The organism is Gillisia marina, from assembly GCF_000258765.1.
Classification (GTDB): Bacteria; Bacteroidota; Bacteroidia; order Flavobacteriales; family Flavobacteriaceae; genus Gillisia; species Gillisia marina.
This window is the reverse complement of the sequence record NZ_AJLT01000024.1, coordinates 1-57,671: the sequence shown is the minus strand read 5'-3', so window position 1 is coordinate 57,671 and position 57,671 is coordinate 1. Positions and strand designations below refer to the sequence as shown.

56 protein-coding genes, 1 tRNA gene and 3 pseudogenes (1 of these 60 running past the window's edge) are annotated in these 57,671 nt (G+C 34.8%); 30 read left to right on the top strand and 30 right to left on the bottom strand.

Features of this window, described 5'->3' with window-relative positions:
• Window positions 1–725, bottom strand: partial view of an esterase-like activity of phytase family protein gene (locus tag ON07_RS07855; protein WP_155807183.1) — the 5' portion only. Its footprint begins 373 nt before the window's first position; 725 of the gene's 1,098 nt are visible here — the first part of the coding sequence; the start codon lies at window positions 723–725; its stop codon lies off the left edge, out of view.
• 116 nt (window positions 726–841) lie between these two features.
• Here ON07_RS07855 and ON07_RS07850 point away from each other — a divergent pair, with 116 nt between their 5' ends.
• The gene (locus tag ON07_RS07850; protein ID WP_010229775.1) at window positions 842–1,027 is read left to right on the top strand and encodes a CsbD family protein; all 186 of its coding nucleotides are present in this window, start codon (window positions 842–844) and stop codon (window positions 1,025–1,027) included.
• Between the two features lie 60 nt (window positions 1,028–1,087).
• On the opposite strand, the gene clpB is transcribed toward ON07_RS07850, so the two are convergent.
• Entirely contained in the window at window positions 1,088–3,694 is a 2,607-nt protein-coding gene (gene clpB, locus ON07_RS07845; protein ID WP_010229772.1) for an ATP-dependent chaperone ClpB, read from the bottom strand.
• Between the two features lie 228 nt (window positions 3,695–3,922).
• Between clpB and ytxJ the strand changes: the two genes are divergently transcribed.
• Window positions 3,923–4,315 (top strand): bacillithiol system redox-active protein YtxJ, encoded by a 393-nt coding sequence (gene ytxJ / locus ON07_RS07840; RefSeq protein ID WP_010229769.1) that lies wholly within the window; start codon window positions 3,923–3,925, stop codon window positions 4,313–4,315.
• A gap of 331 nt (window positions 4,316–4,646) precedes the next feature.
• Here the strand turns inward: ytxJ and fahA are convergent, their stop codons facing one another.
• The gene (gene fahA, locus ON07_RS07835) at window positions 4,647–5,942 is read right to left on the bottom strand and encodes a fumarylacetoacetase (RefSeq protein WP_010229766.1); all 1,296 of its coding nucleotides are present in this window, start codon (window positions 5,940–5,942) and stop codon (window positions 4,647–4,649) included.
• A 109-nt stretch (window positions 5,943–6,051) separates the two neighbouring features.
• Here fahA and glyA point away from each other — a divergent pair, with 109 nt between their 5' ends.
• Together glyA and ON07_RS07825 are read left to right on the top strand one after the other, a co-directional pair.
• Window positions 6,052–7,326 carry a serine hydroxymethyltransferase gene (glyA, locus tag ON07_RS07830; RefSeq protein ID WP_010229762.1) on the top strand — a complete coding sequence of 425 codons (1,275 nt, stop codon included), beginning with the start codon at window positions 6,052–6,054 and terminating at the stop codon, window positions 7,324–7,326.
• A gap of 216 nt (window positions 7,327–7,542) precedes the next feature.
• Window positions 7,543–7,926 carry a YkvA family protein gene (locus tag ON07_RS07825; protein WP_010229760.1) on the top strand — a complete coding sequence of 128 codons (384 nt, stop codon included), beginning with the start codon at window positions 7,543–7,545 and terminating at the stop codon, window positions 7,924–7,926.
• A 10-nt stretch (window positions 7,927–7,936) separates the two neighbouring features.
• On the opposite strand, the gene ON07_RS07820 is transcribed toward ON07_RS07825, so the two are convergent.
• The 5 genes from ON07_RS07820 to ON07_RS07800 all read right to left on the bottom strand — a co-directional run bounded on the left by ON07_RS07820 (window position 7,937) and on the right by ON07_RS07800 (window position 13,045).
• Window positions 7,937–8,737 (bottom strand): MBL fold metallo-hydrolase, encoded by an 801-nt coding sequence (locus ON07_RS07820; protein WP_033445054.1) that lies wholly within the window; start codon window positions 8,735–8,737, stop codon window positions 7,937–7,939.
• Window positions 8,738–8,859: 122 nt separating this feature from the next.
• Window positions 8,860–9,318, bottom strand: a complete 459-nt coding sequence (locus ON07_RS07815) for a GNAT family N-acetyltransferase (protein WP_010229755.1) — start codon at window positions 9,316–9,318, stop codon at window positions 8,860–8,862.
• A 4-nt stretch (window positions 9,319–9,322) separates the two neighbouring features.
• On the bottom strand, window positions 9,323–10,318 hold the full coding sequence (locus ON07_RS07810; RefSeq protein WP_010229753.1) for a formimidoylglutamase: 996 nt from the start codon (window positions 10,316–10,318) through the stop codon (window positions 9,323–9,325).
• A 2-nt stretch (window positions 10,319–10,320) separates the two neighbouring features.
• Complete coding sequence (hutI, locus tag ON07_RS07805; RefSeq protein WP_010229750.1) at window positions 10,321–11,556, bottom strand: imidazolonepropionase; 1,236 nt, start codon at window positions 11,554–11,556, stop codon at window positions 10,321–10,323.
• Between the two features lie 436 nt (window positions 11,557–11,992).
• Complete coding sequence (locus tag ON07_RS07800; RefSeq protein ID WP_010229747.1) at window positions 11,993–13,045, bottom strand: NAD(P)-dependent alcohol dehydrogenase; 1,053 nt, start codon at window positions 13,043–13,045, stop codon at window positions 11,993–11,995.
• 225 nt (window positions 13,046–13,270) lie between these two features.
• On the opposite strand from ON07_RS07800, the gene ON07_RS07795 reads away from it, so the two are divergent.
• The 3 genes from ON07_RS07795 (at window position 13,271) to ON07_RS07785 (ending at window position 15,312) form a co-directional block, all read left to right on the top strand.
• Window positions 13,271–14,434 (top strand): trans-sulfuration enzyme family protein, encoded by a 1,164-nt coding sequence (locus ON07_RS07795; protein WP_010229745.1) that lies wholly within the window; start codon window positions 13,271–13,273, stop codon window positions 14,432–14,434.
• 26 nt (window positions 14,435–14,460) lie between these two features.
• Entirely contained in the window at window positions 14,461–15,177 is a 717-nt protein-coding gene (gene bshB1 / locus ON07_RS07790) for a bacillithiol biosynthesis deacetylase BshB1 (RefSeq protein WP_010229743.1), read from the top strand.
• Window positions 15,178–15,236: 59 nt separating this feature from the next.
• Window positions 15,237–15,312 (top strand) — tRNA-His (locus ON07_RS07785).
• Between the two features lie 205 nt (window positions 15,313–15,517).
• Here the strand turns inward: ON07_RS07785 and ON07_RS07780 are convergent.
• From ON07_RS07780 to ON07_RS07770, 3 genes and pseudogenes are all read right to left on the bottom strand, one after another.
• Complete coding sequence (locus ON07_RS07780) at window positions 15,518–16,063, bottom strand: pyridoxamine 5'-phosphate oxidase family protein (protein WP_010229740.1); 546 nt, start codon at window positions 16,061–16,063, stop codon at window positions 15,518–15,520.
• Between the two features lie 28 nt (window positions 16,064–16,091).
• Window positions 16,092–16,458, bottom strand: a pseudogene (locus ON07_RS07775) (DUF2200 domain-containing protein).
• Between the two features lie 66 nt (window positions 16,459–16,524).
• Window positions 16,525–17,250, bottom strand: a complete 726-nt coding sequence (locus ON07_RS07770) for an SIMPL domain-containing protein (protein WP_010229735.1) — start codon at window positions 17,248–17,250, stop codon at window positions 16,525–16,527.
• 82 nt (window positions 17,251–17,332) lie between these two features.
• Here ON07_RS07770 and guaA point away from each other — a divergent pair, with 82 nt between their 5' ends.
• From guaA to ON07_RS07745, 5 genes are read left to right on the top strand one after another with little or no spacing between them, the layout of a single operon-like run.
• Window positions 17,333–18,865 carry a glutamine-hydrolyzing GMP synthase gene (gene guaA, locus ON07_RS07765; protein WP_010229732.1) on the top strand — a complete coding sequence of 511 codons (1,533 nt, stop codon included), beginning with the start codon at window positions 17,333–17,335 and terminating at the stop codon, window positions 18,863–18,865.
• A 35-nt stretch (window positions 18,866–18,900) separates the two neighbouring features.
• Window positions 18,901–20,934, top strand: a complete 2,034-nt coding sequence (locus tag ON07_RS07760) for an ABC transporter substrate-binding protein (RefSeq protein WP_010229730.1) — start codon at window positions 18,901–18,903, stop codon at window positions 20,932–20,934.
• Between the two features lie 6 nt (window positions 20,935–20,940).
• Window positions 20,941–21,339 (top strand): OsmC family protein, encoded by a 399-nt coding sequence (locus ON07_RS07755; protein WP_010229727.1) that lies wholly within the window; start codon window positions 20,941–20,943, stop codon window positions 21,337–21,339.
• A 3-nt stretch (window positions 21,340–21,342) separates the two neighbouring features.
• A complete protein-coding gene (locus tag ON07_RS07750; protein ID WP_029331680.1) occupies window positions 21,343–21,588 on the top strand; it encodes a hypothetical protein in 246 nt (81 codons plus the stop codon).
• 37 nt (window positions 21,589–21,625) lie between these two features.
• Window positions 21,626–21,895, top strand: coding sequence for a DUF922 domain-containing protein (locus ON07_RS07745; protein WP_155807181.1), 270 nt, complete (start codon window positions 21,626–21,628; stop codon window positions 21,893–21,895).
• Here ON07_RS07745 and ON07_RS07740 read toward each other — a convergent pair.
• The 9 genes from ON07_RS07740 to ON07_RS07700 form a co-directional block, all read right to left on the bottom strand.
• Window positions 21,892–22,833, bottom strand: coding sequence for an NAD(P)H-dependent flavin oxidoreductase (locus tag ON07_RS07740; protein ID WP_010229725.1), 942 nt, complete (start codon window positions 22,831–22,833; stop codon window positions 21,892–21,894). The genes ON07_RS07745 and ON07_RS07740 overlap by 4 nt on opposite strands.
• Before the next feature lie 316 nt (window positions 22,834–23,149).
• Window positions 23,150–24,337: a tRNA 2-thiouridine(34) synthase MnmA gene (gene mnmA, locus ON07_RS07735; protein WP_010229722.1), complete on the bottom strand. Its 1,188-nt coding sequence runs from the start codon at window positions 24,335–24,337 to the stop codon at window positions 23,150–23,152.
• A gap of 131 nt (window positions 24,338–24,468) precedes the next feature.
• Window positions 24,469–24,891 carry a lipocalin family protein gene (locus ON07_RS07730; RefSeq protein WP_010229719.1) on the bottom strand — a complete coding sequence of 141 codons (423 nt, stop codon included), beginning with the start codon at window positions 24,889–24,891 and terminating at the stop codon, window positions 24,469–24,471.
• Window positions 24,892–25,099: 208 nt separating this feature from the next.
• Window positions 25,100–26,956, bottom strand: coding sequence for a membrane protein insertase YidC (gene yidC, locus ON07_RS07725; protein ID WP_010229714.1), 1,857 nt, complete (start codon window positions 26,954–26,956; stop codon window positions 25,100–25,102).
• 68 nt (window positions 26,957–27,024) lie between these two features.
• The gene (locus ON07_RS07720) at window positions 27,025–28,668 is read right to left on the bottom strand and encodes a CTP synthase (RefSeq protein WP_010229711.1); all 1,644 of its coding nucleotides are present in this window, start codon (window positions 28,666–28,668) and stop codon (window positions 27,025–27,027) included.
• A 125-nt stretch (window positions 28,669–28,793) separates the two neighbouring features.
• Window positions 28,794–29,030, bottom strand: a complete 237-nt coding sequence (locus ON07_RS07715) for a DUF3820 family protein (protein WP_010229710.1) — start codon at window positions 29,028–29,030, stop codon at window positions 28,794–28,796.
• A gap of 26 nt (window positions 29,031–29,056) precedes the next feature.
• Window positions 29,057–29,428 (bottom strand): response regulator, encoded by a 372-nt coding sequence (locus tag ON07_RS07710; protein WP_010229709.1) that lies wholly within the window; start codon window positions 29,426–29,428, stop codon window positions 29,057–29,059.
• Entirely contained in the window at window positions 29,425–30,294 is an 870-nt protein-coding gene (locus ON07_RS07705) for a hypothetical protein (RefSeq protein ID WP_029331676.1), read from the bottom strand. The genes ON07_RS07710 and ON07_RS07705 overlap by 4 nt, the downstream gene beginning before the upstream one ends.
• A 14-nt stretch (window positions 30,295–30,308) precedes the next feature.
• A complete protein-coding gene (locus ON07_RS07700; RefSeq protein WP_010229705.1) occupies window positions 30,309–30,884 on the bottom strand; it encodes a carboxymuconolactone decarboxylase family protein in 576 nt (191 codons plus the stop codon).
• A 398-nt stretch (window positions 30,885–31,282) separates the two neighbouring features.
• Between ON07_RS07700 and ON07_RS07695 the strand changes: the two genes are divergently transcribed.
• From ON07_RS07695 to ON07_RS14890, 6 genes and pseudogenes are all read left to right on the top strand, one after another.
• Window positions 31,283–31,846, top strand: a complete 564-nt coding sequence (locus ON07_RS07695; RefSeq protein WP_010229704.1) for a TetR/AcrR family transcriptional regulator — start codon at window positions 31,283–31,285, stop codon at window positions 31,844–31,846.
• Between the two features lie 69 nt (window positions 31,847–31,915).
• Window positions 31,916–32,347, top strand: coding sequence for a hypothetical protein (locus ON07_RS07690; RefSeq protein ID WP_010229702.1), 432 nt, complete (start codon window positions 31,916–31,918; stop codon window positions 32,345–32,347).
• A 92-nt stretch (window positions 32,348–32,439) separates the two neighbouring features.
• On the top strand, window positions 32,440–33,003 hold the full coding sequence (locus ON07_RS07685) for a carboxymuconolactone decarboxylase family protein (protein ID WP_010229700.1): 564 nt from the start codon (window positions 32,440–32,442) through the stop codon (window positions 33,001–33,003).
• A gap of 193 nt (window positions 33,004–33,196) precedes the next feature.
• Window positions 33,197–33,865, top strand: coding sequence for a DsbA family oxidoreductase (locus ON07_RS07680; RefSeq protein WP_010229697.1), 669 nt, complete (start codon window positions 33,197–33,199; stop codon window positions 33,863–33,865).
• Window positions 33,866–34,034: 169 nt separating this feature from the next.
• Complete coding sequence (locus ON07_RS07675) at window positions 34,035–35,597, top strand: NAD(P)/FAD-dependent oxidoreductase (protein WP_010229694.1); 1,563 nt, start codon at window positions 34,035–34,037, stop codon at window positions 35,595–35,597.
• A gap of 111 nt (window positions 35,598–35,708) precedes the next feature.
• Window positions 35,709–37,228: pseudogene (locus ON07_RS14890) on the top strand (GH3 family domain-containing protein).
• A gap of 12 nt (window positions 37,229–37,240) precedes the next feature.
• Here ON07_RS14890 and ON07_RS07665 read toward each other — a convergent pair.
• Complete coding sequence (locus ON07_RS07665) at window positions 37,241–37,810, bottom strand: hypothetical protein (protein WP_033445058.1); 570 nt, start codon at window positions 37,808–37,810, stop codon at window positions 37,241–37,243.
• A gap of 230 nt (window positions 37,811–38,040) precedes the next feature.
• The gene (locus ON07_RS07660; RefSeq protein WP_010229690.1) at window positions 38,041–38,232 is read right to left on the bottom strand and encodes a cold-shock protein; all 192 of its coding nucleotides are present in this window, start codon (window positions 38,230–38,232) and stop codon (window positions 38,041–38,043) included.
• Between the two features lie 279 nt (window positions 38,233–38,511).
• Here ON07_RS07660 and ON07_RS07655 point away from each other — a divergent pair, with 279 nt between their 5' ends.
• Window positions 38,512–39,471, top strand: a complete 960-nt coding sequence (locus ON07_RS07655; RefSeq protein WP_010229688.1) for a L,D-transpeptidase — start codon at window positions 38,512–38,514, stop codon at window positions 39,469–39,471.
• A gap of 59 nt (window positions 39,472–39,530) precedes the next feature.
• Here the strand turns inward: ON07_RS07655 and ON07_RS07650 are convergent, their stop codons facing one another.
• Window positions 39,531–40,175 (bottom strand): SanA/YdcF family protein, encoded by a 645-nt coding sequence (locus ON07_RS07650; protein WP_010229686.1) that lies wholly within the window; start codon window positions 40,173–40,175, stop codon window positions 39,531–39,533.
• 173 nt (window positions 40,176–40,348) lie between these two features.
• On the opposite strand from ON07_RS07650, the gene ON07_RS07645 reads away from it, so the two are divergent.
• Window positions 40,349–40,981, top strand: a complete 633-nt coding sequence (locus ON07_RS07645) for an NAD(P)H-dependent oxidoreductase (protein WP_010229685.1) — start codon at window positions 40,349–40,351, stop codon at window positions 40,979–40,981.
• An 8-nt stretch (window positions 40,982–40,989) separates the two neighbouring features.
• Here ON07_RS07645 and ribB read toward each other — a convergent pair whose 3' ends face one another.
• The 4 genes and pseudogenes from ribB to ON07_RS14885 form a co-directional block, all read right to left on the bottom strand.
• A complete protein-coding gene (gene ribB / locus ON07_RS07640) occupies window positions 40,990–42,138 on the bottom strand; it encodes a 3,4-dihydroxy-2-butanone-4-phosphate synthase (protein ID WP_010229684.1) in 1,149 nt (382 codons plus the stop codon).
• Between the two features lie 112 nt (window positions 42,139–42,250).
• The gene (locus ON07_RS07635) at window positions 42,251–43,618 is read right to left on the bottom strand and encodes an LptF/LptG family permease (protein WP_081483382.1); all 1,368 of its coding nucleotides are present in this window, start codon (window positions 43,616–43,618) and stop codon (window positions 42,251–42,253) included.
• 1 nt (window position 43,619) lies between these two features.
• On the bottom strand, window positions 43,620–44,141 hold the full coding sequence (locus ON07_RS07630) for a LolA family protein (protein ID WP_316928114.1): 522 nt from the start codon (window positions 44,139–44,141) through the stop codon (window positions 43,620–43,622).
• Window positions 44,142–44,288: 147 nt separating this feature from the next.
• Window positions 44,289–46,654 (bottom strand): annotated as a pseudogene (locus tag ON07_RS14885) (DNA translocase FtsK).
• Window positions 46,655–46,858: 204 nt separating this feature from the next.
• Between ON07_RS14885 and ON07_RS07620 the strand changes: the two are divergent.
• Window positions 46,859–47,272, top strand: coding sequence for a hypothetical protein (locus tag ON07_RS07620; RefSeq protein WP_010229680.1), 414 nt, complete (start codon window positions 46,859–46,861; stop codon window positions 47,270–47,272).
• A 57-nt stretch (window positions 47,273–47,329) separates the two neighbouring features.
• Here ON07_RS07620 and ON07_RS07615 read toward each other — a convergent pair whose 3' ends face one another.
• Together ON07_RS07615 and ON07_RS15945 are read right to left on the bottom strand one after the other, a co-directional pair.
• Window positions 47,330–48,178, bottom strand: coding sequence for a TorF family putative porin (locus ON07_RS07615; protein ID WP_010229679.1), 849 nt, complete (start codon window positions 48,176–48,178; stop codon window positions 47,330–47,332).
• A 9-nt stretch (window positions 48,179–48,187) separates the two neighbouring features.
• Window positions 48,188–50,200 (bottom strand): ATP-binding protein, encoded by a 2,013-nt coding sequence (locus tag ON07_RS15945; protein WP_010229678.1) that lies wholly within the window; start codon window positions 50,198–50,200, stop codon window positions 48,188–48,190.
• A gap of 443 nt (window positions 50,201–50,643) precedes the next feature.
• On the opposite strand from ON07_RS15945, the gene ON07_RS07605 reads away from it, so the two are divergent.
• From ON07_RS07605 to ON07_RS07570, 9 genes are all read left to right on the top strand, one after another.
• Window positions 50,644–50,994, top strand: coding sequence for a YciI family protein (locus ON07_RS07605; protein ID WP_010229677.1), 351 nt, complete (start codon window positions 50,644–50,646; stop codon window positions 50,992–50,994).
• Between the two features lie 18 nt (window positions 50,995–51,012).
• Complete coding sequence (locus tag ON07_RS07600) at window positions 51,013–51,618, top strand: DinB family protein (RefSeq protein WP_155807179.1); 606 nt, start codon at window positions 51,013–51,015, stop codon at window positions 51,616–51,618.
• A 139-nt stretch (window positions 51,619–51,757) separates the two neighbouring features.
• Window positions 51,758–53,020, top strand: a complete 1,263-nt coding sequence (locus ON07_RS07595; RefSeq protein WP_010229675.1) for an RNA polymerase sigma factor — start codon at window positions 51,758–51,760, stop codon at window positions 53,018–53,020.
• Between the two features lie 215 nt (window positions 53,021–53,235).
• Complete coding sequence (locus tag ON07_RS07590) at window positions 53,236–53,667, top strand: hypothetical protein (RefSeq protein WP_010229674.1); 432 nt, start codon at window positions 53,236–53,238, stop codon at window positions 53,665–53,667.
• A 163-nt stretch (window positions 53,668–53,830) separates the two neighbouring features.
• Window positions 53,831–54,430: a GNAT family N-acetyltransferase gene (locus ON07_RS07585; protein ID WP_010229665.1), complete on the top strand. Its 600-nt coding sequence runs from the start codon at window positions 53,831–53,833 to the stop codon at window positions 54,428–54,430.
• Between the two features lie 341 nt (window positions 54,431–54,771).
• On the top strand, window positions 54,772–55,050 hold the full coding sequence (locus ON07_RS17090; RefSeq protein ID WP_237708882.1) for a nuclear transport factor 2 family protein: 279 nt from the start codon (window positions 54,772–54,774) through the stop codon (window positions 55,048–55,050).
• Window positions 55,022–55,258, top strand: coding sequence for a hypothetical protein (locus ON07_RS17085; RefSeq protein ID WP_237708881.1), 237 nt, complete (start codon window positions 55,022–55,024; stop codon window positions 55,256–55,258). The genes ON07_RS17090 and ON07_RS17085 overlap by 29 nt, the downstream gene beginning before the upstream one ends.
• A 48-nt stretch (window positions 55,259–55,306) precedes the next feature.
• Entirely contained in the window at window positions 55,307–55,849 is a 543-nt protein-coding gene (locus ON07_RS07575; RefSeq protein ID WP_010229664.1) for a DUF4287 domain-containing protein, read from the top strand.
• A gap of 63 nt (window positions 55,850–55,912) precedes the next feature.
• Complete coding sequence (locus ON07_RS07570) at window positions 55,913–56,713, top strand: cyclase family protein (protein WP_010229663.1); 801 nt, start codon at window positions 55,913–55,915, stop codon at window positions 56,711–56,713.
• Window positions 56,714–56,869: 156 nt separating this feature from the next.
• On the opposite strand, the gene ON07_RS07565 is transcribed toward ON07_RS07570, so the two are convergent.
• Window positions 56,870–57,580 carry a hypothetical protein gene (locus tag ON07_RS07565; protein WP_010229662.1) on the bottom strand — a complete coding sequence of 237 codons (711 nt, stop codon included), beginning with the start codon at window positions 57,578–57,580 and terminating at the stop codon, window positions 56,870–56,872.
• Window positions 57,581–57,671 lie beyond the last annotated feature (91 nt).

Genomic DNA, 57,671 nt, shown 5'->3' with positions numbered 1-57,671 from the left:
CCATTTACGGCAAAATACATCCATGGAATTTTGGAAATGTTTCCTAGAGAAATAACAAATTGATCATCGGCTTCTCCAGAATTCTTGTTGAAATGTGTAATTCTTATGGGAGATTTGGTTGGGAATAGCTTTGGCTTAGAGCCATCTTTGGTAAGTGGAAGTTCCATTCCTGCCCAAAAACCTTCGTTGTTGAAGTCTTTGGTAAGGCCTTCAAAAACACCATTATTTCTTGGTTGCTGAATTCCAGTAGATGTAAAATATTCCGGAAGGCTGAAATTCTTAAGAAGACTCCCTTGTGAATCTACATAGAAAATAGATGGTTTTTGATTCTGTTTTATGGCTCCTTCACTGGTGAGCACAATATTTCCTGAATTACTATCGATCCTTATCGCCTCTAAATCCAAAGTATTTGCTTTCAAAAAACTTGAAGTCCTATCCAGTTTTATTACTTCAGAAAAAAGAACTGTATCAATTTTATTTTGATTGATTATAATTTCTGACCTATAAAATCTAGGATCCCCGGGATGATCACATGCAATATAATAAGTACCGTCTTTATAATCTATGCCGGAAAGGCCACCAACCTTGGTTCCTCCAATCATCAGATCATTTTCTATAATATAATCGTCCAAAAATCGGAGTTCAATAGAATCTGTAAAAATCTTTTTGGAAGTTCCGCAGCCCATAAAACATAGGCTTAAGAAGAGGAGGCTTATTTTTTTCATTTATTAGACTGAAAAGTAAAAATAACAAATCCTTAAGATAATAATAGGAGTTTATTGACACATTTCGGAAATAGTAAATCTTAGATTTGGGTATTATTAACTAAAAAACCAGTATTATGAATAATGACCAGATTGAAGGAAAATGGAAACAGGTTAAAGGTAAATTCAAACAAAAATATGGTAAACTTACCGATGATGATTTAGAATATTCAGAAGGAAAGTTTGACGAAATGATGGGCCGTTTGCAAGAAAAAACGGGTAAAACCAAAGAAGAATTAAAGGATGAAATAGATAAGTGGTAGATGATAGATCTCCGCTTATTGAAAAGGGCTACTTAGGAAACTAAGCAGCCTTTTTTTTTATTACTCTTTCTTTGCGAGTTCTTCCTGATTTCTAAAAACTAATGTGTCATCAAATTCATCCAATAAAATAATGCTATCGGTTTTAACTTTTCCGGAAAGAATTTCTTTAGAAAGTTTATTTAAAACCTCTCTTTGCAATACCCTCTTCACGGGTCTCGCGCCATATTGAGGGTCAAAACCTTGTTTGGAAAGAAATGTTAATGCTTCATTGGTGGCATCTAAAACGATTCCTTGTTTAGACAGCATCTTTTTCAATCCTTTTAACTGAAGTCCAACAATTTTTAAAATATCTTTTTTGTTTAGTGGAGTAAATAGAATGATATCATCTATTCTATTAATAAATTCTGGTCTAACCGTTTGTTTAAGTAAACCTAGAACTTCCACTTTTGCACTTTCCATAGCGGTATCTAAATCTTTAACCGTTTCAAATTTCTCCTGAATTATACTAGAACCCATATTGGAGGTCATAATGATAATGGTATTCTTAAAATCTGCTAAACGTCCTTTATTATCTGTTAGCCTTCCTTCGTCTAAAACTTGAAGAAGAATATTAAAGGTGTCCGGATGCGCTTTTTCAATTTCATCTAAAAGGATTACAGAATAAGGTTTTCTTCTAACGGCTTCGGTAAGTTGCCCGCCCTCATCATAACCAACATATCCCGGAGGTGCTCCAACTAATCTGCTAACTGCATGACGTTCTTGATACTCACTCATATCTATTCGAGTCATCGCAGCTTCGTCATCAAAAAGGTATTCTGCAAGGGCTTTCGCTAATTCGGTTTTACCAACACCGGTAGTACCTAGGAATAAGAACGTTCCGATTGGTTTTTTCTGATCTTGTAAACCGGCTCGACTTCTTCGAACTGCATCACTCACGGCCTGAATAGCTTCTTCTTGACCAACTACTCTTTTGTGTAATTCATCTTCAAGTTTCAACAATTTTTCTCGTTCGCTTTGCAACATTTTAGTTACAGGTACACCGGTCCATTTTGCTACAACCTCGGCAATGTCCTCGTAAGTTACTTCCTCTTTAATGAGTGTTTTACTATCCTGATTTTCTTCAACCTGTTTTTGTAGTAATTCTAATTTTTCCTGAGCCTCTTTAATTTTACCATATCGTATCTCTGCAACTTTTCCGTAATCCCCATCGCGTTCAGCTCGTTCTGCCTCCAATTTAAATTGCTCGATATCAGATTTAGCCGATTGAATATTATCTACAACCTCTTTTTCGTTTTTCCATCTCGCATGTAATTCGTTGCGTTCTTCCTTAAGGTTTGCCAGTTCTACGGTTAAGGTTTTTAACTTAGATTCATCATTTTCACGTTTTATAGCTTCAATTTCAATTTCCAACTGTGTTACCTTTCTATCCAATACATCTAGCTCTTCGGGTTTAGAATTGATCTCCATTCTAATTTTTGAAGCTGCTTCGTCCATAAGATCAATCGCTTTATCCGGAAGAAATCTATTGGTAATATAACGTTGAGAAAGTTCTACTGCGGCTATGATGGCTTCATCTTTAATACGCACTTTATGGTGAGTTTCATATTTTTCTTTGATTCCACGAAGGATAGAAATTGCACTTTCGGTATCTGGTTCATCTACGACCACTTTTTGAAAACGTCTTTCTAAGGCCTTATCTTTTTCGAAATATTTCTGGTATTCATCTAAAGTTGTTGCTCCAATCGCTCTTAATTCCCCACGAGCTAAAGCTGGTTTTAAGATGTTTGCAGCATCCATAGCGCCCTGTCCACCACCGGCACCAACAAGGGTATGGATTTCGTCTATAAATAGTACGATGTCCCCATCACTTTCGGTTACTTCTTTGATCACTGCTTTTAAGCGCTCTTCAAATTCTCCTTTATACTTTGCTCCCGCAATAAGTGCTCCCATATCCAATGAGAAGATCTGCTTATTTTTTAAATTTTCCGGAATATCTCCATCTATAATCCTATGTGCTAATCCTTCAGCAATAGCCGTTTTACCAACACCCGGTTCTCCAACAAGCATCGGGTTGTTCTTTGTTCTACGAGATAAAATTTGAAGGACCCGTCTAATCTCTTCATCTCTTCCAATAACCGGATCCAGTTTTCCTTCTTCGGCTAATTTATTGAGGTTTTTAGCATACTTATTAAGCGAATTATAAGTTTCCTCTGCACTTTGAGAAGTTACTCTGTCTCCTTTTCTAAGTTCTTCTATAGCCGATTTAAGGTTTTTCTCCGAAGCCCCTTGATCTTTTAAAATCTGAGCAACTTTACTTGAAGATTTAAAAATGGCAAGAATAAGATGCTCTATGGAAACATATTCATCTTTCATTTTGTTAGCAATCGTGCTCGCTTCATTCAAAGTGGTAGAAGCGGTTCTTGAAAGCATCGTTTCTCCACCTGAGACTTTTGGAAAATTCTCTAAGGTTTTATCTAAGATTTGAGTAAATAACCCAATATTGATATTTAATTTTTTAAGTAGAAAGGGAGTCACATTTTCATCGACCAAGGTGATGGCATTAAAAATATGTTCGTTTTCTATTTGTTGATGCCCTAATTCCTGAGCAAGTTGTTGCGCTTGCTGGATGGCCTCTTGTGATTTTATAGTGAAATTATTGAAATTCATAAGTTGAAATTTTAAATACAGAATTGAAATAACAAAATATACACCAGCATGATAACACCGTCAAAATGGCCGCTATCACTGGGTTTTATAAGACATTTTGTCTGTTTTAATTATAGATAAGTTACGCCTTTGGATTGCTATTTAAAATTTCATTAGGTAAATTTTAATACCGGGATTGAGAATTTTATTACTTGAAATCCTATTTTTGCACACTAAATTATAATGAATATGGGATTTTTTGATAAAATGTTCAAGTCTGATAATGACGATACAAAATCGGCAAAGCCATCTGTTCCATGGATACAGTTAACTAAAAAGGAAACATTGGAAGAAATTGCTGAAGATTCATCCAACCAGCCAATTGCAATTTTAAAACATTCTACCACTTGTGGAATCAGCAGAATGGTTTTAAGACAATTTGAGCAAAATTATAATTTAGAGCCAGACTCCGTTAAATTATATTTTTTAGATCTTTTAAGTTATAGAGACATTTCCAATAAGATTGCAGTAAGATTTAATGTGCCGCATGAAAGCCCTCAATTAATAGTAATTAAAGATGGGAAGGCTATTTATGATGCTTCTCACAGTGCGATAGATGTAGAGAAATTAAGTACGGTGTAATTTTAACACGTAAATTTCTTAAAATTTTCTTTTGTAATTATTTAATAAGTAAGGTTAAAATTCTTATAAATCATTATTAGATAAAGGGTTGCGCATGTATCTTCATACTATTATTTATTAACCATTTAAATATAGTATCATGGCAAATCAAAAGGATCCACAGAAAAAAGATCAAAAAGGGAATCAGCAATCTGGCGCTAAAAATCAGCCTAAAAAGCAAGAGGACCAAAGAAAAGAATCACAGAATCCAAGAAGATGATTTTGTGAAGTAAAATTAAATGCCTGTTAAGTTTTAACCTAACAGGCATTTTTTATTATAAAATAAATAAATTTATTTTTTCTTAGCTTGAGGTTGATAAACCGGAAGAAGCTTAGTGCTTACTTCGCCAAAACCAATCCTTCTATCTTTTCCTTCACAATAACCGCGCATAATCACAGTATCGTTATCTTCTATAAATTTACGCTCACTGCCATCATTTAATTTCACAGGCTTTTTTCCTCTCCAAGAAAGTTCTAGCATCGATCCGTAAGAATCTGGTGTTGGTCCTGAAATTGTACCAGAACCCATCATGTCTCCGGAGTTAATTGGGCAACCATTAACCGTATGATGCGCCAATTGTTGACTCATATTCCAATACATATATTTGAAATTGGATTTAGAGACCGTTGTTTCTTCTTTATCTTCCGGTTGAATTGCGACTTCCAGATTAATATCGAAGCTCTTTTTACCTTTAAATTGAAGGTATGGAAGCAACTCTTTTTCTGGATCTGGCCCCTTAGTTCTAAACGGTTCCAAGGCATCTAAAGTTACTATCCATGGAGAAATGGAGGAAGCAAAATTCTTTGCTAAGAATGGCCCAAGTGGCACGTATTCCCATTTTTGAATATCTCTGGCGCTCCAATCGTTAAACAAAACCATTCCAAAAATATAGTCTTCAGCCTCGTCTATAGGAATTGGCTCACCTAGAGGGTTTCCATCGGTTGTAATGAAAGCCATTTCTAATTCGAAATCAACCAATCTTGAAGGTCCAAAAACAGGTTCTGTAGCACCATTTGGCATTTTTTGTCCTTGTGGTCTATGCACCGGAATTCCGCTAGGGATTATAGAAGAACTTCTTCCATGGTATCCTACAGGAATGTGCAACCAGTTTGGTAAAAGTGCATTGTCTGGATCACGAAACATAGTCCCAACATTGGTAGCATGCTCTTTACTGGAATAGAAATCGGTGTAATCACCCACTTGCACGGGTAATTGCATTTCAACTTCATTTAAAGTAAAAAGTACTGTATTTCGGTGGTCTTGATTATCTTTAAGTTGTGGATTTTTGGCATCAAAAATATCGGCGATACGGTTTCTTACCAAACGCCAAGTCTTTTTACCATCAGATATAAAGTCGTTTAAAGTATCTTGAAGAAAAATGTCATCTGTAAGTGGAATTTCGTCAAAATATCCTAATTGATGTAGGGCGCCTAGATCAATGGCATAGTCACCAATTCTGGTTCCAATAGTAACCACATCATCTCTTGTTAAAAAAACTCCGAAAGGGATATTTTGAATTGGAAAATCTGTGTTATTTGGTATGTCCAGCCAGGTTTTTCTTTTAGGATCATTTGCTGTAATAGGCATATGTTATTTTGTTTTATTCTTAAATGTATTGATTTCAAAGTTATTATTTTCCAGCAATTAACCGATTGGAATTATTACTTTTGAGGAATATTTAACGTAAAAATTTAACATGCAACAAGATACACAAATTTTTGATCTGATAGAAGCTGAAAGAAACCGTCAAATAAACGGTTTAGAACTAATTGCTAGTGAGAATTTTGTGAGTGATCAGGTGCTTCAAGCAGCCGGATCTGTACTAACAAACAAATATGCTGAAGGCTATCCGGGAAAAAGATATTATGGAGGTTGTGAGATCGTAGATGAAGTGGAAACCTTAGCCATAGAGCGATTAAAAGAACTATTTAATGCTGAATATGCCAATGTGCAGCCACATTCCGGTTCTCAGGCAAATACTGCGGTTTTTCATGCATGTATGCAACCGGGAGATAAATTTCTTGGCTTCGATCTTTCTCATGGAGGTCATTTAACACATGGCTCTCCGGTTAATTTTTCTGGGAGATTATACACTCCTGTTTTTTATGGAGTAGATAAAGAAACAGGTTTAATAGATTACGATGCAGTTGCTGAGATTGCTGAAAGAGAAAAACCAAAAATGATTATTGCTGGAGCTTCAGCATATTCAAGAGAAATAGATTACAAAAGATTTAGAGAAATAGCAGATAGCGTTGGTGCAATTTTATTTGCAGATATCGCACACCCGGCAGGCTTAATAGCAAAAGGTCTCTTGGGCGATCCATTACCGCATTGTCATGTAGTAACTTCTACTACCCATAAAACCTTACGTGGACCACGAGGTGGAATTATCATGATGGGGAAAGATTTTGATAATCCTTTCGGATTAAAATTGAAAAACGGGAATCTTAAGAAAATGTCTACGCTTTTAGATAGTGGAGTTTTTCCTGGAAATCAAGGTGGACCTTTGGAGCATATTATAGCAGCAAAAGCAGTTGCATTTGGAGAGGCTTTAACTGATGAATTTCTTCATTATATGGTTCAGGTTAAGAAAAATGCCAAGGCGTTGGCTGAAGCATTTGTTGCTAAGGATTATAAGGTGATCTCCGGAGGAACAGATAATCACATGATGTTAATAGATCTTAGAAATAAGAACATTACCGGAAAGCAAGCAGAGGAAGCATTAGGAATGGCTGAGATTACTGTAAATAAAAATATGGTGCCTTTTGATGATAAGTCTCCATTTGTGACCTCTGGAATTCGTGTTGGAACCCCTGCAGTTACTACCCGCGGACTTAAAGAGGATGATATGGCTAAGATCGTAGATCTTATAGATCGTGTGATCACCAATTTTGAAGATGATGCCGAACTTATAAAAGTTGAAGCTGAGGTTCTTGATATGATGCAGGATTTGCCACTTTTTAATGGATAATTTTTAAAAAGTTCTGTAAAAGCAGTCAAGTTTTTCCAATAGCTATCGGCATTGTTTCAGTTTCTAATAGGTATGCTCAACTTTAGATCCTGAAATAAATTCAGGATGACCATGAATTGTCATCCTGAGCTTGTCGAAGGATCTCGATGAAGCATAATCTCTTTACTATGAGATCCCTCCTGTCGTCGGGATGACAAATTCTTAAATTATTTAAACTTGAATTTTCTAGATAATCTTAAATCTAAAGTTAAAAAGCTCAAAAATGAGATTCAGGTTTTAGCAATTGCCTATAGCGATCCTCGAACTCCATGGACAGCTAAATTACTTATTGGATTAACGGTTGGATATTTATTAAGCCCTATAGATCTTTTTCCAGATTTTATTCCTGTATTAGGAATAGTTGATGATCTTATTTTGGTGCCATTATTAATAACGGCTTCTATAAAGCTAATTCCTCAAAATGTAATGGCTGCGGCTAGGGAAGAAGCTCTTAAAAATCCAAAAAGGATGAAAAAGAACAACTGGATTGTTGCATTTTTCATCCTTTTATTATGGGTTTTCCTAATTTTTAAATCGTATCAGCATCTATTTTCAGAATAGATTTGAGAAATTATTTCATTTCAGGATACCAATTCAACTGCGCCACTTCAATCTCCTTATTTCCCTTATTCACCAATTCTTTAAATTTGGAAACATCTGAAAGTCCATCTTTTCCTCTGTAGTGGTAAGGATAAACTTTTTTAGGAGCGAAAGCTAAAACGCCATCGGCAGCATCTTCTACGGTCATAGTGTAAGGTAAATTCATGCAAACCAATGCAACATCTATATTTTCTAGGTCTCTCATTTCAGGAATATCTTCGGTATCTCCAGAGATATAAAGTCGTTGCCCATCTTTCTCTACTACATACCCATTTCCTCTTCCCTTGGTATGCATTGCATCTTTGGCTTCAGGTAAATTATACATAGGAACTGCTTTAACAGAGAATCCCATAATTTCTTTAGTATCACCATTGTTCATGACCATTAAATTTGCTTCCATTTCTTTTGGTAATTTCTCCTTCACAGCCTGTGGTACAATTACTTTAGTGTCACCTAATTTAAGAGCTTCCAAGGTTTTAGCATCCATATGATCTCCATGAATATCGGTAATTAACACAAAACTTGGAGCATCTTTTCCTTTAAAAGCATCGGCGCCACCTACAGGATCTGTATAAATAACAGCATCTTCCCATTTTATAACGGCAGTAGCGTGAGAGATTGGTTCAATTTCTATAGCTGTTACTCTCTTTTCATTTTCTTGATCTGAAACTGCAGTAACTTCAGTTTCCATTTGTTTGTCCTTCTTCTCTTCATCTTTACAAGAGGTGAACAATACACCCAAGCAGCATATCGCAATTATTGATCTTTTCATCTTCAATTGATTTTAGTTAATTATTTTTCTGAATCAAAAAAAGCCCGAAAATGGGGCTTTTATATTGATATTTCTATAAAGTTAAGAAAGCTGTTTCGGAATCTTCCCTTATTAATAAAGATTTAAGAAAGGTTCAACTCCATTTTAATATCTCCTCTGGAATAGGGATTGTCTTCTTCAATAGGGATTTCTACAAAACCATATTTCTCATAAATATAAATAGCATTTTCAAGCTTTCTATTGGAATAAATTATCAATTTTTTCCATTTTTTCTGTTTTGCAAAATTAATAGTGTGCTCCATTAATTGTTGCCCTACTTTCTTTCCTTGGGCAGCAGGGGTAACCGCCATCTTTGTGAGCTCAAAAATAGCATCTTCCATTTTCATCAAGGCTACAGTTCCAATGATAGCTTCGTTTTCCTTTACAAAAAAGATCATTCCTCCAGGTTCTATGATGTATTTATTAGGATTTCCTAAAACATCTTCATCGTGGGGTTCTACCCAGAAAAATTTTTCTAACCAAGCGAGGTTTAGTTTTTTGAAATCTTCAGCATACGCGGGGCTGTATGAAATTATTTCCATAGGTTTAGTGTATAAAATCTGTAATAAAATAACTTAGGGCTTTTCCAACCTTTGCTTCTGAAGTGTCATTAGAAGTCGCTTCACAAATATGTAAATATTTAATATGCTCTTCTTCTGAAGCGATTCTTATAAAATTTCTAATCATGTTTATTGCGAATCCACTTGGGGTTTGGGCGCTGCTAGGAAAACCTTTAATGGCATCGCAATCCAGTTCGAGTCCGAAATTATCATGTGAAACAAATTCTAATTCTTCTCGAAAAGCCTGTACAATTTTTTCTGAAGGCATTAAAAGCAGATGTTCAAAAAGACGATAGCCATCATTGGCCGAATGAAGCATATCTTCAAAAATATACTGAGGCGTATGGTTTTGATGCAATCCGAAAATACGGTACTTTGCCAAAAACCCATCTTTTCGTGCAAAGCTAAAGCCGTTTCCACTATGCCTAATATCTGTTTTTCGAAGATCTGTATGGGCGTCTATATTTAAAACATGAATCTGCTTTTTTAAAGCTTCCGAAGTTCCTTTAATGTTTCCGTAAGCATTGTTATGTCCACCGCCAACAATGATAGGGATTTTACCAGCTGTAACAATTTTTTGTACAACAGCACTGGTTATAGCATCTATTTTTGAAACTAAATCTCCGAGTTTTTGAATATAATTCGGGTCTTTGGGATCTATGTTTGAAGCTTTCTCAAGCGCTTCGGTACAATCTACTTCCCCTAAAAGAATTAAATTTTCCGGCTTGGTATATTGGTTTGCTTGAATGTTAAGTAATGAATTTAAACATGTTTCCCATGCTCGGGAGGCACCAGATCTTCCTAAATTGGCACGTACACCAATATCTTCCGGTATTCCAAATAATACATATTTAGAACTGGATGAAGCTAAGGCTTCAAAATCCTGTATAAACGAAATCTTTTCTCCAAATTTCGTTTCGCCCTCTCGGGTTTTAAGGATATTGGAAATGCTTTTTTGGCTGTGTAATTTAAAACCTTCCATAGCTATATTTTTTCTCCATTTAGATAAACCGCTTCAATAGCATTACTTCCAAAAGCATAGGGTAAATAGGTGTAGGATGGGATGGGTTTAGTGATTATTAGGTTTGCTAGCTTTCCTTTGGTGATGCTTCCCACTTTTTCAGATAAATCCATTGCATAGGCGCCATTTATGGTTGCAGCATTTATGGCTTCTTCTGGAGTCATTTTCATCTTCACACAAGCCAAGGATACAACCAGATTCATATTTCCACTAGGAGCGCTCCCCGGATTAAAATCGGTTGCAAGGGCTAAAGGTAGCCCTGCGTCTATGATCATTCTTGCGGGAGTATAAGGTATACTCAAGAAAAGAGAACATCCTGGTAGCGCTACCGGCATAGTGTGCGAGCCTTTTAGAGATTCCACATCTTCTGCTCTCATTTCTTCTAAATGATCTACACTAAGCGCATCGTTCTCTACACCTGCCTGCACACCACCAATTGCATTGAATTGATTGACATGAATCTTTGGTCGCAAGTTAAATTTAGCAGCAGCTTTCAAAAGTTTATTAGTGTCTTCTACTGTAAAGTATCCTTGTTCACAAAAAATATCTATATACTCGGCAAGATTTTCTTCTGCCACGGCGGGAAGAATTTCATCGATCACGTAATTTATATATTCCTCTTTCTTGTTTTTATAATCCAAGGGTAGGGCATGAGCTCCTAAAAATGTAGCTTTTATGGGTAGGTTATAATTCTGCTTTAATTTTTTGATCACTCGAAGCATCTTTAACTCTGCATCTTTAGTGAGACCATAACCAGACTTTATTTCAACAGCACCAGTTCCCAACTGCATAACCTCCTCCAATCTTTTTGCAGATTGTTTGTAAAGATCTTCTTCAGAAGTGTTTTGCAATGTTTTAGCCGAATTTAAAATTCCTCCACCATTCTTCGCAATCTCCTCGTAAGATAGCCCACTAATTCGCTGACTAAATTCTTGCTCTCTATTTCCGGCGTATACAATGTGGGTATGAGAGTCGCACCAAGTAGGCAATATCATTTTTCCTGTTAGATCGATGGTTTTATCTGCTGAAATTTCAGGGAGATTTTCCATTTTTCCGAAGTCGAAAATCTTATCGTCTTCCAATAATAACCATGCATTCTTGATGGTTGGAAGTATGTTCATCTCCTTTCCGGAAAGTTTTGAAACAGAAGTTTCTCTAACCTGAAGCAGTTCTTTGATATTTGTAAAAAGTAATTTCATGATGTAAAGATAAAAAAGCCCGTAGGTTTTTCGTGCTACATTTCAGAAATTGAAAGCTCACAGCTATAAGATGTGTTGAGCGATGATTTTTTTGGTCTTCCGGGATGTTTTCTATTTAATTGAATCTTTCAAAAAAACATGAATGTTGTTCTTCTGAAATCTAGAACTTTAATTCCCTATTCAGAGTTTTAATAAAATATGGCTGTGTAAAAATGTAATAAAATTATCATCCTGTTCAGATATCTTTTGTAATATTTAAGAACATCTTAATACTAAAATTCAAAATTCTAAATTGAGACCCTGAACTATCCCAATGCTTCAGGATGGGTTGACGAATCAACTATAAACCACAATATTGAGGTAATATTTTTATTAGCAAAAACAAAAATGAGGTTGACGATTAGTCAACCTCATTTAAAAACAATTTTTATAAATTCTAACTTTCCTTAAGCGATTTCATATCTATTACAAATCTGTATTTTACATCAGATTTCTGAACTCGTTCGTAAGCATCATTAATATTTTGAATGTCGATCATCTCCACATCCGAAACGATATCGTGCTTCCCACAAAAATCTAACATTTCCTGAGTTTCTTTGATTCCACCAATAAGAGAACCTGCAATAGTTTTTCTGCTGGCAATTAGTCCGCCTCCGTGAATAGGGTCTAAAGGTTCAATTGCACCAACCAATACCATAGTTGCATCTCGTTTTAATAACCCTATATAAGGATTAACATCGTGCCCAACTGGTACGGTATTCAAAAGAAAATCGAAAGAATTTGCGTGTTTCTTCATTTCTTCTTCATCTTTAGAGATCAAAACTTCGTCTGCTCCTAATTTTTTGGCATCTCCACTTTTTCCCGGAGAAGTAGTTATCATAACTACATGAGCTCCCATGGCGTGGGCAAATTTAATTCCCATATGCCCTAAACCACCAAGGCCTATAACCCCCACTTTATCACCTTTTTTTACATTCCAATGGTTAAGTGGAGAAAAAGTGGTAATTCCCGCACAAAGTAGTGGTGCTACAGCTTTAATATCTAAATTTTCAGGAACACTTAAGACGAATTTTTTATCGACAACAACTTTTTCAGAATAACCCCCAAAAGTGTAACCTCCTAAATGTTTGTCTTCACTATTATATGTATACGTCGCACCATTCTCACAATACTGTTCTAAATCTTCTTTACAAGAATCACACGTTTGGCAGGAATCTACCATACATCCAACTCCCACGAGATCTCCTTCTTTAAAATTTTTCACGTTGTCACCAACTTTGGTTACACGCCCTATAATTTCATGACCAGGAACAACGGGATATTGAGAGTTTTTCCAATCGTTTTTAACCGTATGTATATCACTATGGCAAACTCCACAGTATAAGATGTCAATTTCAACATCTTCTTTGGTAATATCTCTTCTTTCTATATTTAAGGGTTCTAATTCTGCGGTTTTAGATGACGCTGCATATGCTTTAACTTCGCTCATAATTTTCTTTTTCATATTAATTTGATGTTACAAGATAAGTATTATGATATCTTGAAGTTAGAAATAAGGCTACTTTAAACTAAGTTTAACTCATTATATTAACACAGGTTAATATATCTGGAGAAGAAAATTTTGCTTTTTTGCTCTTAGATTTTAAATGAAAAGCGTTTAGATAAATTCTTTTTACATTAGAGCAAAAATTACATATACTTAACAGTATTTATTATGAAGAATAAACCTCAAGGAATTAACACTCGTTGCACCCATGCAGGAGAATTAAAAGACACTCAATTCAAAGGAGCTATTTCTCCCTTATATATGTCTACTTCCTATGCTTTTGAAGATGTAGAAGTAAAGCGTTATCCTAGATATTTCAACACGCCTAATCAGGTTGCGTTGGCCAAGAAAATGGCTTCTTTAGAAAATGGAGAAGCTGCCTTGATTTTTGGGAGTGGGATGGCGGCAGTAAGCACTTCTTTAATGGCATTTTTACATAATGGAGATCATGTGGTATTGCAAAACACCCTTTACGGAGGTACCAGTAATTTAGTAGTTGAAGAATTCGAAAAATTTGGAATTTCCTATTCGTTCACAAAAGATTTTAAACCTGAAAGTTTTGAGGCTGAAATCAAAGAGAATACGAAGGTGATTTATATTGAAACTCCTTCGAATCCTTTGCTTACCATTACAGATCTCAATGCCATCGCAAAAATAGCTAAGAAACACGGATTGGTGAGTATGATAGATAATACGTTTGCCTCCCCTGTGAATCAGAATCCTATAGATTTTGGTATTGATATCGTGATTCATTCGGCCACAAAATATATGGGAGGTCATAGCGACATCTTGGCTGGAACGGTGATTTCTTCGGAAACGCATATAGATACTATTTTTCAGCTTGCAAAGAATTTTGGAGGCAGTTTAAGTGATTTTACTGTTTGGCTTTTGGAGAGAAGTATTAAAACAATGGGTTTACGAGTGAAAGCTCAGAATAAGAATGCGAAGAAGATGGCTAAATATCTTGAAAAACATGAAGATGTAGCCCGAGTATATTATCCGGGCCTAAAATCTCATCCAGATCATGAATTGGCAAAATCTCAGATGAAAGGCTTTGGAGGAATGTTATCTTTTGAATTGAAAGAAGGTCTGGATGCTTCCATGTTTCAGAAAAAATTGAAAATGATAAAATCTTCTATGAGTCTTGCGGGAGTTGAATCTACCATTTTATCTCCAACAATGACTTCTCATGCCTTATTAAGTCCGGAAGAAAGACAAAAACAGGGAATTAAAGATGGATTGATGCGATTTTCAGTAGGAATTGAAGAAAAGGAAGACCTTATTGCAGATATAGAACAAGCATTAGCCTCGTTGAAAGAGCTGAAAGTTTAAAGAAAATAATTTAGAGTAAATAGAATATGAAATTAGATTTATTAGCTTTTGGAGCACACCCCGATGATATTGAACTAAGTTGTGCGGGAACAATTGCTAAGGAAGTTGCAAATGGGAAAAAAGTTGGAGTTATAGACCTTACTCGTGGAGAGTTAGGCACTCGTGGAACTGCGGAAATTAGAGATCAAGAAGCCGCAGATGCCTCCAAAATCCTAGGATTAAAAGTTAGAGAAAATTTAAAATTTAAGGATGGGTTTTTTATTAATAATGAAGAACACCAACTGGAAATTATTAGAATGCTTAGAAAGTATAAACCCGAAATTGTGCTTTGCAACGCGATAGAGGATAGGCATATAGATCACGGTAAAGGCTCTAAATTAGTAAGCGATGCTTGTTTTCTAAGCGGGCTTCGGAAAATTGAAACGAAAGAAGACGGCAACGCTCAAGATCCATGGAGACCAAAGCACGTATACCATTACATTCAATGGAAAAATATCACTCCCGATATCGCGGTGGATATTACCGGATATATGGATGTTAAGATGAACTCCGTAAAGGCTTATAAAACACAATTTTTCGATAAAGAAAGCAGTGAACCCTCTACACCGATCTCTAGCGACAACTTTTTTGATAGCATAACCTATCGTGCAAGAGACTTGGGACGCCTTATTGGTACCGAATATGCAGAAGGTTTTACTGTGGAACGCTATCCCGCAGTAGATTCCATTTTTGACCTAATTTAATTTCATTTTTTTCTTTGAGGAATAATAGAAAAAATATACATTTGCATCCGCGAATAAATGGTGGTTGTAGCTCAGCTGGTTAGAGCATCGGTTTGTGGTACCGAGGGTCGCCGGTTCGAACCCGGTCTTCCACCCTTTTTTAAACTCCTTAGGAAACTAAGGAGTTTTTTTTGTTCAAAATTTTGCGACAGGCTCAGAATGTCATTTCGAGCGGAGTCTAGAAATTTTCACATAAAAGGAATTTCTGCTTAAGATTGATTTGGCAATAATCAGATTCTTCACTTTGCTCAGAATGACAAAGAATTGTAATTTCTAATGAAATGAGGGATCTAAAATATATTTAAGGTACCAAAAACGTCTGTTTCCAAATTCCTTCATCTAATCTAAACCTTGCACGTAGATGGTTAGAGTCTTCCTTGAGCTTTAAATATTCCATTCTAATAGGTATAAACTCTAAGAGTCCGAAATGTAGGCGGTGAGTTCTCTCCACCTTCAATGGATTTTTAATAGGTTTGCCGGGAGGTAATAAAGTATTGTAGTTATTAATTGCTTTTCCATCTATTTTATCCTTGTGTTCTTCCCATATATCATCATCTGTATGGACAAAAATCTTTCCTTTAAGTATTAATTGCAGTTGAGTTTTGGGGTCATAGAAGAGGCAATTTGCATTCGAATTGTTTTTGATCTGCTTGATCTTAGTGGATCGAAGATCTGTATAAAACAACAAGCTTTTTTCTTCAGTAAGCCCTCTTAATATTACAGTGCGTTGCCGAACGGACGCATTTTTTCCAATTGTTGCCAGCGTACAAAAGTTGAAAGGATGTTCCTTCCCGGATGCAGCAACATTCAGTGTTTTCCATGCTTCCTGAAACAAGTCGTTTAACATTAGTCCAATTATTTATTTAATAAAAATTTTATTCTTTCCTTAAAATCTTCTCCATTTTACGCCCTTTCGCCAATTCATCCACTAACTTGTCCAGATATCTCACTTTTTGAGTTAACTCATTTTCTATTTCTTCCACCCGATAGCCACAAATCACACCCTTAATCAAAGTGACATTCGGATTTAATTGAGCTTCTGTAAAGAATTCTTCAAAGGTTACTTTGGAATTAATGAGTTCCTCTAATTTTTTTTCATCGAAGCCTGTAAGCCATTCGATCACTTGATGCAATTCTTCCTTGCTTCTTCCTTTTTTTTTCGACTTTAGTTACATAATGTGGATATACCGATGCAAAAGTCATTTTCGCAATTCGTTCATCGTGGTGACTGGTATCCTTCATAACTTTTTATCAGAATTAAATTTTAGTACAACAATTTTTATAAAAAGGCTTTAAATAAAATAAGAGCTAATCTATTTTATATTCTAAACGCATGGTAATAGAAGCGGTTTTCTTTTTGTCTTGGGTATTATAAGCACCGCTCCAACTATAGTCTTCCCCGCTATTCTGACCGGTTATCTGAAAAACGCCCATGCTGGCATTGTTAAGTTCTCCTAAATGTCCACCACTGTTCTCTGCAATTTTTTCGGCACGAACCCTTGCATCTTCAGTAGCTTTAGAGATCATTTCTATCTTAAGATCGGCAATTTTGGTATAATAATATCTTGGAGGAGTAGAGTTAAATTGTACCCCTTTATTCAATAATTCTGTGATCTCACGGGAGACCGACTCTATTAATTCCACGTTAGTAGATTCAATTTTAACCGATTGTACCAGCTCATAGGCCTTAAAAGTGCTTCCAACATAATTCCCGTTCTGATATTGATTATCTCGTTGCTCGTTGGTTTGAACAGAATTAAAAACTATGTTTTCTGAAGGGATTCCTTTTTCAATTAAATAATTTCTTACCGTTTCTTTATCCCGATTAAGATCTTCATACGCTTGTTTCAATAAAGGAAAAACTCTTACAAACTGGCCTTCCCAAACAATTAAATCTGAAGTAAAATTCTCGCTCCCAGAACCGGTTACTGAAATTACTCCAACAGGTTGCGCTCTTTTAATATATGCATTTCCCAACAAGAAGGAAGCTAGAACGATTGCAATAGAAAAGATAATGGCGACCAGATATTTCATAAAAGTATGGATTGGATATAATTAAAGGTATAAAATAATAATTCTGCTAGGACATTATTCGTTCAAATTCTTACTTTTGCGCATGCAACAAAACGTACTTATTTTAGACTTTGGATCCCAGTATACGCAACTAATTGCAAGACGAGTTAGAGAGCTTAACATCTACTGCGAAATCCACCCATACAACAATCCACCAAAAGACATTTCTAATTTTAAGGCTACTATCCTTTCGGGAAGTCCTTTTTCTGTGAGAGCAGAAGATGCACCGCATCCAGATCTTTCAGAAATTAGAGGAAAAATGCCATTATTAGCTGTTTGCTACGGAGCTCAATATTTAGCACACTTTCACGGTGGAAAAGTTGAACCTTCAGAAACCAGAGAATATGGGAGAGCAAATCTTTCGGTAATTAAAGATGCCGAAGTATTGTTTGACGATATCACAGAGAATTCTCAGGTTTGGATGAGCCATAGTGATACCATTAAGGAATTACCAACCAATGCTGTGCGTTTAGCAAGTACTTCAGATGTTTTAAATGCTGCCTACAGAATTGAAGGAGAAGAAACATTTGCAATTCAATTTCACCCGGAAGTATATCATACTTCAGATGGAAAACAATTGTTAGAAAACTTTCTAGTGAAGATTGCCGAAGTGGAGCAAAGTTGGACTCCTGAAGCATTTGTGGATATGGCTGTTTCAGAATTAAAGGAAAAAATTGGTGACGATAAGGTTGTTCTTGGCTTAAGTGGAGGTGTAGATTCTTCTGTAGCTGCGGTGCTTTTACATAAGGCTATCGGGAAGAACTTATATTGCATATTTGTAAACAACGGCTTGCTAAGAAAAGACGAATTCAATAGCGTTTTAGATCAGTATAAGCATATGGGATTAAACGTGAAAGGAGTAGATGCTTCGGCACGTTTCTTGGATGCCTTAGCTGGAATTAGTGATCCTGAAGGAAAGAGAAAGAAAATTGGGAATGCTTTTATCGAAGTTTTTGATGATGAAGCCCACCTGATTCAAGATGTGAAATTTTTAGCTCAAGGAACTATTTATCCAGATGTAATAGAATCTGTTTCTGTTACTGGAGGGCCTTCAGCAACTATAAAATCGCATCATAATGTTGGTGGCTTACCGGATTTTATGAAGCTTAAAATTGTAGAGCCATTGCGTTCACTTTTTAAGGATGAAGTGAGAAGAGTAGGAGCAGAATTAGGAATCGCAAAAGAATTGTTAGGAAGACATCCTTTTCCAGGGCCGGGACTAGCAATTAGAATTCTAGGAGATGTAACTGCTGAAAAAGTGAGAATTCTTCAAGAAGTAGATGCTATTTTTATAAATGGATTGAAAGAATGGATGTTGTACGATAAGGTTTGGCAAGCAGGAGCGATATTATTACCTGTAAATTCTGTAGGAGTAATGGGTGATGAGCGAACTTATGAAAAAGTAGTAGCTTTAAGAGCAGTAGAATCTACCGATGGAATGACGGCAGATTGGGTGAATTTACCTTACGAATTCCTACAAAAAATATCGAATACCATAATAAATAGGGTTAAAGGCGTTAATAGAGTAGTGTACGATATAAGTTCTAAGCCGCCGGCAACGATAGAGTGGGAATAATTGGTCACTAATTAATTTCAGTAAAAAAATAACATATGAGGTTTGTAATTATTATATGCTTGTTCTTTCAAGTTCTTACTACTAGTGCCTTTGGTCAGGCGTATCAATATCATACAGTTGCTGCTGGGGAAACAGTATATAGTATCTCTAAAAAATATGATATAAGCCAGGAAACCTTGCTTAAACTGAATCCTGAAGCCAAGGAAGGTTTGCAAGTAAATGCAAAGTTGGTAATTCCTATGTCTTTGGAAGAAAGTGAAACGGCTGTAAAAAAAGCAGTGAGTTTTAATTCTCATAAAGTTCAGAAAAAGGAAACTTTATATAGCCTATCTAAGCAATATGGAGTTAGTGTAGAAGACATCAAGAAATACAATAAGCAATTATATTCAAAGGAACTTCAGAATGGAGAAACTATTCAGATCCCTGTATTTGTGATAGATGAAAGCACTCCCGATAAAGTTATAATTGCTGAAAATAAAGAAAGACCTGCACCAGGGAAAGTTATAATTGAAGAAAGAAATCCTGATATAAGGAATTCAAGAACTTTTCCTGAAAATAAACCTGCTGCTCAAACCGGTAAAACGAGAGAGCATATTATTCTTCCAAAGGAAACAAAATATGGGATTGCCCGTAAATATAGGATGACAGTAAATGAATTGGAGGCGCTTAATCCTAAAGCCGGAATCTTACAACCCGGAACAATGATTAGAGTGAATACAGATGTATTGGATCAGCCTGTGATTATTACCAATGATGCTTTCGAATTTTACGAAGTACAGCCACAGGAAACCATGTATGGTCTTACAAGAAGATTTCAAGTTGCTGAAGATTCTTTAATCGCTTTAAACCCTGCATTAAAAGATGGACTTAAATGGGGGATGGTATTAAAAGTACCCACTAAAGATTCTAAGGGAAATAAACTAGATGAGTTATTTGAAGTAAAAGGTGAAGCAATGCCTTCTTCAGAATTATCTAAAATGGATCTTTCTAAAAATATTAAAAGCTACGATCCTAAAAACCTAGTTTTGATGCTTCCTTACAATCTTAGCAAAATTAATAATGATTCTATTTCTAATGCCAAAGAGCTGATTCAAAAGGATCGTGTTTTGCGTATCTCTTTAGATTTTTATAGCGGAGCTATAATGGCAGTAGAACGAGCTAAAGAATTAGGTATTTCTACGAATCTTCGTGTTTACGATACTCAAAATCAAGCAGGAAAGGTATCTTCTTTAATTGATGCTAACGATTTTAGAAATGTAGATGCTGTAATAGGTCCGTTATTACAAGCTACTTCAGAAGAGGCAGCTTCAAAATTAATGAGTTTAAAAGTTCCGGTAATTTCTCCGATGACTAATAGGGAATTAAGATCGATACCGAATTTATATCAATCCCGTCCTAGCGATGAGATGCTAAGAGAAGCGATGATTGTTTACCTTCAGAATAATTCTCAAGGTAAAAACGTGATTATTGTTGCAGATGGAGCATCTTCAGCCATAAAAAGTAAATTGGTGTCGGCTTTGCCTTCAGCAAGAATTCTTAATCCACAAGCAAATAATGTTACTGAATCTAATTTAGCTTCGGTTCTTGATAAATCTCGTGAGAACTGGGTGATTTTAGAGTCTGAAAACATCGCCTTGCTTGGAAGTGCAACTTCAGCATTAAATAGATTGGCAAGAAATAACAGAATCACATTATTTACCACCTACAAAAACAGCACTTTTGAAAGTGATGTAGTTAATAATGAACATTTAGGGGAGTTGAGATTTCATTTTCCTTCAGAATATAAAGAATTCGATGAGTCTGTAACAGATAGTTTTGTGGATGCCTATAAATCTAAATATGGATATGTGCCTAGTAAATATACGGTAAGAGGATACGATCTTACATTGGATATATTATTAAGATTGGGTGCAATGGGAACTATGGAAGAATCTGTAAATGCCAATATTATTACAGAGTACGTAGAAAATAAATTTCTTTATAAGCCTAAAACAAATGGCGGATTTTATAACGATGCGATTTATATTATGCATTTAAATAAGGATCTTACATTAAGCGTTGCAAAATAAAAAAATATGACTTCTAAAGTAATTTATAAAGGAGACCTCCGCACAGAATGTGAGCATATCCAGAGCAGCAATAAATTTATTACCGATGCCCCTGTAGACAATAATGGGAAAGGCGAAGCTTTTTCGCCAACTGATACTGTAGCCACTGCATTGGCCTCCTGTATGCTTACCATTATGGGTATTAAAGCAAATGAGCATAATTTGGATATCAAAGGAACTTTTGCTGAGGTTACAAAGCATATGGAAGCTAATCCGCGACGAATTTCCAAAATTGATGTTCTCGTAAATGTAAAAGGAGAAATTACCGATAGGGATAAAACTTTGCTGGAGAATGCTGCTAAAACATGCCCGGTGATTCACAGTATTCACCCGGATATCATTAAGAATATTTCTTTTAATTATTAAATATTGAAGGCGCTTTTCTTCATATTAGTTTTATCAATTTCTAAATTTAGTTATGCGCAATTTAAAGATTTAAAAATTGCTTGGAGTGAAGAAACTCGGTTAACCTGGGAAGATTTTCAAGGAGTGCCAAGAGTAACAATTCCCTTTCACGCAAACATTAATACAGGACTTACTTATTATTGGAGAATTCAAGGGACTTCTTATAGAAAAGAACTGGAATATAAGGTAGAAACTTTTTTTTTATCCTGAACTAAGTTGGGTGCATCCAAACTCAAAAAATGAATATATGCTTAAACATGAGCAGCTTCATTTCGATATATCCGAATTACATGCCCGAAAATTAAGAAAGGAATTGTCAAATTTAAATGTTTCTAACTTAGATAAAAATTCGCCTGACTATTTAAATAAATTATACAAAAAAATAGATAAGAAGCTAAGGGCTATGCAAGATGCTTTCGATAAAGAGTCTAATCACAGTCTAAACAAAGAAGCCGAACTCAAATGGCAGCAATTTGTTGAACAAGAATTAAATAAATTTGAGAACTTTAGTTCTTAAAAACTAGCGACTTGTTTCCTTACCATTTCGAATTCTGATATGATTTCTTTAATAATTTCTCCCGCAGGTTTTATTTCATGAATTAATCCTGCAATCTGGCCTATTTCTAGTTCCCCATCTTCTAAATCTCCTTCAAACATTCCTTTTTTGGCACGTGCGCGACCTAAGAGTTCAATAAGTTCTTCCTTTGTTGGGGCTTTTTGATATAAATTTTGAATTTCAAAAAAGAATTTGTTTTTCATCATGCGCACAGGCGCCAGTTCTTTTAAAGTTAGCTGCGTATCTCCTTCTTTAGCTTCTATTACTTTGTTTTTAAAATCTGGGTGTGAGGATGCTTCGTTACTAGCCACGAAACGAGAACCAATTTGAACGCCATCTGCACCTAAAACCATCGCAGCAAGCATTCCTCTTCCAGTGGCAATTCCTCCAGCGGCGATAAGTGGAATGTCTAGTTGCTCTTTTACCATAGGTATTAAAGTGAAGGTTGTGGTTTCATCTCGACCATTATGGCCTCCGGCTTCAAAACCTTCAGCAACTACAGCATCTACACCGGCTTCTTGCGATTTTAATGCAAATTTCACACTGCTAACTACATGAACCACCGTAATGCCATGACTTTGTAAATGTTTGGTCCAGGTTTTTGGATTTCCTGCAGAGGTAAATACAATTTTAACCCCTTCTTCAATAATAATTTCAATGATCTTCTCTATATCTGGATATAACATAGGAACATTCACAGCAAAAGGATTGTCTGTAGCTTTTTTGCATTTCTGGATATGCTCCCTTAGAATTTCCGGATACATGGAACCGGCACCAATGATGCCAAGTCCGCCATTGTTACTTACTGCACTTGCAAGTTTCCATCCGCTTGCCCAGATCATTCCTGCTTGAATTAAAGGGTATTTTATATTGAAGAGTTCAGTAATTCTATTTTGCATATTTTATACTTCAGGGTTATTAGATTTTTAGGATTATCTACACCAGATTTAACTTTATTTTATTGATTTTCAAAACATTTAAAATTACACGTGTGTCTGTTCGAGCCCTTCGTCTGCGCTCAGGATAAACTAAAGTCGAGAACTTTTGAGTTTCAAAAAGAAGGTTTCGACTCCGCTCAACCTGACATCTCATAGGTTTTATATATTGCTATGAAAATGACTAATTATCTCTTTAATTTTATTCAAAAGCCACGAATTCAAGAATATAATAATTTTAGATTCGTTAATATGTGGCTATTTTTTAATCAGGTTTATTTTAAGAGATCACTCCGGAACCTACTAATTCATCTTCCAGATACCAAGCAACAAACTGACCTTCTGTAATTGCCGATTGTGCTTTTTCGAACAGTACGTATAGTCCGTTTTCGGTTTGATGCAATGTAGCTTCCTGCAATTCTTGTCTATATCTAATTCGAGCTTGTACTTTTAATTCGGCATCCGGCGCAATGGCTAGATCTCTACGAACCCAATGAATTTCGCTATTTGCAACAAATAGGGCTTTTCTAAATAAACCCGGATGTTCCTTTCCTTGGCCTGTATAGATGATGTTTTCATCTACATCTGTATCAATCACAAATAATGGTTCCGGAGTTCCACCAACTGCCAAGCCTTTTCGTTGCCCTTTCGTAAAATAATGCGCTCCCTGATGTGTTCCAACTACTTTTCCATCTGCTAATTCATACTGGAACTTCTTCGAGAGAAGTTCTAATTTTTCAGATTTTGAATTGAAGTTTACCGGTAAATTTTGATATTCTTCACGTTGAGAATCTATCTCAACAATTACACCTTCTTTAGGTTTCAATTTTTGCTGAAGAAATTCAGGCAATCGCACCTTTCCAATAAAGCAAAGACCTTGAGAGTCTTTTTTATCGGCAGTGATCAAATCTTGTTCTGCTGCTATTTTTCGTACCTCAGATTTTTGAAGCTCCCCAACAGGAAATAAGGTTTTAGAAAGCTGCTCTTGAGTGAGTTGACACAAGAAATAAGATTGATCTTTATTGTCATCTTTTCCGGCTAAAAGCTGATAGACAGTTTCTTCATCTTTCTCAATAATCCCTTTTCTACAATAATGTCCTGTAGCAACATAATCTGCTCCCAAAGAAAGAGCGATCTTCATAAAGACATCAAATTTGATTTCTCTATTACAAAGAACATCGGGGTTTGGGGTTCTACCCATTTTATATTCACGAAACATATAATCTACAATACGCTCCTTATATTCTTCGCTTAAATCTACCGTTTGAAATGGAATGCCTAATTTTTCGGCAACCATCATGGCATCATTGCTATCATCCAACCATGGGCATTCATCAGAAATCGTTACAGAATCATCGTGCCAGTTCTTCATGAACAAGCCAATAACCTCATATCCCTGTTGCTGCAATAAATATGCGGTAACACTGGAATCTACACCCCCCGATAATCCTACAACTACTTTTTTCATATTATAATGTCAAACACTTCGGTAAATCCGAGATTTATTAAACCTTAGAATTGTCGAATTACCGATGGCAAAATTACAAAATAAAAAAGGGTAGTAAAAACTACCCTTGCTTCATTTAAATTATTTAAAATTTATCTTTTTTCGAAAACTATGTTGGTATTTTGTCCTGCAAGTAAATCTGGATAGAAAGTAAAACTTGTACTTCCATTAAATTCGGCTCTACCGGCTTGAGATCCAATTCCTTCAAAAGGAATCACAAATCTATATCTTGAATCTCCTAAGCTGCTCCAGTCGTCATTTTCAGAATTATTTACATTGCATTCGCCTCCTTCTTCAGCATATAATGCAGAATCTGCTTTAAAGTCAGATTTAAAATCAATAAACGACTGCCTATTGCAATCATTAACATCAATATTTAGTGTACCGGTATTGTTAATCTCAGCAACAAACCATTTCCCTAAGATTTGATCGTCTCCTGAATTTCCTCCGTCGTCATCGTTACTACAAGAGGTTAATAGGGCTAAGCTAAAAAATAGTATAAAGATCTTTTTCATATAAATAGGTTTTATTTGGATTGTAAAGATAAGGTTTCTCTTATAAGTGATAAAAGTCTGCTTTATTTTAGAGTTTTACAACGGCCTTAAGTTTTTGTTATGAATAGAAGACTTAAAATTTCTCGACTCCGCTCTAAATGACAATTTCGAACAAAAAAAAAGACCCGAATAAATTCGAGTCCATTTTTAATAAATATATAAGAGATGCTTATTTCTTAGCATTCTTTTGTTGTTCTGCCTGCTCCATCATCTCTTGCATTTTTCTGGCAAACTTCCCTTGTTTCTTAGGTTTCTTTTTATTCTCCTGAATCTTAGCATGAATTTTTTCTTCATCTATAATCACATACTTAATTACAAGCATGATCCCGATTGTAATTAAATTAGATGTAAAATAGTAAAGTGAAAGTCCACTGGCATAGTTGTTAAAGAAGAACAACATCATGATAGGGGATAAGTACATGATAAATTTCATGTTTGGCATTCCCGGCTGCTGATTGTTCTGCATTGTTTGCCCTGTGGTCATCATCATGTAAATGAAAATGGCAATAGATGCTAAAATTGGGAACAAACTCACGTGATCTCCATAGAAAGGTATATGAAAAGGTAATTCGGCAATAGTATCATAACTAGCAAGATCATCTGCCCATAAGAATCCTTTTTGCCTTAATTGAAATGCACTCGGAAAAAACTGAAATAAAGCATAGAAGACGGGTATTTGCATTAAGGCCGGTAAACATCCACTCATAGGGCTGGCTCCTGCCTTGCTATAAAGCTTCATGGTTTCCTGCTGCTTTTTCATTGCATTGTCCTTATATTTCTCGTTCAGCTCATTAATTTCAGGTTTTAAAACTTTCATTTTAGCCTGAGATAAATAAGATTTATAAGTTACCGGAGAAAGTACAATCCTAACTACAATGGTCATAACTATAATCGCTATTCCGTAGCTAGGTAAAAAACCGGATAAGAAAGCGAAAAATGGAATAAATACATACTTATTTATCCATCCAAAAATTCCCCAACCTAATGGCACAACTTCATCTAAATTTCTATCGTAATCATTTAAGATTTTATAATCCATTGGCCCGTAGTACCAATTCATATTGTAATTAAGTTCACCACCTTTTAATTCTAAAGGCAATGTAGATGCAAATTCTTTGGTGTATACAGTATCTATTTCTTCATCTTCAACAAGATTCTTAGAAATAAACTTTCCTCTTGCAAAAGGAGTATCGGTTAACAAGATTGAAGTAAAGAAATGCTGTTTATAGGCAACCCAAGTTACATCGTCTGCTTCATCATCTTTTAGCTCTCCTTGACCTAAATAATCATCATTACCATCCTCATATTCCCAAGCCAACTCTGTATATCTATTTTCATAAGAAATACTTTTAGAATGGCGATATCCTTTTAATTGCCAGTTTAAATTAACAGCATTTGAGCTGTTAATTACATCTCTTAAACCTTGAGATCTAATGCTGAAATCCAACATATATTCTCCGGGCTTCATTACATATACATATTCCAGATATTCCGATTCTGAAACTTTTAACTTCATAGAAAGAACTTGATTCTCTCCACTTTTAGACATGCTAGGCTCAAAATACATGTCTTTTGTATTAATCACTCGACCATCTGAAGTTGTAAAACTCAAATTAAACGACGCATTTCCATCCTTTATTAAGTAAACAGGAATAGAATCGTAGGTTTTAAACTGAGTCATTCTTGCTTCAGAAATATATCCACCTTTATTGTCGATACTAAGAGCTAATACATCATTGCTTAACTCCGTAGTCTTATTAGTAGCGGATGGCAAAGTTGCAGAATAACCAAAAGTCCCTAATGATTCCTGAACTCTGGCTCTTGCCGTAGAATCCATCTCCTGAGTTGCCACATCCTTTTGTGGAGTAACATTTTCTTGGGGAGCGGTTTCAACCTGCTCTATAGTATCTTGTTTGTCTTCAGCTTCAGTATTCTCAAAGGAATTATTGTACAACATCCAAATTAAAATCCCACCAATCAGGAAAAATCCTATTAAGGATTGTACATCAAATTTTTTTTCTTCCATGTTAAATTATAAAGTAAACTAAGCGATCTCTATCCCTTAGAGTTATTGATAGTCAAAAAAATGACCGTTTATTGATTTTGTGTCAATTTGACACTGTTTTTTTGTTTTGAGTAGGTCACGGCAGCTTTTACAAAGCCTACAAATAAAGGATGTGGGTTTGCAACTGTACTTTTGTATTCCGGGTGATATTGCACCCCAACGTACCAAGGATGGCCTTCTAGCTCCACGATTTCAACTAAACCGGTTTCAGGATTTACACCTGTGCTTTTTAATCCGGCCTGTTCTAATTCGTTCTTATACTTGTTGTTATATTCGTATCTATGTCTATGTCTTTCAGAAATTTCTTCAGATTTGTAGATGTCTTTAACAAGGGAACCTTCAGAAAGGTCGCAAGTCCAAGCACCCAATCTCATAGTTCCTCCTTTATGAGTCACTTTTTTCTGAGCCTCCATTATATCTATGACAGGATGTTTGGTTTCATGATCCATTTCCGTAGAATTGGCATTTTTTAACTGAAGCACATTTCTAGCAAATTCTATAACTGCCATTTGCATTCCTAAGCAAATTCCTAAGAAGGGAATGTTGTTTTCTCTAGCATAACGAACTGCATCTATTTTACCTTCAACCCCACGCTCTCCAAATCCGGGAGCTACTAAAATTCCGTCTAAATGAGCAATTTTATTTTTGATGGTGTTTTCGTTGATGAATTCTGAATGAATACTTTCTACAGTTACCTTTACTTCATTCTCAGCCCCGGCATGAATAAAGGCTTCTAATATAGATTTATAGGAATCCTGAAGCTCTACATATTTTCCAATAAGTCCGATTCTAACCTCATATTTAGGATTCTTATGACGTTGTAAAAATTGATTCCAACGCTCTAAATTTGGAATAGTATCATCTGGTAACAACAATTTTTTAAGAACAACGGTATCCAAGCCTTCCTCTAACATAAGGTTAGGAACGTCGTAAATTGTGGATGCATCTATAGATTGAATTACTGCTTCTTGTCTAACATTACAAAAGATGGCAAGTTTTCTTCGAATATCATCAGAAAGTTCATGCTCTGTTCTACAAACTAGAATATCGGCTTTAATTCCACTTTCCATCAAAGTTTTTACACTGTGTTGGGTTGGCTTGGTTTTAAGCTCTCCTGCAGCAGCTAGGTAAGGCACTAATGTAAGATGAATAACCAAAGCATTATCATCTCCCAACTCCCACTTTAGCTGTCTTACTGCTTCTATGTATGGTAAAGATTCTATATCTCCTACGGTTCCACCTATCTCGGTGATAACAATATCGTATTCGCCGCTTTTACCAAGAATCTGAATACGCTCTTTGATTTCATTGGTAATATGAGGCACAACTTGTACTGTTTTACCTAGAAATTCACCCCTGCGTTCTTTTTCAATAACACTTTGATAAATTCTACCGGTGGTAACATTGTTTGCCTGTGATGTTTTTACATTCAAAAAACGCTCATAATGGCCTAGGTCCAAATCTGTTTCCGCTCCATCTTCAGTCACATAACATTCGCCATGTTCGTAAGGATTAAGGGTTCCGGGATCTACATTTATGTAGGGATCTAATTTCTGAATTGTAGATTTAAATCCACGAGCTTGTAATAATTTTGCCAAAGAAGCAGCGATAATTCCCTTTCCTAAAGAAGATGAAACCCCGCCGGTGACAAAAATATACTTGGTTTCGGCCATTTTGTAAGTATTTGTTGTGTTGCTTTATTCAGGGCGCTAAATTACAAAGAAGAATAGAAAAAAAACTCGCAATTTTAAGGCTAATATTTTAAGGTAGGAATGCTTTCAATAATGAGCTGGAATGCTCAATTATTAGGGTATCTCATGCGGATATTACGCAGAATGCTTTCCATACCATTTACCTTAAGTTCGGTGACTTGTTGTAGTTGATCTCCTAATTTTCCTTCCGGGAAACCTTTTTGTCGGTACCAAATAAGATAATATTCTGGAATTTCCGATAGAAATAAGCCCTTGTATTTACCAAAATACATCTTGGCGTAGGCTAAGTCTATAAGTGCTTTTTTATCGGGTTTTAATTCCATGTTGTAAATGTAAGTACAAACATTATTTACTTACAATATTTAGAACATAATTGGGAAATCTTATTTTGATTTAGCGGTTTGATGATAAAGTCTTCTACGAAATCATATTTTAAGGCTTTATCTTTATCTAAATCACTGGTGCTTGAGGTTAAAATTATAATTTTTGGCCTGTAATTAATTTCTACAAGTTTATCCAAAAATTCCCATCCGCTCATTTCCGGCATGTTGAGATCTAGAAAAATAATTTCATTTGGCTCTTTTAATTTTAGAATTTTTTCTAAAGCTATAACTGGATTTGTGAAATCTGATATAGGAATAGTAACCCCCTCTATTTGTAGAAGTTTTCTAGTAATAAAATTTGTGATAGGTTGATCGTCAACCAAAATTACAGAGTTCATTCTTTAGTTACTTTTAAATGTTCCAATTCCTTTGTTGCCATTAAAATAACTTCCTTAAGAACATTATCCATTTCTTCTGCTGAAGATTCTATTTTAGGAATTAACTCACTTCTTATTTCAGTATCAGCAAAATGAGGAAAAAGACTAATTAAGCCTTGAATTCTAGATAAGGGTTCTCTAATATTGTGAGCATTTAAGGCTGAAATATGTAAAAGTTTTTTGTTTTTTTCTACAATTTCCTTTGTTCTTTCATCGATTATCTGCTTTTGATTATTGACAATGTTTTGAATCTCACTATTTTTTAATCTAATTGTTGCTAATGCTTCTACAAGCGATTTGTTCTTTTTATATAGCATCCTAGCCAAATAAATTTCATGGAATTTAGCTTCGAAACAATCTACTGCAAGTTTTAAGATTTCAAGATCGGCAACCGTGAAAGCTTTGTTTTTATCAGAAATTAAGGTTACCGTAACTTTTCTTCCATTATTGTTAAATAGCCAGGCCCACATTTCAGGATTTTGTAATGCAGAAGTGTCTATATTTCTTTCTAACCATTCCATTGGAACTTTATCAGTACAAATTGGTATCTCCCTTTCCAATAATTCCTTTTCATGAGATAATATTTCTGCCTTTTCTTCAAAATCATAATCTACCTCATCTTTAGTCAAAGAGAAAAGCAAATATTTGTCTCCTTGCTTTACTGCAAGCCGAATTATATGATAATTTAAAAAGTATTTTAAATGAGTTTTGGATACTTCACCAACTTCGGCTAAAGTCTGGCATCTACTAATTTTATTAGCAAATTTTGAGTATGCCTCATAGGTCATCCTATAAAGTTGGGCGGAATTTTTAGATACATCTTGCATGGGTATGAGTGCTGTTACTCCAGAGTTTCTAACAGTTCATTGTCAATTTTAATTCCAGAAACATCTGCAATTGTGTTCAACATATTTACTAAATCTGCTTGTGCCATTAATTCTTGAATCTCTTTCCTGTTAAAACCGGCATTTTCTAATTCTTCAAAATCTGCATCTCCAATATTTTTATGGTCTAATGCTGCCTTCGTAATTACATTAACAGCAGTTCTGTAACTAACAGGCATACTTGGAGAATCTAAATTTTCTGTCGCTTTAAAACCTTCTGCTTCACTTATCATGCTACTCATACTATCTGCAAAGATTCCATGCGCGTGAGAACAATAATTACAGCCTCTTTCCTTGGAAACGTTATAGATAATAAGTTGTTTTAAAACATTTGGAACTTCCCCTTCCATAAGGGTAGACTTAAGTTTATTCCAGTTTCCATTTAATAAAGTAGCATTGTCGCCTTGGCATTTAAACCAATTAAGGACAAAAGGAAGTTGTAAGGTTTTTTTAGTATCGTCGTAAATAGCTTGTACTTCTGGAGAAGCATCATCATAAGAGATCATTTGGTAGCGAGAGGTAGTTGTGTTCATATTTATAATGAGATTTTGGGGTTAAGATGATATTAGGAAGGAATATACATAAAATTTCAAAAATATAAAGTTTTATAATTATTAGTCATAATATTGAATTGTGGATTAATTCAGATTTAGAACTAAAAGATTAATTTGTACCGATATAAATTGCAAACCATTTTGGAATTGGATTTAAAAAAATGAGAGCATGAAAACTTAAATTTCTTTAATGCAGTTTTTGAAAGGAGGGTTTGAATTTGTTTTAAATCTCACTTTTAGAACCTTCTATAAATGCATGAAATGAAGATTTTAGATCAATCACTATTCGATTCAATACTCATTTCTGAATTAATTAAAAGTTAAATAATTTTTTATAACTAAGCGATTGCATAGTTTTGTATTGAAATCAAATTTTAATGGCAAGAAATAAGCAATATAAAGAAGAAGATGTGATCCAAAAGGCTATGAATCTTTTTTGGCGTAATGGTTATGAAGCAACTTCTGTACGTATGTTGGAAAAGGAAATGGGAATTAACCAATTTTCTATTTATTCTAGTTTTGGTAGTAAACACGGTGTTTTTGTTGAAAGTATTAAAGCGTATAAGCGGGAGTTGAATACAATTAGAATTTCATTACAAAATTCGAATAATGGTATCGTGGGAATCAAGCAATTTTTCTACGACTTTTTAGAATTTACTAAAGAAAATGAGGTGAGAAAGGGGTGCCTTGTGTGTAATGCAGTAAGTGAATTAGCGACCAATGCTGAACCAGAATTAATGGTGGAATTAATGAAATTTACAGAGGAGATTAAATCTTTATTTATTAAGAATTTAAAACAAGAAAAAAATAGAACGGAAGAAATAATAGAAAAAGAATCCAATTTTTTAACAACCTCCCTACTAGGTCTTTCTTTAGGCTCCAGATTTCAAGGTGAATCTCAGCTTGTAGATTACATTGAAACGATATTTAAAAGAATATAACTTTTTTTATTATTAAACTAAGCGATTGCTTAGGTGGTTTTTAAGTAGTAACATTAAAAGATAAATGACATGAAAACTTTAGTATTAACCTTAACATTATTAATATATACAGTAACACTACATTCTCAAGACTATGCAGTATCAACGAAATCTAAATCTAAAATTGAAAAAAGTACTACAAGCTATAGCTCACTTACTCAATTTACTTCAGAAGTGATTTCAATTGAAAATTTTAAGTATCGGGATTATTTAAAAGAAGCAAAAAAATCGAATGCTAGTTATCATTTAGATGGAAAAATTTTCACCAAAGTAGAACTAACTAAGCTCCTAAGAAAAAATGCCATTTCTTCAGAAAGTTATGAGGATTTTAGTAAAGGAATTGAGAAGAACTACCCTCAGTTAAAGAGTGTACTTTCCGATGAAGAATTACAGGCATTGTATGAAAATTTTCGAAAAGGAGCTCTAAATACCTATATCCAAAACTTGACAGAGACTTGGTAATTAAATTGATATTTTACCAAATTAATTCTTTTTGTCATTTAAATCTAAGCAATTGCTTAGAGATTATTAACAATTATTAAATTTTTAAAATTATGAGTACATTAAAAGTTCACACAATCGAGTCTGCACCAGAAGAAAGTAAGGCGTTATTAGAAAACTCTCAAAAGGCATATGGCATGGTGCCGGCTTTGCATGGAGTATTGGCTAGTGCTCCCAAGACATTAGAGGCTTACCAAATGCTGCATCAACTATTTGTAGACTCATCCTTCAATAACGAAGAGTTAACCGTGGTATGGCAAACTATAAACGTGGAACATGAGTGTCACTATTGTGTGCCGGCGCATACAGGAATTGCAGCGATGATGAAGGTAGATGAAAAGATTACAGAAGCTTTGCGCAATAGAACACCTTTGGAAAATCCAAAGCTAGAAGCATTAAGGGAAATGACTTTATCTTTAGTACGGAATAGAGGGAATGTGAACGATAATGATATTCAAGCTTTTTACACCGCCGGATATGGTGAAAGACAAGTGTTGGAAATTATTTTAGGAGTATCTCAAAAAGTAATTAGTAATTACACCAATCACATCGCAAAAACTCCGGTAGATGCTCCTTTCCAAAAATTTGCTTGGAAAAAAGAGGATACAAGTGTTTAAAATTTGAGCTTATAACATTTAAATAAGCCTTCTGAGATCCTTCCGGAAGGTTTTGTTATAGCTAAATACAATCAATAGGGATAATAGAATTTTTATAAGATAATCCTCAGTACATTAATGTTGAAGGCGAACTACAAATTAGTGAAATTGTAAGCTAATTTTATTCTTAAGAAAACAACCTTAAAATATTAACATGAAAGATAAAATTAAAATAGGTATAGTGTCAGATGTAGTGTGTCCTTGGTGTACCATTGGATACAAACGTTTGGAAAAAGCCATTGCTGAAATGGGGATTCAAGATAAAGTTGAAATTGAATGGCATCCTTTTGAGCTTAACCCAAATATGCCTGTTGAAGGCGAAAATGTGCAAGAACATATTGCAAATAAATATGGGGCAAGTTTAGAAGATCAAAAACGTTCTCAAGAGCATATGACGCAAGTTGGAGCTGAACTGGGTTTTAAATTCGACTATTTTGACGATATGAAAATCGTAAATACTAGAGATGCACATATTTTACTTGAGTATGCAAAGGAAAAAGGGAAGCAAACTGCGTTGAAAATGCGCTTAGTAGCATCTTTCTTTAGCGAAAGAAAAGATGTTTCAAAAAGGGAAGTTTTAAAACATGCTTTGCAAGATGTTGGATTAAATGCAGATGAAGCCTTGTTAAAATTAGAAAGTGATGATGCTAGATATGAGGTTCAAACAAAAGAAGCATACTGGCAAAATTTAGGAGTGACCTCGGTACCCACAATAGTATTTAATCAAAAAAGTGCAGTTACCGGCGCACAACCGGTTGCTGTTTTTAAAGAGGTTTTAACCGAACTATTACAAGAAGCAGACGCTAATGAGAAAAATGAATAGATTGGCTTTATTCATTATTTAAAAAATTCAGGTTTTTTAGAATTAAGCAGACTTAGTATCATATTGATTAATATGGCGTTAAGTCTGTTTTCAGTTTATTAAGAAGTACAAATAAAGTGACATCTTTTCTGAATTAATAAATACTTAAATTTGCCTCATATTTAGAGTCATGAAATACGAATATCAATTACGTGTAAGTCCGGAACAAGCAGCTAAAGACGAACTTTTATTACGAGAAGTGTCTAAGCATTCCGGTATTTCCACTAAAGAGATCAACCATGTTGAAATCTTAAAAAGATCTATAGATGCTAGACAGCAATCTATTAAGATCAACTTAAAAGTTGATGTGTACGTAAATGAATTTATGAAGCAAGTTCCTCTCGAGCTTCCGGAATATCCTAATGTAAGCAATAAGGAAGAGGTTTTTATCATTGGCGCTGGTCCGGCAGGTCTTTTTGCAGCACTCCGGTGTATAGAACTTGGTAAGAAACCTGTGATTGTAGAAAGAGGGAAAGATGTTCGCACTAGAAGAAGAGACCTAAAGGCGTTGAATATAGAGCATGTTGTTAATGAAGATTCTAACTATTGCTTTGGAGAAGGGGGAGCCGGAACCTATAGCGATGGAAAATTATATACGAGATCTAAGAAAAGAGGGGATGTAAACAGAATTCTTAAATTGTTGGTTGCTTTTGGCGCAACAAATGAAATTTTGGTAGATGCACACCCGCATATTGGAACCAATAAACTACCCGCGATCATTGCAAGTATTCGTGAAAAGATTATCGAAATGGGTGGGGAGGTGCTTTTTGAAACAAGGGTAACTGATATTCTGATTGAGGATGATACTATAAAGGGAATCAAAACCTTGAAAGGTGAAACTTTTAAAGTAAAAAATTTAATTCTTGCGACTGGTCATTCCGCGAGGGATATTTTTGAGTTGCTTTATAGAAAAGGAATTAAAATTGAAGCCAAGCCCTTTGCTTTAGGAGTGCGAATTGAACATCCACAACAATTAATAGATAGAATTCAATATAAATGCGACGATAGAGGCGAATTTTTACCTCCATCTCCATATAGTATTGTTAAGCAAATAAGAGGAAGAGGAATGTACTCTTTTTGTATGTGTCCCGGAGGTGTAATTGCTCCTTGTGCTACAAGTCCGGGAGAGGTGGTTACCAATGGTTGGTCTCCAAGTAAAAGGGATCAACCCACTTCTAACTCTGGAATTGTAGTAGAATTAAGATTAAATGATTTTAAGCAATTTGGAGATTCTCCACTAGCAGCAATGGAATTTCAAAAAAGTATAGAACAAACCGCTTGGGTGCAGGGTGGCAAAACACAACGTGTTCCTGCACAAAAAATGGTTGATTTCGTGGAGGGTCGAATTTCTTCAAATTTACCCACAACATCATATAAACCCGGAATAACTTCAGTGGATCTTAAAAATGTTTTTCCGGAATTTATTCACTCCACGTTACAGCAAGGATTTAAAGAATTCGGAAAAAGTATGCGTGGGTATTATACCAATGATGCAGTAATACATGCTCCAGAATCTAGAACATCTTCGCCGGTGAGAATTCCAAGAGATCTAAAAACTTTGGAACATATCCAGATTAAAGGTTTGTTTCCTTGTGGGGAAGGAGCAGGATTTGCCGGAGGAATTATTTCTGCAGCCATAGATGGTGAGAAATGCGCAGAAAGCTGTATTGCATTGATGAATGCAACTGTATAAAAGCATATTTAAAAGGTTAAAAATTATATAATTATAGTCATTATTTTAAGGCTATTTTTCACTTTTGCCTAGCTTCAAAAATTATAAATTTCAAGCAAAAAGCATTTATTTATGGCAATTATAGGTTCAATTATTAAGGGTTTAATAGATTTAAGAGATAAAATTGTTTCTGAACCCGATGCCGATGAAGCTCAATTAGAAGTCTTGAAAGGCTTGCTGAATAAGGCAAAAAATACTGCTTTTGGTAAGCATTATAAATTCGAAGAAATTTTAGAAGCAGATGACATTCGTGCCGCTTACGCAGAGCGAATTCCAAATTTCGATTACAATAAGCTTAATGAAGAATGGTGGTATAAAATGCATGAAGGGGAAACCGATGTAGTTTGGCCCGGATCACCACCATATTTTGCGTTGAGTTCTGGGACAACCGGTAAAACTAGTAAGCGTATTCCTGTTTCGGAAGATATGGTAGAGGCAATACGGACTTCCGGTATAAAGCAAGTTGGAGCCTTAACTAATTTTGATCTTCCAACAGAGTTCTTTGAAAAGGAGATCATGATGTTGGGAAGTTCTACAGATCTACAAAAGGAAGGTGATCATGAAGAAGGGAGATAAGTGGAATTTCAGCCAGCAATATTCCATTTTGGTTTAAAGGATATTATAAGCCGGGAGAAGAAATTGCGAAGATTGAAGATTGGGATGAACGTATAGAAATGATCGCTAAAAATGCCAAAACTTGGGATATTGGCGCAATTTCTGGAATTCCATCTTGGATGGAATTAATGTTCAAAAAGGTGATCGAGTATCATAATGTGGACAACATTCATGATATCTGGCCAAATTTTCAAGTTTATACTTCGGGTGGAGTTGCGTTTGAGCCTTATGAAAAGAGTTTTAATGCATTGTTGGCTCATCCTGTTACTGTGATAGATACCTATTTGGCTTCAGAAGGTTTTATGGCGTATCAACAGCGTCCGGAAACCCATGCAATGAAGCTTGTATTGGATAACGGAATTTACTTTGAATTTGTTCCTTTTAAGGCTGAATATATAAATGAAGATGGATCTATTACTGATAATGCGCCTGTTGTCCAACTTAAAGATGTAAAAGAGGAAGAAGATTATATCTTACTTATTAGCACGGTATCCGGAGCATGGAGGTACTTAATAGGGGATACTATTAAATTTACTGATGTTAGTAGACATGAGATCAAGATCACAGGAAGAACGAAATTTTTTTTGAATGTTGTTGGTTCTCAGCTTTCAGTAAATAAAATGAATGATGCAATCCAGGATCTGGAGAAAAAGTATGATATCGAAATTCCGGAATTTACTTTAGCGGCAGTTCGCATCGATGGTGATTTTCATCACTCTTGGTACTTGGGTACAGATGCTGAATTAAATAATGAGGAATTGGCTGAAGCTTTGGATAATTCCTTAAAAGATGCCAATAAAAACTATAAAGTTGCTAGATCTAAAGCCTTAAAAGGAGTGAAGGTTACTACAATCCCTCCAAATCATTTTTACGAATGGAATGCATTGAATAAGAAGAAAGGTGGACAGGTGAAAATGGAACGGGTAATGAATGAAGAGAAGTTTGCGCAGTGGGAAGAATTTATTGCAGGTTTATAAACTAAGAATCTGCTATTCTTTTAGTTCATCTACTAATAAGAGAATTTCTTCAGGCGATAAATATAATTTTCGAATACGATCCTTGTAGACGGTAGAAAGATGCGCATGGTTTAAGATGAAATCTTTGGTAGCGAGGATATAATCGCCCATTCCATGACTTACCGCAAAGGTATCTGCAGCTCTTTCGGCTACTTTGATGAATTTATGAGAGGTAAGATAACCTATTCCGAATTTGATAAGGTTAAAACCACTACGTTCTTGATAATCCATGATATGCCCCAGTTCATGACCTATCCATCCAATAAGTACATCTGAAGGTATTTCTGAAATGGAGAAGGATTCGTTTTCAATATGAAAGTGTTCCGTTATCATCACAAAATAAGATCGGTTCTTTTTATTTTTGAATATTCCAGAGAACTTTGGCTGAGCCTGCATAAAAGACTTCTTGATCTTTTTCTTGAATCTAAATTCGATAGGAGTATCCTTTAATTCCGGATAATGAGAAAGCGCAATTTTAACTTCTTCGGCAATAGATTCAGGAATAATCTTATTAGTAATCTCAAACGAATTTAAATCTTTCATAGTAAGGCTAGAGGAGCTATAAACATTAGTTTGCAAGAAAATTAAGATAGCAACACCAATAATTTTAGCTTTTATATTGAACAAAATATTTTAGGGATTTAATAATTTTAAAGATAATGTTCTAAAATCGTTCCATAAAGTATTTTAGAAAAGTTTAGAACAAAAAAAAAGCTTCGCACATTGTGCGAAGCTTTAAAATTGTCATAAGTATAGTATACTATAAACGAAGCCTAAGCTTGTTTTACATTTACTGCATTTAATCCTTTTCTTCCTTCTTCTAGATCAAACGTAACTTCGTCGTTTTCTCTAATTTCATCAACAAGACCATTTGCATGTACAAAATATTCTTTGTTTGACTCTTCGTCTGTGATAAATCCAAATCCTTTAGTGTCGTTAAAGAATTTTACGGTACCTCTATTCATTATATATAAATTTAATTTGTGCAAATATAGATCTTTTTGTTGACTATTTAAAATTTACAGACTTTTTTTTAAAAGTTTATGACAAATAATCATATTTAATAAAAATATGTTAATTGTTGGAAGATTCTATAAATAGAGTCTTTCATAAGCAAAATGATAAATTTCTATTAAATACGGCTCAATGTTTGTTAAAGTATATAAAAACGACAAGGCTTTTAAGCTGCTTAGTGCGAAATTTGTTTCATAATTCTAATAAAGCTGAATTAATCTAAAAGACCTATGAAGCCCTATTCAAAGAACTCCTCCCTAATATTTCTGTTTTTACTTTGTATTACAGTCCTAATTGTTTCTTGTGAGGACAAATCTGGTAAAAACACCAATACCACTGATCATAATATTGATAAGAAGGATAGCATCATTGTTGTTTCCGAAGAAATGGTAGAGCCTGAATTGGTGGTAACGTATAGTATTGATTCTTTAAAAACGTCGGTAGAATTGGACAGTTTCAAAAACAAATATTCTGAAGCGCAACAAAAAGTGATCTATGCACTTAATAGAATTGAAGGAAAAAGTGTTAGGGTAGGAAAGAACCTTGTGGTTCCAGATACCTTGTTTGAAGATATTTTTAATTATGCTCCATTTCCAAAAAAACTGAATACAATTACTGATATACCAAAAACAGTATTAATCTCTCAGCGTGTACAGGGTTTTGCATTATATGAAAACGGCAACCTTGTAAAATGGGGTCCAGTAAGTTCAGGAAAAAAGTCTACACCTACTCCCAACGGGTTGCATTACGCAAACTACAAGGCTAAGAAAAAAGTAAGCACGGTAGATGAATCTTGGTTATTACCCTATTATTTCAATTTTATGAATTTTGAAGGGGTAGGAGTTCATCAATATGCATTACCGGGTTATCCTGCCAGTCACGCGTGCGTGAGGCTCTACATGGATGATGCACAGTATATTTATGATTGGGCAACACAATGGGAATTAACTCCAAATGGGAGATCTGTCCATAAAAACGGAACTCCGTTTATGGTTTTTGGTGCTTACGATTATAATTCCCCAGCTCCTTGGTTTCAATTAGCTGAAAACAGCGATTGCAATGATTTGCTGGATAGTGAATTAAGAACCCTTGCGCAGTATAAGGCTGCTTATGACGCAGATGAGAAGAATGTCCGCGATTTCAGAGAAAAAGAACAGGATGGTCTAATAGCCATGAATGGTATACCATAAATCTAAAGCTTAGCTTAGGATTAACATTGGTAGTACTACGCACTGGTAGTTCTATTGATTTAATTCTCTTTAACGGGAATTTTTTCACCCATATTTTCTGGTTCGTTATTGGTAATTACTTCCCATAACGCTTTTATATTGGCTAATTTTTCTCTTCGAATTAAACTGTTTTCTGTTTTATAATGTTTTGCTTTTGCCGATATTCCAATATAATCCAAACCTAAACTGTTAGCAATAAAGAGTGTTCTTGGAAGATGAAAATTTTGAGTAACTACAATTGCATTAGGAACCTGATAAATGAAATTGGATCTATACATACTGTCATAAGTATCTATTCCGGCAGGATCTGTGAAAATTAAATTTTCAGGCACATCTCTTTCCAATAAATAGTTCTTCATAGCGCTTACTTCATCATAATCATTTCTTCTATTGTCACCACTTAAAAGAAATTGCGATGCTTTTCCTGCTCTAAAAATATTCAAGGCTGTATCTACACGATCTTGCAGAATTGGTGATAATTTTCCATCGGAATGTACACTTGCGCCTAAAACAATAATAGTATTAGATGTTGGGAGATCAGAAATTTCTTCAAAAATATCATCTTCTGTAGATTCTTGAATATAGGTGTTGATTCCCCAAATAATTGATATACCTCCACCTAAACTAATTAGGACATAAATTAAAATTTTTTTAAAGCTATTCATCTATTTAGTTTGTAGCGTTGGATGATAACGGAGACTATGTAAAAGTAGTATTTTTAAGATTGCTCGAAGAGCTTTGAATAGAACAACTTTCTATGAAATTGAATTACGAGCATAGTTGTTTCGACTTGCAGATAGTTATGCCTAAATTTGTAATCTTAATATGATTAAAAGAAATGAATAATATTGAAGCCTTAAAGTGGAGGTATGCCACTAAAAAATTTGATGAAAATAGAATCCTTTCAGAAACTAAAATAGAGATCCTGAAACATGCTTTTAATTTAACTGCAACATCTTACGGATTGCAACCCATTAAAATGGTAGTTGTTCATAATAAGGAACTTCAACAAAAATTAGTTGAGGCTTCTATGAATCAACAGCAGGTAGCATCTGCCTCTCATGTTTTGGTGCTTTGCATAGAACGGGAAATCGGCAAGCAGTTTATTGAAAATTATTTTAATTATGTTCAGAAAATTCGTGCTACGCCCAACGAGATTCTTTCGCCATTTAAAGATTTTTTAATTGACGATTTTAAGAATAAACATATAGATGAAATTACTTCTTGGGCAACGAATCAGGCTTTTTTAGCTATGGGAACGCTACTCACAGTTGCTGCTACTGAAGCTATTGATGCATGCCCTATGGAGGGATTTGAGCCCGAGAAATATGATAAAATACTTGGTTTAGATAAATTAAATCTGAAATCGGTATTGGTTTTACCGGTTGGATTTAGGGCAAAAGATGATATGTTTTCTGAATTTAAAAAGGTACGAAGACCAATCTCCGACGTAATTATAGAACTAGATTAATTAGTAGTCTAATAATTTACATATTCCATAATCTCTAAACCATAACCTATCATTCCCACACGTTTTGTTTGTTGAGAGTTAGATAACAATTTAATTTTATGAATTTCCAGATCGTGTAAGATTTGTGCGCCAATTCCAAAATCCTTATAATCCATTATAATTGGCGGTGCTTTAACTACTCCCTTTTTCTGGCGTTCCTTTAGTTCTGATAGCCTACTTAATAAATTAAGCGATTGGCTGGCAGGATTAATAAAGACTATAGCTCCACGACCTTCGTCGTTAACAGCCTTAAACATGTCGTCCAGCTTTTTATCGGCATTATTGGTAAGCGTTCCTAGGATGTCATTATTGACTAGGGTAGAATTTACACGTACCAAAATCTCTTCATTGGTTTTCCAAGTTCCTTTTGTAAGTGCAATATGAACTTGATTATTGGTAGTTTGCTTGTAAGCTCTTAATCTAAAGGTTCCAAATCTTGTTTGAATATCAAAATCCTCCTTTTTCTCGATTAAGGAATCGTGTTGCATTCTATAAGCAACAAGATCTTCTATAGAAACAATCTTAAGATCAAATTTATTAGCAACCTCCATAAGCTGAGGTAATCTTGCCATCGTTCCATCTTCATTCATGATTTCCACTATCACTCCTGCGGGTTGAAAGCCAGCTAATCTAGCAAAATCTATAGCAGCCTCTGTATGTCCGGTTCTTCTTAAAACGCCTCCTTCTTTAGCCTTCAAAGGAAAAACATGTCCTGGTCTACTAAGATCTATGGGTTTTGTGTCTGGGTCTATTAATGCTTTAATGGTCTTTGCTCTATCTGAAGCGGAGATCCCGGTAGTCACACCATTCCCTTTTAAATCTACAGAAATGGTAAAAGCAGTTTCCATTGGGTCGGTGTTGTTCCCAACCATCATTTCCAACTTTAACTCTTTGCAGTGCTCTTCAGTAATTGGAGCGCAAATAAGTCCGCGGCCATGAGTAGCCATAAAATTGATCATTTCAGGTGTTACAGCTTCTGCTGCGGCAAGAAAATCTCCTTCATTCTCCCTATCTATATCATCTACAACAATAATAACTTTTCCAGCCCGGATGTCATCTATGGCTTCCTGGATAGAATGTAATTTTAATTGTTGTTTGTTTTGGATTGCTTGCGGCATAATAATAGTTTCTTATTCAGGCTGCAAAGATATTTAATCTATTTTGTTTCCGTCTTACTCCTGAAGAGTTTTTTAATAAGCTTATTAATTGGAGCCATGAAATTTCCAACGGCTAAAAGGCTTGATCTGTTGTTGCTCTATAGGTTAAAAATATCCCCAGTGGCAACATGATTAAAGTAGAAAGCCAGGAGGCTAGGAATGGACTCATACTGCCATCTTCTGCACTGTTTTTAGCGAAAATCCCTATAAAATGGTAGGAGAGGAATATTAAAATGGCCACTACCATAGGTAATCCCATTCCTCCTTTTCTAATTATTGCTCCCAATGGAGCTCCCACAAAAAATAAAATAATACATGCTACGCCCAATACGTATTTTTCGTGTAGTGCTATTTCAAACTTGTTCAGTTGTCTTGCACTATTCTTAAACTCCTGTTTTTTTATGGTAACATTAGAAAGTGCTGCATTAACAGACCCCAAGGAAAGATCTACAATTTGTAAAGCATTCTTATTATTATATAACTCGAGAATCGATTCATCAAAATTGGTGATGGAGTCTTTAGCTTTGTAATTGATAGCAAAATAAGTTGCACCGGTACGGCTATAAATAACATCGGCGAACTTGTTTAATTCTTGATTATAAGAGGTAGAAAAAGAATCTATACTTTGTGAAAGCTCACCAATCCTAAGCATGTTCTGAGAATTTTTATAATTCTCATCATCCAAATCTACATTATTGAAATTAGAAATATCAATATTGATAATATACTCCTTAAAATAACTTTTGGCAAATGGTTTATTGGCACGTTTGGAGGGATCCTTTTGTGGAATTTCATCGTAATAATTACCATCTTTCAAAATTAGAGATAATATCTCAGAATTTGTACTACCCACAAGCTCTCCTTCAGTAGCTTTCATAACTGTAAGATTTCCACCTCTTGTTGATTTCTGATGGATAATCACATTTTTTAGATACTGGTCGTTGTCGCCAGTTTTTTCATCTACTTTGATATTAAAATCTTGAATGTCGTTAAAAACTCCTTCAGAAATAGCCATTGTGGGCTTTAGCTGCGCTATATTCTTTCTTAGATTAATCGATTTAAACTCTGCAGCAGGAATTACATTATTAGAAAAGAAGAAGGCTACAAGACTTATAAAAACGATGAATATAGTTAGACTTCTCATCGCACGCCCTAATGAGATCCCAGAAGATTTCATGGCAGCGAATTCATAATTTTCAGCAAAACTTCCAAAAGTCATTATGGAAGTCAGCAAAATTGTAAGCGGTAAAACTAGAGGCACTAATTTTGGAGAAAAATAAAGCAGGAATTTTAGAATAATTCCTGCATCTATATCTTTTCCGGCAAGTTCACCTATATATAACCAGATGGTTTGAAGTACAAAAATGAACATCAAGATGATAAAAACAACAAAAAATGTTTTTAAATAACTTACTAATATGTACCGGTCTAGTATTTTCAATTTAATCTAATCGGTTGATATAAAAATCTTTATATCGAGCCTCATTAAAGCTGAAAAGATTTTTAGCTAAAGGCTGATTTGTTTTGAAACTTTTCACAGTAATGGTAATTTTTGTTCCATTATCCTGCGTCTGGATTAAGTTATAAATGTGCTTGGTCTGGCTATCTATTCCCAAAAGGATGTTCTTTACATCGGCTTTGCTATCCATTGGAGTTAACTTAATATATTGGATCTGTCTACCTTTTACGTCTTGGGTAATATCCCATTTGTAGGTGTATCCCTCTTCATAAAAAGTGAACATTTTAGAAGGCGTAATATTATTATCATCTTCCTCTACGTAGTTTGATATATTAATTTCTTGATCCTCCGGAATAATGGTATAAATTTTCTTCCCGTCGAATAATTGGGTAGTTCCCATTAAATTCAACACATATTTATTCCCATTAATACTTACATCACCACGAGTTTCTTGGCTAACGCTCTCTGCAGTATTTTCCAAAGAATACTTGAAATCTATCACCATATTATCATAGGCTTTTACCTTTGAAGATACTTCGCTTAATAATTTTTTTTGCTTTTGCAGATTCCTGAGCATTCATGGTAAATACACTGAATAATGCAATCATTACAATACTTAGTCTTTTCATTTTTAGTTTTTTAATTTTGTGTCTCAATCGTTTAATAGCTGGTCTAAAGAGACGAGATCTGTTACTAAAACCTGTCGGGCTTTACTCCCTTCAAAATGGCCTACAATTCCGGCAGCTTCTAACTGATCTATAATTCTTCCGGCACGGTTGTATCCTACTTCAATTTTCGTTGTAGTAAAGAGGCAGAACCTTGTTGCGCAATCACTATAATTTCTGCGGCTTCCCGGAACAATTTATCTCGCTCGCTTACATCTATATCAAGTCCTGTGCCACTCTCTGCATCCTCATATTCTGGGAGTAAATGAGCATCGGGATATGCTTTTTGGGAACCAATAAATTCTGTGATTTTATCTACTTCCGGAGTATCTACAAACGCACATTGAAGGCGTACCAAATCATTCCCTTGCGTAAATAACATATCTCCTCGTCCAATTAACTGATCGGCTCCTTGGCTGTCCAGAATCGTTCGGGAATCTATTTTAGAAGTTACCCTAAAAGCAACCCTAGCCGGGAAGTTTGCTTTTATGATTCCTGTAATAACATTTACCGATGGTCGCTGAGTTGCAATAATTAAGTGAATTCCAATAGCTCGAGCCAATTGAGCCAATCTTGCGATCGGTGTTTCCACTTCTTTTCCGGCTGTCATTATAAGATCGGCAAATTCATCGATCACCAATACGATATAAGGAAGAAACTGATGTCCGTTCTCCGGATTAAGTTTCCTAGCTTTAAATTTTACATTATATTCTTTAATGTTCCTAACCATTGCATCTTTAAGAAGATTATAACGGTCATCCATTTCTATACAGAGAGAATTAAGAGTAGCAATCACCTTAGAATTATCTGTGATAATTGCATCTTCAGATCCTGGAAGCTTTGCCAGATAATGGCGCTCAATCTTATTGAACAGCGTAAGTTCCACTTTTTTAGGATCTACTAATACAAATTTCACTTCTGCCGGATGTTTGCAATAGAGCAGGGAAGTTAAAATGGCATTTAACCCAACTGACTTTCCTTGTCCTGTAGCTCCCGCCATTAACAAGTGAGGCATTTTAGCAAGATCTACGACAAAAGTTTCATTAGAAATAGTTTTCCCTAAGGCCAAAGGCAATTCCATTTCAGCATTTTGGAATTTTGGCGACGCAATTACAGAGCGCATAGAAACTATAGTAGCATTCTTATTAGGTACCTCGATACCAATGGTTCCTTTCCCCGGGATTGGAGCAATGATTCTAATTCCTAAGGCCGCAAGTGAAAGGGCAATATCGTCTTCTAAGTTTTTAATCTTGGAGATACGGATTCCGGCTTCAGGAACTATTTCATATAAAGTTACCGTTGGACCAACGGTCGCCTTTATGTGAGCAATATCGATCTTATAATTTTTGAGCGTAGAAACAATATTGTTTTTGTTCTCTTCTAATTCTTCTTGATCTACAGTTATTCCACCACCGCCGGCATTATAATCTTTTAGAAAATCTATAGTGGGCCACTTGTAATTTTTAAGTTCCAAAGTTGGATCAAATTCCCCAAAATCCTTTACCAATTTACCGCTCAGCGTATCTTCAACAGCTTCCTCCTCAACAGTTTCTACTTCCATTTTCAAGTCTTCGTCTATTACTGGCTTTTTGGGAGCAGGAGCATCATTGTTTACTGTTAGTGGTGTAGGTTTAGATTTATCTTCAATAGTGGTAGTTTCCTTTTTTGGAATTACTGTTGAAACCCAATCTTCTTCTTCATGAGTTTTATTTACAGGTATTGAAGTTGTGGATGATGTTTCAAAATCATCTCGTATTTCCTTCTTTTTGGTATTGATAAATGAGCCTATAAGTTCCGGAGTTATTTTTAATCTAATAACCAGATACGCTATGAGCACAAAGCTAAGCAACAGCGATGTTCCTATAAGACCTATGTAATCTTGTAAATAATCGTTGATCTCAAACCCCACACGACCACCTAACATGGCATTCTTTTCAGCAAAAAAACCGAAGAATACAGCCCACCAAACCATCATTAATAATCCCCAGAACCAAAATTTAAAAAGATTTTTCAGCTTGAAATCAAAGAAAAGATAGATTCCTGTAAGAGTAACCAAACTGGCTAATATAAACGCAGCAAGTCCAAAACCATTATAAATGAAGAAATCACTGATGCTTGCACCAAATTTGCTCATCCAATTTTTAGCGACCAACTCGCGATTGCTAAAATCTTGAAGCGTACTTTGATCTGCTTGCCAATTAAACAAAAAGGAAATAAAAGCAATAATTAAGGCGATACCTAAAAGCATTAGGAAGCTACCTAAAACTACTTTTTGTTGCCTGGAAAACTTGAATCCCGGTTTTTTGATCTTCGTATTTTTAGTTTTTCTGGTCGAGGCTTTTTTCTTGGCCATAAATTCTCAAGGGAGTTTGTGCAAAAATACAAATTAGCAAGTGTCTAATATAAAGAATAAGATTTCAATATTAACAATTAGACATTTTAACTTTTATAAACTCAAATCTAAGGTTTTTATTTTTCAAAATCCGGGAACATTAAATCCATCGTTAATTCTTAGATTTTATATCTTCATATACTTCAAATTAAATAATTGACAATTATGAGTTCTCATTTCGACCTTACAGATGCTGAATTTGAAAATCAGTTTGCTTCCACCCAATTGGATCCTTCTCTTTTCTGTCATGAAGCGCATTTAAGGTTGGCATATATCCATATTTCTAAGTATGGCGAAGAACAGGCTATCGAAAACATTACGTCTCAAATTTGGAGATATGTGCAAAAGTTGGGAGTGGAAGATAAATTTAATAAGACGCTTACTGTGGCTGCGATCAAAGCAGTTCATCATTTTATGCAGAAATCTGAGTCGGATAATTTTAAAGACTTAATTAAGGAATTCCCTAGACTTAAACTCAGGTTTAGAGACTTAATAGCAGCTCATTATAAAGTAGGTATTTATAATTCTCGAATTGCCAAACAGCGGTTTTTAGAACCCGATTTATTAGCTTTTGATTAAATCTTATTAGGGCTAATCGAGGCTAACTTTTCAGATAAAGTCTGATAATTTTAAATGTTAATTATAAACTAAGGCAATTCCAGCTACAATAAAATTACGCCCAAATATATCAGTATTTTCTGTTGCTGCATTATGTATGTATTTGAGATTTACAGGAACACTAAAGTCGTTGTTTAAGCTAAATTCTCTTGCTAAAGCTACACCTAGGTTTATAAAAGACACTTTATCAAAATCTGCATATTCATAATATTCGGCTTGATTATTTAGAACGGCTCCTGCAAAAGGATTTATTTCAATTTCAGCCAGCACATCTTCAAAATAATAATTTAACTCCACATAGGTTGTAAAGTTTTGTTTCGGATTTTCCTCATCGCTATCATATCTATAATCATTTCCGGCAATAAAAGTGCTAATAGAAGCCTCGAGGGGTAGCCAGATCTCAGAAAAATCAAAAATCAAGAGTGCATCTAGGGTTTGCACGCCATCATCACCAAAATTAAAAATGCTGGTGTCTTCATCATCAAATTTTTCTACTGAAGGATAATAATAATCCCACAATTCAATCGTAATAAAATTATTTAGCGCATAACTTATTCCTAAATCTAGTTCTTGATAAGCACGAGGGGTCAACTCATCTGTTTCATAATATAGCTTCTGAAAATTAGTTGTTGCCCAAATGCCAATACTCAGATTGTCTGTAATGGCATATTCTAAACTAGGTTGCGCAGCAACATATTTTCCTCCATAGGATTGTCCTCTCCAGAGATATTGATTAAGTATGTCCACTTGTGCGCTAAAACTGGATTCCTTTTCGACTTCAATAGTATCTTTTAAACTTTCCTGATATTGAGCATTTAAAATTCCTGTAAAACTAAAGATTAATAGAAATGGGAGCGTACTTTTCATTTAGATTTATTAGTTTATTTTTTTCTGAAATTTCAATAATGCTTCATTCATCATATTGAACAAAAGTTCTTTTTGTAGAGGCTTTTTAATATATCCATAAAAACCTGCCTTCGTAATTTCACTTTTAATTTCTTCTGAAACATAAGCGGTATGTGCTATTACAGGCAAATGAGGTCTAATTAGCTTAATTCTTTTCATCGCCTCAAAACCATCCATCTCAGGCATTTTTATATCCATAAGAACCAAATCGATTTCTGGCATATTTGAACATTTTTCTACTGCTTCGATACCATTTACTGCCCGAACTACATCATGATTTTTAGATCTTATAAGTTTGTCTACTAATAAAAAATTTATATTATCATCTTCTGCCACTAGGATGTTTCCAATTAATTGGTTGTTATACATAACCGTACTAACAGGACAGTTTTCTCCAATATGCTCATTCAAATGATCCAAAATTAAGGGTAAGGTGAAGGTGAACGTAGATCCTTTATCAATTTCAGACTGTAAGCTTAAATCGCCACCCATCATCTCTACATAAGCTTTAGAGATTGCTAGTCCCAATCCTAGTCCGCTTTTAAATTCAGAAGATTTTTTATCTAGTTTCCTAAATCTATTGAAAATTGAAATCTGATCATCTTTATGAATGCCTTGTCCCGAATCTACTACGGTAAAAATTAGTCTCTTTTTCGAGGCATCAACTGTATAGCCAAATTTTATAAAACCATGTTCTGTGAATTTTATGGCATTGGTAAGCAAGTTTGTGATAATCTGTTTTAGTTTAGTGATATCTATCATCACATGTTTTTCGAAAGGTATGTCCGGAAGTTCTAATAGAAAGTCAATATGTTCTTTTCGGGGAATCGTTATTTTAACAGCATTGTAAATTTCCTTCAGTGAATTTTGAAGGTTAATAGATGTGTAATTTGGTTCGATTTGGGCAGAATCTATTTTAGACATTTCTATAAGATCGTCTATAATAAGAACTAAATTCTTCCCGCTTTTTTGTATTATTTCTATATACTCTAAGCGTTCTGTTTTAGATAAATTAGAGTCATCTATTAGCTCTGAGAATCCTAAAATAGCATTCATAGGAGTTCTAATCTCATGGGATAGATTAGTTAGAAATGCCATTTTTAATCTATCGCTCTCCTCGGCTTTATTTTTTGCTTTTAAAAGAGCTTCATTTTGTTGATTGTTTAGTTCGAATAAATCGCCTATATCACCAAATTCACCGGAAACCCTTTTTAAATTTTTAATAGCTTTTTTATCTTTTTTCTTAAGGATTTTTGTAATTAAACGAAGTGGTTTATAGACCCATTTTTTGGAAAAATAGATGATCAACAATAAATTGATGAAGAAAGCGAGTAATATTACATAAAATAGTTGCTTTGTGGTGTCAAATTGAATGTTGGTTGGTCTTTGGAATACGAGTCGTGAAATTTGTTCGTGGTTCCAATTTTCCAAAGCTATATAAGCAATTGGTTCATTTTTAGTAGCCGATTGTGTCGCGATATCCATTTCTTCAGAAATATAAACGGATGCTCCACTAATTTGGGCTAAATTATCTGTGTATTCTTTGTTTAACAACCTACTAATAAAAAAGTAACCTGAGGGTTCTGTTTCCAACTTTTCAGGATCATCGGTTGGATGAACTGTAGCACCCATTACTTCTACCAAGCCTTCCGGAATGATCATATGAAATTTTATGAATTTCTCTTTATGTAATAGTTTGAATGCATAAGGCGGAATAAAATCTTCAGTTTTAAGATTAGCTGTCTTTTGGTTTCTTAGCATTCTGGCATCTAAGTCGTAAACAGCAACATAATCTATATCAAACGATTCTATTACAGATGCAACATCTTCATCGTACCATTCATGGTCTAGATTGTCAAAATAGTCTACGAACTTATCCCAATAAGTGAGATCTGTTATGGTGGAAAGTAAAGGTTCAGATTTTAACTCGTAAAGGGATCGAGCTTCATTATTTAACTGTTCTACAGCATTTTTTTTGTACAATAGACTCCTGTTGATTAATATAATAGAAAAGAGTGATATACATTACTGTAAACAGTCCACCTAATAATATTATAAGTAGAATGAGTTTTTTGTATGTAGTTAAAGAAATACTCTTTTTGAACATAAAATAGCAATAAATTGAGGTTAGGGCTCACTCCAATAAATATAACTTACTGGGGATGCGGGTAATATAAATAACTTTTTATTAGATTGAAGTGTTTTTTCGTTGAGTGGTTTTTAAATCGTTATTTTATAATGATTAATAATATATTTTTTGTAAAAAAAATTCATGCTTCTAAGAATAAGATGTTCAGTACTGTTTTAATCATTTAAAAAATAATTAGAAAATGATGTCCAAATATTTTTTTCTGAAGTGTTATGCCCTAAGAAGCTTGATTCTGTAAAAAGCAGAACCTTGAATTAAGAATTTAAATCGAATTAAAATGAAAGAGTATTTATTATTATTTAGAGGAGGGGAAGGACCAGACGATCACGAATCTCCTGAGGCATGGCAACAACACATGCAAAAATGGATGCAATGGATGGGTAGCCTCCAAGAAGATGGTAAACTCATTGGAGCACAACCTTTAAACGAAACCGGAAAAGTTGTACGTGGTACGGGTAAAGTAATAAGCGATGGTCCATTTATGGAAGGAAAGGAAATGGTAGGAGGATACCTTGCATGTAAGGCGAATTCTTATGACGAGGCACTGGAAATATCGAGTGGATGTCCTATCTTAGAGTTTGAAAATGGAATTGTGGAAGTGAGAGAAATTAGTGAATTAAAAATGTAATTTTAAAGTAATTAAATTATGAAAAAAATCATTTTACCTATCGTAATGTTTGTTTTAGTAAGTTTCACTGCCGGAACTATAAAACTTACAGATGCTGAACGAGAAATGGCAGTTAAGGAACTTACAGATTCTCGAGACGAAATGTTAAGCGCTTTAGATGGATTGTCTGAGGCTCAACTTAACTACAAACCCGATGCTGAAACTTGGTCTCTTGTAGAGATCACAGAGCATTTGGCGATTACAGAAAATGGAATTTTTGGAATGGTAAAGCAAAGCTTAAAAACTCCTGCAGATCCTTCCAGACGAGGTGAGGTTAAAATGAGCGATGAGCAAATTCTTGGCTTTATTGAAGACCGGTCTACCAAAGTAAAAACCCAAAAGCAAATGGAGCCAACTGGCCAGTTTGGAGACTTCGAAGCTACATTAGAGACTTTTAAAGACAGTAGAGAAGATCATATAGATTATTTAAAAGATACCGAGGACGATCTTAGAAACCATTATGCACAATTGCCTTTTGGAACTCTGGATGGTTTACAGGTAATCTTATTTATGTCTGGACACACAGATCGTCATGTACAACAAATGCATGAATTAATGAGTGCGCCAGATTTTCCTGCAGAGTAATTAAATTTAAAATGTATAAGTTTCAACCATCTTTATTGGGCGCAGTCTAATTAGATGGTTGAACTTTTTTAGCCTAGTCTTAAGAATGGTTTCTTTTAAAATTATTCTGAAATAAATTCTTTTATAATCAAACTAAATTTTGAAAAAAGAGATACAAGTATTAACAGATTCCCTTTTTAGGCGTGAAGCCGGAAAGATGGTGGCAGTACTTGTAAAGATTTTTGGGATAGAGAATTTACAGCTTTCCGAAGATGTAGTTCAAGAGACATTTATTACCGCTGTGCAAAACTGGGCTTTAAAAGGCTTGCCGGAAAATCCACCGGCTTGGCTCATGCGCGTTGCAAAAAATAAGGCAATCAACGCAATACGAAGAAACAAGTATTCTTCGAATATAGATTTCTCCGATCCAGACAGGAAGCTCTTACAGTCTGAATATACCATGAGTGCACAGATGGAAAAATTATGGCAGGAGGATGAGATCCAGGACGATCTTATGCGAATGATGTTTGCCTGTTGTCATGAACAACTTTCTCCCGAAAATCAAATTACACTGATTCTAAAAACACTCTGTGGATTTTCTACTTCAGAAATTGCCAGTGCTTTTTTAACTTCAGAAGAAAACATCTCGAAAAGATTATATCGCACCCGGGAATTTTTCAGAAAAGAAAAAATAAAGCCTGAATTCCCTGAGGATAATCAAATTCAGGAACGAATAGAAGCAGTGTTAAAGGCCATTTATCTCATTTTTAATGAAGGTTATAATTCGGGGAAATCCAACGAACTTATAAGAAAAGATCTTTTGCACCAAGCGATGTACCTCTGCAAGTTGTTGTGCGATCATAGCCAAACGCAACTACCGCAAGTATATGCTGCCATGGCACTCATGTGTTTTCACGCCTCCAGAATAGAAAGTAGAATAACTCCGGAAGGGGAAATTGTTTTATTGGCACAACAGGATAGAGGCAATTGGAATGCACAACTTATAAGTGAAGGAGTTCAATATTTAAATAAAGCAGCCTCTGGTGAGAAATTAAGTACCTATCATATTGAAGCCGCCATAGCTTATGAGCATTGTGTTACCAAAAACTATGAAGACACAAATTGGAAGCAAATATTGGCATATTACGATCTTCTTTTTCAGTTATATCCAACTTCTGTAGTGGCGCTTAATAGATTAACGGTGGTTTATAAATTGAAGGGTGGCGAATTCACCTTAAAAGAATTGAAGAAGTCGGAGTTTTTAAAAGAATGGCAAAAAAACTATCTGTATTATAGTCTGCTAGGCGAAATTTATGCGGAATCTGATAAAGCTTTAGCTGAAACAAATTATTTAAAAGCTATTTCACTCACTTCTGCGGAAGCGGAAATCCGATTATTGAATAAAAAAATAGCTGATTTGTAATCACGGCTGTTGATTTATAAAATCATTGAATTTTACATAAGCACTAAACATTTAAGTGGTTGATTATTAATTGAATATAAAATATTTTAATTAATTTAGAAGTTACGGAACTAATTATATTTCAGCTCCAAACTATACCCACATCGATTTTTGATTTTGAATTTAACCTGTTTCTCTTTGGTTGAAAAATCATTTATTAATTAAAATCAACAATCATGAGAAAATTCAAGTATTTTTTTTTAGCGATTGCCATTTTCTTCTCTGGTCAACTCCTTTCTGCCCAGGAAATAAAAGCCAAAAAAATTGAAAACCCGGTTTGGGTGAAAATGGTGTTCATAAAATTCCAGCCCGGTAAAATGGACAAGGCCAAGACTCTTATCAAGGATTATTTTGCCAAGGCCGATCAAAATGCCGGCATCCCAGCTCCTAATGCGTATCACATGACTACCGGAACTTACGACATGGTGGTGATCTGGGAAATGGAAGAAGGCTTGGAAACCCTAAATTACGAAATGACTCCAAACGATGTGAAATGGATGGGAGAGATGAGTAAATTAGCGGGTAGCCAGGATATGGCAATGAAAAAATTGGACGAATTCTATTCTTATCTAGAAGATTGGAAAACCGAAATAGCCAGAAAAGAATAAGATTTCCGAACTTATTTCAAAAGGTAAATGAAATCACTCATTTACCTTTTTCTTTTTTCTGAGGAATGATGTTATTGGAGTTGCATTTCCTATAGAATTTTATTGGAACTCCTTTGATCGATCTCAAAAGAGAATCGGTAACTTTGAACTAAAATCAATTGTGATGGACAGCCGCCATGTAGATCCCGAATTTTTAGGATCCCTACGATTTGAATCATTAACCAAGTCCAACTGGCATCATTTTGAACACCTCTTTGGTGAAAAAGGAGCCTGCGGAAATTGTTGGTGTATGTATGACCGTCTCAATAAAGCTGAATTTATCGAGGGCAAGATTGATGGTGGAAACAAGGAAGCTATGAAAAAGCTAGTTTGGGCAGGCCACCCAACCGGAATTCTTGGTTTTTATGAAGAAATCCCAATCGCTTGGTGTGCCTTTGCTCCCAGACAAGACTTCCTCAAGCTAAGTAGATCGAGAGTGCATAAACCAATAGACGACCAATTAGTATGGTCTATCCCTTGTACTTTTATCGATAAGAAATTTAGAAGACAAGGAGTTTCTGTAGCATTGCTAAAAGGAGTTATAAAGTATGCTCGAGAACAAGGTATAAAAATTATTGAAGCATATCCAACCACTCCAACTCAAGAAAAACTGCCGGACTCATTTGCTTGGATAGGCTTATATAAATCTTTTGAACGAGCAGGCTTTCAAATTGTGGATCGCACTTCTAAGAACAGGCCAATGGTTCGTTATTATGTAGATTGATTTTTTAGATGAAATCTATAATTTAGGATTTTCTAGAATTGGGAAAACCATTTATAGAATGAAATTATAAATTCGAGTATCTTTAATAAAACTGATTTTTCGTTTTTTCATAAATTACTATTTTAAAAAGCTTTCTTCAGTTTTTAACGCCATGCTGAACTTGTTTCAGCATCTCAATAAGTTGGGAGTAAACTTTGAAACCCCCGAGCCGTTTGAACTAGCTGCCAAAATGTTTTGACTTTACTTTAGACAGGTTAATACTGTGTAGCAAAGGTGCCAGATTTAGCGGAATCGAAGGACTCGAACAAATAGTATTTAGCATTTTTTAAAACCGATTAAAAATGAATCATAAAGAGCTCTTGCATAAATTTTATAGTTCGTTTTCAGATGGAAATGCGCAGGGAATGATAGCTTGTTATCATGAAGATATTATATTCCAAGACCCGGCTTTTGGTATCCTTAAAGGGGACAGGGCAAAAAGTATGTGGGAAATGTTGCTTAGCAAAAAGAATGGTAAGCTTTCCATAAGTTATGACATCTTAGAGGTAAATAAAGAATATGGGAAGGTGAAATGGACAGCTACATATAAGTATGGGCCAAAAAAAAAGAACCGTTATTAATAATGTCACTGCTAATTTTCAATTTAAAGAGGACAAGATCATAAAGCATATAGATGATTTTAATCTCTGGACATGGTCTAAGCAGGCTCTGGGAAGCAGTGGGTATTTTTTGGGCTGGTCTTCATACATGAGAGATCAAATTCAGAAAAAGACGGGAAAGCTATTAAACTCATATATTGAAAAAAAGAAGGTCGATAGCATCAAATAATAAAAAATGAATCTAGTTTATTAAATAATAGACGTAAAACTTTTAAATATGGACAAAGCACTAGAAACAATGATCGCCAATATGCCCGAGAAAACTGGTAAATCTTTAGAAGAGTGGAAACAATTATTGAAAAAGAAAGCTTTCGCCAAACACGGGGAGGCAATGAAGTTTTTGAAGGAAGAGCATAAAGTAACACACGGTTTTGCCAATACTATTGTGCAATTATCGAAAGAAAAAAACGAGGAGCCGGAAGATCTTGTGGCAAATCAATATCAAGGAAAAGAAGATTTATTACCTATCTATAAAAAGCTACTATCGGTAGTAACAACTTTTGGAGATGATGTCACTGTCACCCCTAAAAAGACAAGTGTTAGCATTATTAGAAAACGACAATTTGCTTTAATTAAACCGGCCACGAAAACCAGAATAGATCTAGGTTTAAAATTCAATGATAAACCCACTACAGAAAGACTTGAAAATTCAGGGCCTTTTGGCACTATGTGTACCCATCGGGTTAGATTAAGTGATGTTGGACAAGTAGACGCCGAATTAGAGGCTTGGCTAAAGGAAGCTTATGAGCAGGCAGAATAGAAAGGCTAACCGACTTCAAAACCTAATTTATAGAAATCATGAAAATCATCAAGACTTTTTTTTTTGATTTGCTTATTAATAATCATCGGTTGCGATAAAAAAGCAGAACGCTCTAAAGAGGTTCCTGCTTCAGAAAAAGCTGAAATTCCTATGGGCGAAATTATAGATCTTTCTCATTCTTTTTCTGAAGAAACCATTTATTGGGTAACGGCCAAAGAATTCGAAATGGAAGAAGTTGCAAAAGGTATAACCGATAAAGGTTTTTATTACGCAGCGAATAATTTTGCCACCGCAGAACATGGAGGAACACATATAGATGCACCTATACATTTTGCTGAAAATGGGCAGACGGTAGATGAAATTCCGCTTTCTAACCTTATTGGCGATGCCATTAAAATAGATGTTTCTGAAAATGCAATTGCAAACCCAGATTATCTTATTAGTATTGAAGATATTAAGACTTGGGAGGAAGAAAATGGTAAAATTAAGGTCGGCAGTATTATTTTGCTAGAAACAGGTTTTTCAAAATTATACCCGGACAAATTAAAATATTTGGGAACTGAAGAGCGGGGAGAAGAAGCGGTTAAAAAATTGCATTTTCCGGGATTAGCTCCGGAAGCGGCAAAGTGGCTGGTGAAAAATAGAAATATTCATGCGATAGGGATAGATACTCCCAGCATAGATTATGGTCAATCTCAAGATTTCGAAAGTCATATTACATTACTTTCTAAAAATATTCCTGCTTTTGAGAATCTGACGAATCTGGATAAACTTCCCAGTAAAGATTTTAAGGTAATCGCCTTACCAATGAAAATAAAAGGAGGTAGTGGTGCACCGCTGAGGATTGTTGCAATTATTAATTAAAATCCTTGTATAAATGATTAAGATTATAATAGGTTAGGTAGAGAATTAGAGTATTCTGTATTACATCTATTTCAATGATTCTTATTAAGCAACACTGATTTAAAAATATACTAAAGCCTCAAAATTAAAAACTTTGTGAATCTCGTATTTTTAAGACTACTCTCTTAAACTCCATATTTCATGAATGGGATCTCCTTTACTTGATAAGCCAGAGTGATGCCAATTTCCATCTTTTAAGCTATAATTGAATTTTAAACTAGCACCTACTCTAGAGTTGTCTCTGGAAAAGAATTCGATAGCTTCTGTATATTCTCCATTTTCGGTGGTATATGATCCCCCGCCGGTGCCCATAAATTGTTTGGTTTCTGTATTATAGGCAATCCATTGAAAACGCGTCCCGGATAAAATTTTCATAGTTTTCCTTGGTCCGCTCGTGTCTCGTAGCTGTATTTCTCCATCTCTAATTCTGCCAGACATTAACCAGGAGCCTTGTAATTTCCCGGGGTCTCCATGATCTATTCTATTGTAAACGATCTCACTATCTAAAATTCCCATAATAGAATCATTATTAAACACGCCAAAACTTACTTCAGTGCCAACCCGTTCAGGATCTTTCGTGTCAAATTCAATTTTTGCCGTTATTGTATCACCATTTAAATTCCAAGTCCCGCCGTTTGTGCGTATAAATTCACCCGTACTAGCCTTATATGTGCTTGTTACTTGAAAGCCATCTGCAATAATCAAAACACTTTTAAGTTTCTCATCATTTTCTAAAGTATAGGTTCTTTCCCAGGCCCCAATAAAACTTTGCGCTTGAACCCCTAATGAAAAGAAGGTACAAAGGAGTATTACTACTATATTTTTCATTTTTTTATATTTTTTTTAGATTTAAAAATACTACAACTACTCTAAAATAGGATTTATTACCTCGATTATTATCAAATAGAATATTAAAAAA

What these genes read in the sequence shown, in the direction of transcription:
- ON07_RS17090 (WP_237708882.1), top strand. Translation starts at nt 54,772, where the DNA reads ATGAATCATAAAGAGCTCTTGCATAAATTTTATAGTTCGTTTTCAGAT.
- ON07_RS07685 (WP_010229700.1), top strand. Translation starts at nt 32,440, where the DNA reads ATGAGTACATTAAAAGTTCACACAATCGAGTCTGCACCAGAAGAAAGT.
- bshB1 (WP_010229743.1), top strand. Translation starts at nt 14,461, where the DNA reads ATGAAATTAGATTTATTAGCTTTTGGAGCACACCCCGATGATATTGAA.
- ON07_RS07650 (WP_010229686.1), bottom strand. Translation starts at nt 40,175, where the DNA reads ATGAATAGCTTTAAAAAAATTTTAATTTATGTCCTAATTAGTTTAGGT.
- ON07_RS07815 (WP_010229755.1), bottom strand. Translation starts at nt 9,318, where the DNA reads ATGGAAATAATTTCATACAGCCCCGCGTATGCTGAAGATTTCAAAAAA.
- ON07_RS07645 (WP_010229685.1), top strand. Translation starts at nt 40,349, where the DNA reads ATGAATAATATTGAAGCCTTAAAGTGGAGGTATGCCACTAAAAAATTT.
- ON07_RS07710 (WP_010229709.1), bottom strand. Translation starts at nt 29,428, where the DNA reads ATGAACTCTGTAATTTTGGTTGACGATCAACCTATCACAAATTTTATT.
- ON07_RS07795 (WP_010229745.1), top strand. Translation starts at nt 13,271, where the DNA reads ATGAAGAATAAACCTCAAGGAATTAACACTCGTTGCACCCATGCAGGA.
- fahA (WP_010229766.1), bottom strand. Translation starts at nt 5,942, where the DNA reads ATGCCTATTACAGCAAATGATCCTAAAAGAAAAACCTGGCTGGACATA.
- glyA (WP_010229762.1), top strand. Translation starts at nt 6,052, where the DNA reads ATGCAACAAGATACACAAATTTTTGATCTGATAGAAGCTGAAAGAAAC.
- ON07_RS07655 (WP_010229688.1), top strand. Translation starts at nt 38,512, where the DNA reads ATGAAGCCCTATTCAAAGAACTCCTCCCTAATATTTCTGTTTTTACTT.
- ON07_RS07850 (WP_010229775.1), top strand. Translation starts at nt 842, where the DNA reads ATGAATAATGACCAGATTGAAGGAAAATGGAAACAGGTTAAAGGTAAA.
- ON07_RS07630 (WP_316928114.1), bottom strand. Translation starts at nt 44,141, where the DNA reads ATGGTGATAGATTTCAAGTATTCTTTGGAAAATACTGCAGAGAGCGTT.
- ON07_RS07730 (WP_010229719.1), bottom strand. Translation starts at nt 24,891, where the DNA reads ATGAAAAAGATCTTTATACTATTTTTTAGCTTAGCCCTATTAACCTCT.
- ON07_RS07675 (WP_010229694.1), top strand. Translation starts at nt 34,035, where the DNA reads ATGAAATACGAATATCAATTACGTGTAAGTCCGGAACAAGCAGCTAAA.
- ON07_RS07605 (WP_010229677.1), top strand. Translation starts at nt 50,644, where the DNA reads ATGAAAGAGTATTTATTATTATTTAGAGGAGGGGAAGGACCAGACGAT.
- ON07_RS07700 (WP_010229705.1), bottom strand. Translation starts at nt 30,884, where the DNA reads ATGAACACAACTACCTCTCGCTACCAAATGATCTCTTATGATGATGCT.
- hutI (WP_010229750.1), bottom strand. Translation starts at nt 11,556, where the DNA reads ATGAAATTACTTTTTACAAATATCAAAGAACTGCTTCAGGTTAGAGAA.
- ON07_RS17085 (WP_237708881.1), top strand. Translation starts at nt 55,022, where the DNA reads ATGGGCCAAAAAAAAAGAACCGTTATTAATAATGTCACTGCTAATTTT.
- ON07_RS07565 (WP_010229662.1), bottom strand. Translation starts at nt 57,580, where the DNA reads ATGAAAAATATAGTAGTAATACTCCTTTGTACCTTCTTTTCATTAGGG.
- ON07_RS07705 (WP_029331676.1), bottom strand. Translation starts at nt 30,294, where the DNA reads ATGCAAGATGTATCTAAAAATTCCGCCCAACTTTATAGGATGACCTAT.
- ON07_RS07695 (WP_010229704.1), top strand. Translation starts at nt 31,283, where the DNA reads ATGGCAAGAAATAAGCAATATAAAGAAGAAGATGTGATCCAAAAGGCT.
- ON07_RS07575 (WP_010229664.1), top strand. Translation starts at nt 55,307, where the DNA reads ATGGACAAAGCACTAGAAACAATGATCGCCAATATGCCCGAGAAAACT.
- ytxJ (WP_010229769.1), top strand. Translation starts at nt 3,923, where the DNA reads ATGGGATTTTTTGATAAAATGTTCAAGTCTGATAATGACGATACAAAA.
- ON07_RS07590 (WP_010229674.1), top strand. Translation starts at nt 53,236, where the DNA reads ATGAGAAAATTCAAGTATTTTTTTTTAGCGATTGCCATTTTCTTCTCT.
- ON07_RS07820 (WP_033445054.1), bottom strand. Translation starts at nt 8,737, where the DNA reads ATGAAAAGATCAATAATTGCGATATGCTGCTTGGGTGTATTGTTCACC.
- ON07_RS07740 (WP_010229725.1), bottom strand. Translation starts at nt 22,833, where the DNA reads ATGCAAAATAGAATTACTGAACTCTTCAATATAAAATACCCTTTAATT.
- ON07_RS07600 (WP_155807179.1), top strand. Translation starts at nt 51,013, where the DNA reads ATGAAAAAAATCATTTTACCTATCGTAATGTTTGTTTTAGTAAGTTTC.
- ON07_RS07760 (WP_010229730.1), top strand. Translation starts at nt 18,901, where the DNA reads ATGAGGTTTGTAATTATTATATGCTTGTTCTTTCAAGTTCTTACTACT.
- ON07_RS07620 (WP_010229680.1), top strand. Translation starts at nt 46,859, where the DNA reads ATGAGTTCTCATTTCGACCTTACAGATGCTGAATTTGAAAATCAGTTT.
- ON07_RS07715 (WP_010229710.1), bottom strand. Translation starts at nt 29,030, where the DNA reads ATGGAATTAAAACCCGATAAAAAAGCACTTATAGACTTAGCCTACGCC.
- ON07_RS07770 (WP_010229735.1), bottom strand. Translation starts at nt 17,250, where the DNA reads ATGAAATATCTGGTCGCCATTATCTTTTCTATTGCAATCGTTCTAGCT.
- ON07_RS07680 (WP_010229697.1), top strand. Translation starts at nt 33,197, where the DNA reads ATGAAAGATAAAATTAAAATAGGTATAGTGTCAGATGTAGTGTGTCCT.
- ON07_RS07660 (WP_010229690.1), bottom strand. Translation starts at nt 38,232, where the DNA reads ATGAATAGAGGTACCGTAAAATTCTTTAACGACACTAAAGGATTTGGA.
- ON07_RS07780 (WP_010229740.1), bottom strand. Translation starts at nt 16,063, where the DNA reads ATGTTAAACGACTTGTTTCAGGAAGCATGGAAAACACTGAATGTTGCT.
- ON07_RS07745 (WP_155807181.1), top strand. Translation starts at nt 21,626, where the DNA reads ATGCTTAAACATGAGCAGCTTCATTTCGATATATCCGAATTACATGCC.
- ribB (WP_010229684.1), bottom strand. Translation starts at nt 42,138, where the DNA reads ATGCCGCAAGCAATCCAAAACAAACAACAATTAAAATTACATTCTATC.
- clpB (WP_010229772.1), bottom strand. Translation starts at nt 3,694, where the DNA reads ATGAATTTCAATAATTTCACTATAAAATCACAAGAGGCCATCCAGCAA.
- ON07_RS07665 (WP_033445058.1), bottom strand. Translation starts at nt 37,810, where the DNA reads ATGAAAGATTTAAATTCGTTTGAGATTACTAATAAGATTATTCCTGAA.
- mnmA (WP_010229722.1), bottom strand. Translation starts at nt 24,337, where the DNA reads ATGAAAAAAGTAGTTGTAGGATTATCGGGGGGTGTAGATTCCAGTGTT.
- ON07_RS07720 (WP_010229711.1), bottom strand. Translation starts at nt 28,668, where the DNA reads ATGGCCGAAACCAAGTATATTTTTGTCACCGGCGGGGTTTCATCTTCT.
- guaA (WP_010229732.1), top strand. Translation starts at nt 17,333, where the DNA reads ATGCAACAAAACGTACTTATTTTAGACTTTGGATCCCAGTATACGCAA.
- ON07_RS07615 (WP_010229679.1), bottom strand. Translation starts at nt 48,178, where the DNA reads ATGAAAAGTACGCTCCCATTTCTATTAATCTTTAGTTTTACAGGAATT.
- yidC (WP_010229714.1), bottom strand. Translation starts at nt 26,956, where the DNA reads ATGGAAGAAAAAAAATTTGATGTACAATCCTTAATAGGATTTTTCCTG.
- ON07_RS07800 (WP_010229747.1), bottom strand. Translation starts at nt 13,045, where the DNA reads ATGAGCGAAGTTAAAGCATATGCAGCGTCATCTAAAACCGCAGAATTA.
- ON07_RS07810 (WP_010229753.1), bottom strand. Translation starts at nt 10,318, where the DNA reads ATGGAAGGTTTTAAATTACACAGCCAAAAAAGCATTTCCAATATCCTT.
- ON07_RS07585 (WP_010229665.1), top strand. Translation starts at nt 53,831, where the DNA reads ATGGACAGCCGCCATGTAGATCCCGAATTTTTAGGATCCCTACGATTT.
- ON07_RS07755 (WP_010229727.1), top strand. Translation starts at nt 20,941, where the DNA reads ATGACTTCTAAAGTAATTTATAAAGGAGACCTCCGCACAGAATGTGAG.
- ON07_RS07690 (WP_010229702.1), top strand. Translation starts at nt 31,916, where the DNA reads ATGAAAACTTTAGTATTAACCTTAACATTATTAATATATACAGTAACA.